The organism is Brevundimonas sp. BAL450 (assembly GCF_015767455.1).
In the GTDB taxonomy this organism is placed as follows: domain Bacteria; phylum Pseudomonadota; class Alphaproteobacteria; order Caulobacterales; family Caulobacteraceae; genus Brevundimonas; species Brevundimonas abyssalis.
In genome coordinates this window covers 1-57671 of the sequence record NZ_JADWOW010000062.1, presented here as the reverse complement: position 1 = coordinate 57671, position 57671 = coordinate 1, and the positions used below count along the sequence as shown (strand labels likewise).

Annotated in this window: 40 protein-coding genes (1 of these 40 running past the window's edge); 16 read left to right on the top strand and 24 right to left on the bottom strand. The window is 69.7% G+C overall.

What is annotated here, in order from left to right; all coding sequences use genetic code 11:
- Positions 1–2745: the 3' portion of a hydantoinase B/oxoprolinase family protein gene (locus IWC96_RS14995; protein ID WP_045318582.1), read on the top strand. 864 nt of this gene lie to the left of the window's left edge; 2745 of the gene's 3609 nt are visible here — the last part of the coding sequence; the start codon falls outside the window, past its left edge; its stop codon occupies positions 2743–2745.
- Between the two features lie 285 nt (positions 2746–3030).
- On the opposite strand, the gene IWC96_RS14990 is transcribed toward IWC96_RS14995, so the two are convergent.
- The 3 genes from IWC96_RS14990 to IWC96_RS14980 all read right to left on the bottom strand — a co-directional run bounded on the left by IWC96_RS14990 (position 3031) and on the right by IWC96_RS14980 (position 9162).
- Entirely contained in the window at positions 3031–5193 is a 2163-nt protein-coding gene (locus IWC96_RS14990) for an alpha-glucuronidase family glycosyl hydrolase (protein ID WP_021695871.1), read from the bottom strand.
- A gap of 106 nt (positions 5194–5299) precedes the next feature.
- Positions 5300–6922 (bottom strand): alpha-L-fucosidase, encoded by a 1623-nt coding sequence (locus tag IWC96_RS14985; RefSeq protein WP_021695872.1) that lies wholly within the window; start codon positions 6920–6922, stop codon positions 5300–5302.
- Positions 6919–9162 carry a hypothetical protein gene (locus tag IWC96_RS14980; RefSeq protein ID WP_196839220.1) on the bottom strand — a complete coding sequence of 748 codons (2244 nt, stop codon included), beginning with the start codon at positions 9160–9162 and terminating at the stop codon, positions 6919–6921. The genes IWC96_RS14985 and IWC96_RS14980 overlap by 4 nt, the downstream gene beginning before the upstream one ends.
- Positions 9163–9482: 320 nt before the next feature.
- Here IWC96_RS14980 and IWC96_RS14975 point away from each other — a divergent pair, with 320 nt between their 5' ends.
- The 3 genes from IWC96_RS14975 to IWC96_RS14965 are packed head-to-tail and all read left to right on the top strand — an operon-like array spanning position 9483 to position 13538.
- Complete coding sequence (locus IWC96_RS14975) at positions 9483–12029, top strand: exo 1,3/1,4-beta-D-glucan glucohydrolase (protein ID WP_196839219.1); 2547 nt, start codon at positions 9483–9485, stop codon at positions 12027–12029.
- A gap of 10 nt (positions 12030–12039) precedes the next feature.
- Positions 12040–12918 (top strand): 2-dehydro-3-deoxygalactonokinase, encoded by an 879-nt coding sequence (locus tag IWC96_RS14970; RefSeq protein ID WP_196839218.1) that lies wholly within the window; start codon positions 12040–12042, stop codon positions 12916–12918.
- Positions 12915–13538, top strand: coding sequence for a 2-dehydro-3-deoxy-6-phosphogalactonate aldolase (locus tag IWC96_RS14965; protein ID WP_021695879.1), 624 nt, complete (start codon positions 12915–12917; stop codon positions 13536–13538). Before IWC96_RS14970 ends, IWC96_RS14965 begins: the two co-directional genes overlap by 4 nt.
- On the opposite strand, the gene IWC96_RS14960 is transcribed toward IWC96_RS14965, so the two are convergent.
- The 13 genes from IWC96_RS14960 to IWC96_RS14900 all read right to left on the bottom strand — a co-directional run bounded on the left by IWC96_RS14960 (position 13532) and on the right by IWC96_RS14900 (position 34433).
- Positions 13532–15277 carry a glycoside hydrolase family 9 protein gene (locus tag IWC96_RS14960; protein WP_242396992.1) on the bottom strand — a complete coding sequence of 582 codons (1746 nt, stop codon included), beginning with the start codon at positions 15275–15277 and terminating at the stop codon, positions 13532–13534. The genes IWC96_RS14965 and IWC96_RS14960 overlap by 7 nt on opposite strands.
- 111 nt (positions 15278–15388) lie before the next feature.
- On the bottom strand, positions 15389–16390 hold the full coding sequence (locus IWC96_RS14955) for a DUF2891 domain-containing protein (RefSeq protein WP_021695881.1): 1002 nt from the start codon (positions 16388–16390) through the stop codon (positions 15389–15391).
- A complete protein-coding gene (locus IWC96_RS14950; protein WP_021695882.1) occupies positions 16390–17358 on the bottom strand; it encodes a DUF979 domain-containing protein in 969 nt (322 codons plus the stop codon). The genes IWC96_RS14955 and IWC96_RS14950 overlap by 1 nt, the downstream gene beginning before the upstream one ends.
- Positions 17355–18062: a DUF969 domain-containing protein gene (locus tag IWC96_RS14945; protein ID WP_021695883.1), complete on the bottom strand. Its 708-nt coding sequence runs from the start codon at positions 18060–18062 to the stop codon at positions 17355–17357. Before IWC96_RS14945 ends, IWC96_RS14950 begins: the two co-directional genes overlap by 4 nt.
- Before the next feature lie 58 nt (positions 18063–18120).
- Positions 18121–21051: a TIM-barrel domain-containing protein gene (locus IWC96_RS14940; RefSeq protein WP_021695884.1), complete on the bottom strand. Its 2931-nt coding sequence runs from the start codon at positions 21049–21051 to the stop codon at positions 18121–18123.
- A gap of 14 nt (positions 21052–21065) precedes the next feature.
- Positions 21066–22769: a DUF5597 domain-containing protein gene (locus IWC96_RS14935; protein ID WP_231379116.1), complete on the bottom strand. Its 1704-nt coding sequence runs from the start codon at positions 22767–22769 to the stop codon at positions 21066–21068.
- A gap of 84 nt (positions 22770–22853) precedes the next feature.
- Complete coding sequence (locus IWC96_RS16140) at positions 22854–23879, bottom strand: TonB-dependent receptor (RefSeq protein WP_196839217.1); 1026 nt, start codon at positions 23877–23879, stop codon at positions 22854–22856.
- Positions 23837–25867 carry a TonB-dependent receptor gene (locus tag IWC96_RS16135; protein WP_196839216.1) on the bottom strand — a complete coding sequence of 677 codons (2031 nt, stop codon included), beginning with the start codon at positions 25865–25867 and terminating at the stop codon, positions 23837–23839. The genes IWC96_RS16140 and IWC96_RS16135 overlap by 43 nt, the downstream gene beginning before the upstream one ends.
- Positions 25868–26112: 245 nt before the next feature.
- A complete protein-coding gene (locus tag IWC96_RS14920; protein WP_021695890.1) occupies positions 26113–27399 on the bottom strand; it encodes an MFS transporter in 1287 nt (428 codons plus the stop codon).
- A 31-nt stretch (positions 27400–27430) separates the two neighbouring features.
- A complete protein-coding gene (manD, locus tag IWC96_RS14915; protein WP_021695891.1) occupies positions 27431–28642 on the bottom strand; it encodes a D-mannonate dehydratase ManD in 1212 nt (403 codons plus the stop codon).
- 14 nt (positions 28643–28656) lie between these two features.
- Positions 28657–29802, bottom strand: a complete 1146-nt coding sequence (locus tag IWC96_RS14910; RefSeq protein ID WP_021695892.1) for an endo-1,4-beta-xylanase — start codon at positions 29800–29802, stop codon at positions 28657–28659.
- Positions 29799–31112: a cation:proton antiporter gene (locus tag IWC96_RS14905; RefSeq protein WP_021695893.1), complete on the bottom strand. Its 1314-nt coding sequence runs from the start codon at positions 31110–31112 to the stop codon at positions 29799–29801. The genes IWC96_RS14910 and IWC96_RS14905 overlap by 4 nt, the downstream gene beginning before the upstream one ends.
- A gap of 108 nt (positions 31113–31220) precedes the next feature.
- Positions 31221–34433, bottom strand: coding sequence for a TonB-dependent receptor (locus tag IWC96_RS14900; protein WP_370541149.1), 3213 nt, complete (start codon positions 34431–34433; stop codon positions 31221–31223).
- Positions 34434–34723: 290 nt separating this feature from the next.
- Here IWC96_RS14900 and IWC96_RS14895 point away from each other — a divergent pair, with 290 nt between their 5' ends.
- The 6 genes from IWC96_RS14895 (at position 34724) to IWC96_RS14870 (ending at position 42816) form a co-directional block, all read left to right on the top strand.
- Entirely contained in the window at positions 34724–36247 is a 1524-nt protein-coding gene (locus tag IWC96_RS14895) for a tryptophan halogenase family protein (RefSeq protein WP_021695895.1), read from the top strand.
- The gene (locus tag IWC96_RS14890; RefSeq protein ID WP_196839215.1) at positions 36244–37584 is read left to right on the top strand and encodes a tryptophan 7-halogenase; all 1341 of its coding nucleotides are present in this window, start codon (positions 36244–36246) and stop codon (positions 37582–37584) included. Before IWC96_RS14895 ends, IWC96_RS14890 begins: the two co-directional genes overlap by 4 nt.
- Positions 37581–39110: a tryptophan halogenase family protein gene (locus IWC96_RS14885; protein ID WP_021695898.1), complete on the top strand. Its 1530-nt coding sequence runs from the start codon at positions 37581–37583 to the stop codon at positions 39108–39110. Before IWC96_RS14890 ends, IWC96_RS14885 begins: the two co-directional genes overlap by 4 nt.
- A 6-nt stretch (positions 39111–39116) precedes the next feature.
- The gene (locus IWC96_RS14880; protein WP_021695899.1) at positions 39117–40631 is read left to right on the top strand and encodes a tryptophan halogenase family protein; all 1515 of its coding nucleotides are present in this window, start codon (positions 39117–39119) and stop codon (positions 40629–40631) included.
- A gap of 86 nt (positions 40632–40717) precedes the next feature.
- A complete protein-coding gene (locus IWC96_RS14875) occupies positions 40718–42418 on the top strand; it encodes a glycoside hydrolase family 43 protein (protein WP_021695900.1) in 1701 nt (566 codons plus the stop codon).
- Positions 42419–42474: 56 nt separating this feature from the next.
- Positions 42475–42816, top strand: coding sequence for a phage holin family protein (locus tag IWC96_RS14870; protein WP_021695901.1), 342 nt, complete (start codon positions 42475–42477; stop codon positions 42814–42816).
- On the opposite strand, the gene IWC96_RS14865 is transcribed toward IWC96_RS14870, so the two are convergent.
- Complete coding sequence (locus IWC96_RS14865) at positions 42817–43386, bottom strand: DUF3828 domain-containing protein (RefSeq protein WP_021695902.1); 570 nt, start codon at positions 43384–43386, stop codon at positions 42817–42819.
- A 219-nt stretch (positions 43387–43605) separates the two neighbouring features.
- Here IWC96_RS14865 and ileS point away from each other — a divergent pair, with 219 nt between their 5' ends.
- A complete protein-coding gene (gene ileS / locus IWC96_RS14860) occupies positions 43606–46470 on the top strand; it encodes an isoleucine--tRNA ligase (RefSeq protein WP_196839214.1) in 2865 nt (954 codons plus the stop codon).
- Between the two features lie 8 nt (positions 46471–46478).
- On the opposite strand, the gene IWC96_RS14855 is transcribed toward ileS, so the two are convergent.
- Positions 46479–46868 carry a hypothetical protein gene (locus IWC96_RS14855; protein WP_196839213.1) on the bottom strand — a complete coding sequence of 130 codons (390 nt, stop codon included), beginning with the start codon at positions 46866–46868 and terminating at the stop codon, positions 46479–46481.
- A gap of 156 nt (positions 46869–47024) precedes the next feature.
- Between IWC96_RS14855 and rpoN the strand changes: the two genes are divergently transcribed.
- The 5 genes from rpoN (at position 47025) to IWC96_RS14830 (ending at position 51078) form a co-directional block, all read left to right on the top strand.
- A complete protein-coding gene (rpoN, locus tag IWC96_RS14850) occupies positions 47025–48551 on the top strand; it encodes an RNA polymerase factor sigma-54 (RefSeq protein WP_196839212.1) in 1527 nt (508 codons plus the stop codon).
- A gap of 87 nt (positions 48552–48638) precedes the next feature.
- Positions 48639–49283 (top strand): ribosome hibernation-promoting factor, HPF/YfiA family, encoded by a 645-nt coding sequence (gene hpf, locus IWC96_RS14845; RefSeq protein WP_021695906.1) that lies wholly within the window; start codon positions 48639–48641, stop codon positions 49281–49283.
- 80 nt (positions 49284–49363) lie between these two features.
- Positions 49364–49828 (top strand): PTS sugar transporter subunit IIA, encoded by a 465-nt coding sequence (locus IWC96_RS14840; RefSeq protein ID WP_045318598.1) that lies wholly within the window; start codon positions 49364–49366, stop codon positions 49826–49828.
- Positions 49829–50278: 450 nt separating this feature from the next.
- Entirely contained in the window at positions 50279–50542 is a 264-nt protein-coding gene (locus IWC96_RS14835) for a hypothetical protein (protein ID WP_021695908.1), read from the top strand.
- Between the two features lie 98 nt (positions 50543–50640).
- Positions 50641–51078, top strand: coding sequence for a hypothetical protein (locus IWC96_RS14830; RefSeq protein WP_045318584.1), 438 nt, complete (start codon positions 50641–50643; stop codon positions 51076–51078).
- An 89-nt stretch (positions 51079–51167) separates the two neighbouring features.
- Here IWC96_RS14830 and IWC96_RS14825 read toward each other — a convergent pair whose 3' ends face one another.
- The 6 genes from IWC96_RS14825 to IWC96_RS14800 all read right to left on the bottom strand — a co-directional run.
- Positions 51168–51422, bottom strand: coding sequence for a DUF1150 family protein (locus IWC96_RS14825; RefSeq protein WP_021695910.1), 255 nt, complete (start codon positions 51420–51422; stop codon positions 51168–51170).
- Positions 51423–51504: 82 nt separating this feature from the next.
- Positions 51505–51924: an Hsp20 family protein gene (locus tag IWC96_RS14820; RefSeq protein ID WP_021695911.1), complete on the bottom strand. Its 420-nt coding sequence runs from the start codon at positions 51922–51924 to the stop codon at positions 51505–51507.
- A 122-nt stretch (positions 51925–52046) separates the two neighbouring features.
- On the bottom strand, positions 52047–53159 hold the full coding sequence (gene hisC, locus IWC96_RS14815) for a histidinol-phosphate transaminase (RefSeq protein WP_045318599.1): 1113 nt from the start codon (positions 53157–53159) through the stop codon (positions 52047–52049).
- A 22-nt stretch (positions 53160–53181) separates the two neighbouring features.
- Positions 53182–53844, bottom strand: coding sequence for a chorismate mutase (locus tag IWC96_RS14810; RefSeq protein WP_021695913.1), 663 nt, complete (start codon positions 53842–53844; stop codon positions 53182–53184).
- Positions 53844–54920, bottom strand: coding sequence for a DUF2125 domain-containing protein (locus IWC96_RS14805; RefSeq protein WP_021695914.1), 1077 nt, complete (start codon positions 54918–54920; stop codon positions 53844–53846). Before IWC96_RS14805 ends, IWC96_RS14810 begins: the two co-directional genes overlap by 1 nt.
- A gap of 10 nt (positions 54921–54930) precedes the next feature.
- A partial coding sequence (locus IWC96_RS14800; RefSeq protein WP_370541148.1) for an ATP-dependent DNA helicase occupies positions 54931–57671 on the bottom strand: 2741 nt, incomplete at its 5' end.

The window sequence follows — 57671 nt, the reverse complement described above, 5'->3', positions numbered from 1 at the left end:
GATGTCTCCCACTTTTCGGGCGAGTACGAGCGCACCTCTGACGCCGTGGTGGCCGGGGTCCGCCTGCGCGCGCCCATGCTGTCGATCCACACCGTGGCGGCGGGCGGCGGCTCCATCTGCCGCTTCGAGGGCGGGCGCATGCGGGCCGGGCCGGAGTCCGCCGGCGCCGTGCCCGGACCGGCCGCCTATCGCCGGGGCGGCCCCCTGACCGTGACCGACTGCAACGTCATGCTGGGCAAGCTGCGGCCCGAGTTCTTCCCCGCCGTGTTCGGCCCCGAGGCGGACCAGCCGCTGGACGCCGAGGTGGTGCGCGCGCGCTTCGCCGCCCTGTCGGATCAGGTGAAGGCCGAAACCGGCCGCGACCTCGCCCCCGCCGATCTGGCCGAGGGCTTCGTGGCCATCGCGGTCCAGAACATGGCCGAGGCCATCAAGGCCATCTCCATCAGCCGGGGCCACGACGTCACCGGCTACGCCCTGAACTGTTTCGGCGGCGCGGGCGGCCAGCACGCCTGTCTGGTGGCCGACGCCCTCGGCATGACCACGGTGATGCTGCACCCGTTCGCCGGCGTGCTGTCGGCCTACGGCATGGGTCTGGCCGAAGTTCGCGCCATCCGCCAGGCCACCGCCGCCCTGCCCCTGTCGCCCGACAACGACCCCGACCTGGCCGCCCGCGTCGCCGATCTGGACGCCGCCGCCCGCGCCGAACTGACCGCCCAGGGCTTCGCCGACACCGCCCTGCAGACCCTGCCCCGCGCCGAGATCAAATACGCCGGAACCGACACGCCGCTGACGGTCACCTTCGGCCCGGCCGACGCCATGACGGCCGCCTTCGAGACCGCCCACCGACGCCGCTTCGGCTTCGTGGCCGAGGGCAAGCCTCTGGTGGTGGAGACGCTGGAGGTCGAGGCCGTCGCCGCCTCTGACCAGGGCGCGGGCGATCTGGCCCCGCCCCCCGCAACCGCCGCCGAGCCCGTCGCCCGCGTCCCCGTCCGCATGGCCGGCGCCGATCACGACGCGCCCGTCTGGCGCCGCGAGCACCTGGACGCCGACGCCGCCGTGGACGGCCCCGCCATCATTCTGGAGGACACCGGGACAACGGTGCTCGAGCCCGGCTGGCGCGCCACGGTGGACGCCCACGCCAATCTGATCCTGAAGCGCGTCGTCCCCTTGCCCGCCCGCACGGCCTTGGGGACCGAGGCTGATCCCATCCTGCTGGAAGTGTTCAACAGCCGCTTCATGGCCTGCGCCGAACAGATGGGCGAGGCCCTGCGCGCCACCGCCTATTCGGTGAACATCAAGGAGCGGCTGGACTTCTCCTGCGCCGTCTTCGACGCCGGCGGCGCCCTGATCGCCAACGCCCCGCACATCCCCGTCCACCTGGGCTCCATGGGCGAGAGCATCCGCACCGTGATCCGCCAGCGTTCAGATGGACGAGGCCAAGAGAGGGGCATGCGGCGCGGCGATGTCTACATGCTCAACGCCCCCTACAACGGCGGCACCCACCTGCCCGACATCACCGTCATCATGCCGGTGTTCCTCGAGGGCGACGACGCCCCCGCCTTCTTCGTCGCCGCGCGCGGCCACCACGCCGACGTGGGCGGAACCACCCCCGGCTCCATGCCCCCGGACTCCACCACGGTGGACGAGGAAGGCGTGCTGATCGACGACTTCCTGCTGATCGACGAAGGCGCCCTGCGCGAGGCCGAAACCCGCGCCCTGTTCGCCTCGGGCCGCTATCCGTCGCGCAACGTCGACCAGAACCTCGCCGACCTGATGGCCCAGGTCGCCGCCTGCACCCGCGGCGCCGACGAGCTGATCCGCATGGTGGACGAGTTCGGCCGCCCGGTGGTCGCCGCCTACATGGGCCACGTCCAGGACAACGCCGAGGAGGCCGTGCGCCGCGCCATCGCCGCCCTGAAGCCCGGCGCCTTCGACTACGAAATGGACGACGGCGCGGTTATCCGCGTGACCATCGACATCGATCCCGCCGGACGCCGTGCGGTGGTCGATTTCACCGGGACCAGCGGCCAGCGGCCGACCAATTTCAACGCGCCCCTGTCCATCACCCGCGCGGCGGTCCTGTACGTCTTCCGCACCCTGGTGGACGACGCCATTCCCCTGAACGAGGGCTGCCTCAAACCCATCGAGCTGATCGTGCCCGAAGGCTCCATGCTGAACCCCCGCCATCCCGCCGCTGTGGTGGCCGGAAACGTGGAGACCAGCCAGGCGGTGGTGGATGCGCTGTACGGCGCCCTGGGCGTGCTGGCCGCCAGCCAGGGCACCATGAACAATTTCACCTTCGGCGACGACGCGCGCCAGTACTACGAGACCATCGCCGGGGGCTCGGGCGCCGGCCCGGATTTCGACGGCGCCGCCGCGGTCCAGACCCACATGACCAACAGCCGCCTGACCGATCCCGAGGTGCTGGAAAGCCGCTTCCCCGTTCTGCTGGAGGAATTCTCCATCCGACGCGGCTCCGGCGGCGCGGGCGCGCACAGGGGCGGCGACGGAACCGTTCGGCGCCTGCGCTTCCTGGAGCCCATGACCGCCTCGATCCTGTCCAACCACCGCCGCGTCCCGCCTTTCGGCGTGAACGGCGGCGAGCCGGGCGCCACCGGCGTCAATCGCATCGAACGCCACGACGGCCGCACAGAGGACCTGCCCTCCACCGCCCGCGCGGACATGGATCCCGGCGACGTCTTCATCATCGAAACGCCGGGCGGCGGGGGATACGGCAAGCCCTGATCCGTGCCTCAGGCGCGAAGGAAGCGGAATCCCGCATTTCCGCAGTCCAATGCCTTGCCGGACAAGGGTGTGCGGCCGCGCAGCCCCCTTTTTGCCCCCCCCTGCTTCCGGGCGCCCCATACTGGCCGGATGCCCTTCGTCCAACCCGGCCCCGCCCACGTCCAAGCGCGATCAGTCAGTCGCCCGGCGCCGCTATGCCGCGTCCGCGGAGTGCAACGGCGAAATTCAATTTCGCTGAATTCATTCAGGAAAATCGAAAAAGTTGCACGCCGATTGCACTGTTTTTCAGTCCCAATGTCCCGGCGCATGCGGGAAACTCAGGTTCCGGTAGTGCGCCAGATCATGCGCCGGCGGGGCATGGCCCTCAGGCATCGGCAGGCCGTTCAGGCTGCGCCAGTAGGCGATGGACGAATCCCGCCACCACCGCGCCTCGTCCTCCTGAATGGCGAGGAAGTCGGCGACCTCGGAATGGCGCCGCGCGTCAACGTGATCGGCCAGCCCGGCCCATGTCCGGCGCATCTCGCCCACCGCATCGACGCCCCGGTCATAGCGCGCCACCAGCTCGTCCCACAGCGGCCGTCCGGACGGCATGGGATGGTCCCACGGCAGATGGTGGAACCACAGCAGGAACCGCTCGTCGATCTGCGCCGGATCGGCGAAGCGGGCCGTTGCGTCCGGCGCGTACTGGCTCACCGCATTGCTGCCCGAGGCCGTACGGTCGAACCCGATGCCCTCCGCGTCCGCCCGGTGGAAATAGGTGGGGTTCCAGTCGGCCCGCGGCAGGTCGTCCACCCATGGCCCCGGCCCGTAGTGGTGCCCGGTCGCCATCAGGTGGTTGAGGCCCAGCGGCGTCATGTAGTCCACCACCGCCTCGCGCGACCCCATCATCATGGCCGTCACCGGCTCCACGAAGGCCGGATCGGGCGTGAAGGTCATGGCCGCCCATTCGCGGGCGATCGCCTCCGCGCCCAGTCCGGGATCCCACGCCAGCCGCCCGAACACATACCAGTTGGCCTGGTCGAACTGGGAGCCGGACCAGTTCCGGTCGCTGCCCGTATTGGCCACCCCCGCCATGCCGGTCAGCCGGTGGCCGAACAGCGAGCCGTCCACCACCTCCGCCACCGTCGAGCCCGGCCCGCGCACATGGGTGTCGGCGTCCAGGACCTCTTCGTACAGCGGCCCCAGATAGGCCAGGTGAGTGGCGAAGCCCAGGTACTCCTTGGTGATCTGGAACTCCATCATCAGCGGCGTTTCGGGCGTCGCCCCGAACAGCGGATGGAAGGGCTCGCGCGGCTGGAAATCGATGGGGCCGTTCTTGACCTGAACGATGACGTTGTCGCGGAACTGGCCGTCCAGCGGGACGAATTCGTCCCAGGCCTGCATAGCCCGGTCGGTGGGCACGCCGTCATCATAGACGAAGGCCCGCCACATCACGACGCCGCCGTGGGGCGCCACCGCGTCGGCCAGCATGTTCGCCCCGTCCGCATGGCTGCGCCCGTAGTCCTGCGGTCCCGGCTGCCCCTCGGAATTGGCCTTCACCAGAAAGCCGCCGAAGTCGGGGATGAGGGCGTAAATCTCGTCGGCCTTGGCCCGCCACCACGCCTGCACACGAGGGTCCAGCGGGTCGGCCGTGTCCAGCCCGCCGATCTCCACCGGCGCCGAGAACCGGGCCGACAGATAGACCCGGATGCCATAGGGCCGGAACACGCCGGCCAGCGCCGCCGCCTTCTCCAGCCACGGCCCCGTCAGGCTCAGCGCATCGGTGTTGACGTTGTTGATGACCGTCCCGTTGATCCCGATGGAGGCGTTGGCCCGGGCGTAGTCGGTGTAGCGCGGGTCCAGATGGTCGGGCAGCTTGTGCCAGTCCCACAGCGATTGCCCCGCGTATCCCCGCTCCACCGTCCGGTCCAGATTGTCCCAATGGTTCAACAGGCGCAGGTTCACCGCCGGCGCCTCGCGGATGTCCAGATTCGTCAGCGCCTGCCGCGTCTGGATCAGCCGCAGGAAGTGAAACGCCCCATACAGCGCGCCCGCGTCCCCGCCGCCCGCGATCACCGTCGCCGCACGGCCGTCCATAATCACGCTGCGGATCACATAGCCCTCGGCGCCCAGCCCGGACAGATCCAGCCCCAGCGCCGCGACGGCCGCGTCTCCCGCGCGCCCGACCAGCACGGCCCCGTCGCGGCTGACCGCGCCCGCCCGTTCCGGGGTCGCCCCCAGCAGGCCCGACAGCCCGCGCTCCAGTTCATCCGCCGCCACGCCCAGCGTCGCGGACTCGCCGGCGACCACCAGCAGCGTCGCCGACGCCCGATAATCCGCCGCCGCGTCCGCCTCAACCGGCGGATAGCGCAGCCACAGGTCATAGCCGTCCTCGGCCTTCGCCGCCCCGGCGGCCGTGGTCAGGAACAGAGCGGCCGCGATCATCGCGGCGAGCAGGGCCCGCGTCATGGTCGTCCTCCCGTCGCCCGAGCGGCGATCATCGGCGTCTTTTGACGCTTCTTGTTATCGCTACCATTCCACAGGCTTTCCCCGGCGCCAATGGCCGGAAGGCGGGTCAGATCAGGCCGCGCACCGTCAGCACCGGGGCGAAGGCGACCGGGCGCGTCTCCGGCAGGCGCACAGTCAGGGCGTCGTCGGCCTGCTCGAAGGCCGCGCCGCCCGCGCCCAGCAGTTCCACCGCCTGAACCGCCCGACCGTCCATGGCGCGGCGGCCCAGGCTGGCGATCCGCAGGGGCCGCCCGTCCTCGGGCCAGTCCATGGCGATGGCGTAGAGCGCATCCCCCTTCGTCGTGAACCGCACATCGGCGGCGGTGAAGGGGCCCACGGCTCCCTCGCCATGCATGCCTTCACGGATTTCGGTGGGCCCCTCGCCCCAGACGCGCCAGGGCCGCGTGCCGTGGATGGCCTCGCCGTTGACCGCCATCCAGGCGGCCATGTCGCGCAGGATCGCCTGCTCCTCGGCGTCGATGGAGCCGTCCCCGCGCTGCGGAATGCTCAGCAGCAGGGTCCCGTTCTTGGACACCACATCCGCCAGTCGCTGGATCACCGCCTTCGCCGGCACATAGGAGCGGTCGCGGAACCGGGCGCGATTGTAGTGCCAGTCGCCGATGCAGGTGCAGGTCTGCCAGGGCTCGTCGCGGATTTCGGTCAGAAAGCCGCGCTCCACCGACTCGGTGACGCCCCTGCGCTGGTCGACGGTCAGCCGCTTGCCCGTCACCACCGGCAGCTCGCCACGCCAGTTCAGCGAGGCGTTGTAGACATGCGCCGCCGCCTCCAGCCCGTGGTGCTCCAGCGGCAGGCCGTAGTTGTCGAAATAGACGAAGTCGGGCCGGTAGCGATCCACCAGATCCCGCTGCCGCAGCGCCCAGTTCGCCGCGAAGCCGGGGTTGTCGGCGGGAATGGTCTCGATCCACTGGCCGCTGTTGGCGTCGTGGAAGGCGTTCATGGCAGCGATGCTGTCGATGCCGTCCGGGGGCGCCATGGTGGCCCCGGTGTACAGCGCCTGCGGGTCCAGCCCGTCCCACCACGTCCCGACCCCGTCCTGACGCCGCAGCCGCGCGGCGTCATAGCGCACGCCCGCGCGCGGCCCCTCCGGATCATAGCCATAGGCCGTCTGCCACCAGTGCCAGGCGTGGGCGCCGTGGTTGGACACCCCGAAGCGCAGCCCCCGCGCCCGCACCGCCCGCTCCCATGTGCCGACGATGTCGATCCCAGGCCCCACGCGGGTGGTGTTCCAGTCGTGGTGGGCGCTGGCGAACATGTCCAGGTTGTCGTGGTGATTGGCCATGGAGACGATGTATTTCGCCCCCGCCGCCTCATAGAGGTCCAGCAGCGCCTCCGGGCTCCAGGCGTCCGCCCGCCAGCGCCCGATGAATTCCATGAAGCCGAACTCGGACGGGTGCCCGTAGGCGGCCACGTGGTGGTCGTAGACGGGGTTGCCCTGCTGGTACATCTGGCGGCCGTACCAGTCGCCGGCCTCGGGCACGCACTGGGGACCCCAGTGGGACCAGATGCCCAGCTTGGCGTCACGGAACCAGTCCGGCGTCCGGTAGCCCGCGATCAGCGAGTCCCAGTCCGCCCGGAACGGACCAGCTGCCGCCGGGACCGTGGCGCATCCCGCCAGAGCCAGCCCGCCAGCGCCGGCGAGCAGGCCGCGTCTGGACAATCCATCGGTCATCTCGGTTCTCCATAAACCACGCCCCGGCCGTCGGTGGCCACATAGACCCGGCCGGGGATGCGCGGATCCCCCGCCACCGCCCGATAGCGCCGGCCATATTCGTGCCGATCGTCATTGACCCTCAGCCACGATCGGCCCGCGTCGTCGGACCGATAGACGCCCAGCACCCCGTCCCGCTCGCCGATGGCGTAGAGCGCCGGATAGTCCTGCCCCGGCATGGGTGCGCCGAAGTCCATGGACCGCACGGCCAGATCGCTGTCCACCCGCTGGAACCGCTGGCCGCCGTCGATGGAGCGGAACAGGCCGCGCGTGGACACGAACCACAGGTCGCCGTCGCGCCCCGGCGTGGCGCGCAGGGGAAAGGCGATCTCGCGCCAGTGGGGCTGGTCCCGCCACAGCTCATCGGGCAGGCCCCGGCTGGGCACGGGGGCGAAGGTCGCCGCCCCGTCCACGCTGACGAACCAGTCGCCCGAGGCGAAGTCCAGGGCATAGAACAGCAGCGGATCATGCCGGTCCGCCACCGGCCGCGCCAGCACCGGCAGGCCCTGAACTGCCCGCCAGGTCGCGCCCCGGTCGCGGCTGAAGATCGGGCGGGGCGTGGCGACGACGAAGGTCTCGCCGTCGGCCGACACGGTGATGGGCGCATCGCGGTACAGGTCCATGCGGGGGTTCTGCGCCACCTCCGGATCGGCGGCGGGCGCCGGCCGGCCCAGCGGCCGCCAGCTGCGCCCATGGTCGTCCGACCAGGCCAGGGTCGAGCCGTCCGCATCGTCCGACCCCACGCCCTCGTGCGGCGTGCCCGACCGCACCACCACGTTGGGCGCATGCCAGGCGTAGTCGATGACATTGGTGTTGCCGAACACCGGGGTGGTGAACTGCAGCCTCGGCGAGGTCTCAAGATCCTCGTGCACAAAGCCGGAGATGTCGCCGAACCCGGTCAGCAGGGGCGGCCCCTCGCGCGGACTGACCAGGGTGATGACGGCGGTCTGCTCGATGCCGGCCACCCACGGCCGCCAGAGGGTCGGCGCGCCCTGATCCACGGCGCCCAGATTGCGCGTGGCGTACAGTGTCGCCCCGGTGCCATAGATCATGTGGTCCGCATCGAACGGGTCGATGGCCAGGGCCGCGATCCACCAGCCGAAGTCCGGCTCGTCGCGCCCCCAGTACAGGAACGGCGTCTCGCTCACGTCGCGCACCGCCTGTTCGCGCAGGCTGGTCCAGCTCTCGCCGTCGTCGGTGGTGCGCCACAGGGTGTCGCCGGGCCGCCAGCGGTTGAGGGTCGAGACCACCACCACGCCCGGTTCGCCCCGCGCCACGTCGACGCCCATGAATCCGCCGCTGCCCTGCTCGTGGGGCGGGGTGATGTCGCGCCAGTCGCCGCCGTCCAGGTCCAGCCGCCAGACCGCCCCGTCGGTCACCCCGTTCGGCCCGACGCCCCGGGTCCAGGTGGTGTAGAGCACGCCGCGCCCGTCAATCACGCCCTTGACCGGCGACAGGCCGTCGGGCCCGCCGTCCAGCCGCCGCCACGTCGCTCCGCCGTCATCCGAGCGATAGAGGCCCTGCGCGCCTTCGTCCGCCACGCCCGCAAGGATGACCCGGCTGCCCTGCCCCGCCGCGCCGCTTCGGCCGTCGAACAGGACGAAGCTGACCCCCGGATTGGTGGGCTGGCCTTGGGGCGGGACGCCGAGCCCCGCGTGCGGAAAACTCTCAACCCGCCGCCAGGTCCGGCCATGATCGCCGCTGCGCTGAAGTCCGTGGTGGCGCGAGCCGAAATAGAGCACCGCCGTGTCGTTGGGATCGATCGCCAGCCGTTCGCCCAGACCCCGCCCGTCCTCATTGCCCCCCATGGGAAAGTCCACGGCATGGGTGGCCCAGGTCTCGCCCCGGTCCGCCGAGCGCAGGATGGCGGCCCGCCCGCCCCGGTGCATGCCCACCGCCGCATAGACCACGTCCGCATCGACCGGGTCCGGAGTGATGCTCTCCACGCCGTAGAAGCTGGATTCCACCTCGTCGTCCTGCAGCGGGATCCAGCGGTCCCGCGCCGCGTCGAAGCGATAGGCGCCGCCCATGTCCGAACGCGCCCAGGCCAGACCCGGCTCTACAGGGCTGAACACCACGCCGGGAATGAAGCCGCCGCCGCCCACCGTTACGTTGCGCCAGACATAGTCCGCATCCTGCGCCGTCGCCGTGACCGGCCACAGGAGAGCCAGAAACAGAACGACCTTCAAACGTGCAGACATGGCGGTCCCTCCCAGGGCCTCAGATCGCGGTTGCCGTTCCGGCGTTCTCGCGCGACAGTGATAGCGCTAACGGAATAACAGTTGACACGATTGCCACCCATGCATCAAGTTTGCACTGGTAAAAACGAGGGCCGCCAGTCGAGCCGGCTCCGGGGGAGTGAAATCTGCATGGCCGACGGCCGCGCCCTTCCCCTGAGCCTTCCTCGCGTGACGACCCGCGTGTTTGCGTCCGAACCCTGAGCGAACTTCCGGCGCGATCGCACCCGCGGTCGCGCCGTCTCTTTGTCCGCCCGCCAAAAATCAGTCCTGGGGAGGTCCTGATGATCCATAGCCGCCGCTTCCTGACCGCGACCACGGCCGTCCTGGCCTTGTCCGCCGCCGCCTGCGCCTCGGCGCAATCGGTCGATCTGCCCGACCCGGTTCCAGCCGGCGCGGACATCCCCCTGCCCGACGACGCCCGCGCGGATCCGGCCAACTGGCCCGCCAGCGCCACGCCGGACGCCATCACGGACGCGGCGACCGAGGCCTTCATCACCGAGCTGATGAGCCGCATGACGCTGGAGGAGAAGGTCGGCCAGACCATTCAGGCGGACATCTCGGCCATCACCCCTGAAGACCTTGCGACCTATCCCCTTGGCTCCATCCTGGCAGGGGGCAATTCCGAGCCGGGCGGTGACGCCTACGCCTCGCCCCAGGCCTGGCTGGATCTGGCGGTGGCGTTCCGCGAGGCGGCGGCGGCGCGTGGCGGGACGGCCATTCCCCTGATCTTCGGCATCGACGCGGTGCACGGCCACAACAATGTGGTGGGCGCCACCCTCTTCCCGCACAACATCGGCCTGGGCGCCGCGCGAAATCCCGACCTGATCCGCCGCATCGCGGAGGTCACGGCGCTCGAGGTGGCGGTCACCGGCGCCGACTGGACCTTTGGTCCGACTGTGGCCGTGCCCCGGGACGACCGCTGGGGCCGGGCCTATGAGGGCTACGGCGAGCATCCCGAGATCGTGGCGTCCTATGCGGGCGCCGTGACCCTGGGCCTGCAGGGCGAGCTGGAGTCGGGCGAACCCCTGGCCGCCGGGCGCATCGCGGGGTCGGCCAAGCACTGGCTGGCCGACGGCGGCACCCTGAACGGCGCCGACCAGGGCGACGCGCAGATCACCGAGCGCGAGCTGATCGACATCCACGCAGCCGGCTATCCGCCTTCCATCGACGCGGGCATCCTGACCGTCATGGCCAGCTTCTCCAGCTGGAACGGCGCCAAGCACACGGGCAATCCCACCATCCTGACCGATGTGCTGCGCGGCCCGCTGGGCTTCGACGGCTTCGTGGTCTCCGACTGGAACGCCCACGGCCAGATTCCCGGCTGCTCCAACGAAAGCTGCGCCGCCGCCTTCAATGCCGGCATCGACATGTTCATGGCGCCCGACAGCTGGCGCGCCCTCTACCACAACACCCTGGAACAGGCCCGCTCCGGCGAGATCGGCATGGCGCGTCTGGACGAGGCCGTGCGCCGCATCCTGCGGGTCAAGGTCAAGCTCGGCCTGTTCGAGCCCGAAGGTCCGGCCAGCCGCGCCCTGGAAGGCCAGTTCCAGCATCTGGGCTCCGACGAGCATCGCGCCGTGGCCCGCGACGCCGTGCGCCAGTCGCTGGTGCTGCTCAAGAACGACGGCGTCCTGCCGATCCGTGCGAACGCCAACATCCTGGTGGCCGGAGCGGCGGCCGACGACATCGGCCAGGCCTCGGGGGGCTGGACCCTGACCTGGCAGGGCACGGGCAACCGGCGCGAACACTTCCCCAACGGCCAGTCCATCTGGGAAGGGATCGAGGAGGCCGTAACCGAAGCGGGCGGCGCCGCCACCCTGTCGGCGGACGGGTCGTTCGAGGCCCGTCCCGACGTGGCCATCGTCGTCTTCGGCGAGACGCCCTACGCCGAGTTCCAGGGCGACGTGGAGCATCTGGACTTCGTCCCGGAAGAGCCGCTGGAGACCCTGCGCGCGTTGCAGGCCCAGGGCATCCCCACCGTCTCGGTGTTCCTCTCCGGCCGGCCCATGTGGACCAATCCCGAGATCAACGCCTCCGACGCCTTCGTGGCCGCCTGGCTGCCCGGCGCCGAGGGCGGCGGCATCGCCGACGTGCTGATCGGGGACACTTCGGGCGCCCCGCGCCACGACTTCACCGGAACCCTGTCCTTCTCCTGGCCGCGCACGGCGGTGCAAGGGCCGCTGAACGCGGGCGATGCGGACTACGACCCCCTGTTCGCCTACGGCCACGGCCTGTCCTACGCCCGGCCGGGCGAGGTCCCGGAACTGAGCGAAGAGTCCGGCGTCACCGGGGCGGCGGCCAATCCGGACCGCTACTTCACCGAAGGCCGTTTCACCCCGCCGTGGTCGCTGGCCCTGCGCGACGCGGGCGGCGAACGGCGCCTGGGTCAGGAAGCCTCCGGCGCCAGCCCGCGCGACGGCGTGACCGTGCGCTCCGCCGACGGCTCGGCCCAGGAATCGGCCCGGGCCCTGGTGTTCTCCGGCGGCGGCGGCGTGGCCAACATCTCGGCCGCCCCGGTGGACCTGACCCGCCAGACTAACGGCGAGATGGCCATCGGCTTCCGCTACCGCGTGGACGCGGCGCCCACAGGCCCCGTGTTCCTGACGCTGGACGAAGGCATGGTCGACATGACCCGCATCTTCGGCGCCGCGCCCATCGGCGAATGGCGCGAGATCAAGGTGCGCCTGTCCTGCCTGCGCGAGGCGGGGGCCAATGTGGCCGAGGTGTCCGAGCCCTTCGGCCTCAGCACGGAGTCCGGCTTCTCCATAAGCTTCGAGAACGTGCGGCTGGCCTCCAACGAAGGCGACGCGGTGTGCCCGACCGACTAGACTGGCGGGCATGATCGACACGTCGCGCATCGCCCTGGTCGGCGTCGACTGGGGGAGCACCAACCTGCGCGCCTTCGCCCTCGACGGCGAGGGCGCGGTGCTGGACCGTCGCGCCGATGACCGCGGCGCGGCGGGCCTGTCGCCGGACGCCTTCGCCGCCGTGCTGGACGATGTGGTCAGGGACTGGCGAGCCGACAGCGCGCCGGTGCTGATCTGCGGCATGGCCGGCGCGCGCGGCGGCTGGGTCGAGGCGCCCTATGTGGAGATGCCCGCCGCCCTCGCCGATCTGACCCCGCACCTGACCGGGGCCGCGCCCGGCGTGCGCATCGTCCCCGGCGTCTGCAAGCGCGCGGACGGCCGGCTGATCGACGTCATGCGCGGTGAAGAGGTTCAAGTGCTCGGCGCCCTGACCGACGGCGTGGCGGTCTGTCCCGGCACCCATTCCAAATGGGTGCGCATGGAAGGCGGCCGCATCACCGACCTGCGCACCGTCATGACCGGCGAACTGTTCGCCGTGCTGCGCGCCCACTCCATCCTCGGCCGGACCATGACCGAAGGCCCGTTCGACCCCGCCGCCTTCGACGAAGGCGTGGATCGGGGGCTCGCCGATCCCGCCCTCACCGCCGCCCTGTTCTCGGTGCGCACCGCCGGGCTGGACGGTCGTCTGGCGCCCAGCGCCGCGCCCGATTATCTGTCGGGCCTGCTGATCGGCGCCGAGATCGCGGGCGCGGGCGGCGGCTTCGCGGGTCCCGTTCACCTGATCGGCGCCCCCGTGTTGAACGACCGCTACGGCCGCGCCCTGGCCCGCGCCGGACGGGCCTCGACGCCGGTCGATCCCGAGGCCGCCGTCACGCGCGGCCTGTGGCGTCTGTGGAAGGAAACCGCATGACCGACATCGAGACCCTGGACGCCCTGCCCCTGATCGCCATCCTGCGCGGGCTGACGCCGGAGGAGGCCCCCGCCGTGGGCGACGCCCTGGTCGAGGCGGGTTTCCGGGTGCTGGAGGTCCCGCTGAACTCGCCCCGGCCGCTGGAAAGCATCCGCATTCTGGCCGGGCGTTTCGAGGGCCGCGCCGTAGTCGGCGCCGGCACGGTCCTGACTCCCAGGGCCGCGCGCGAGACCGTGGAGGCGGGCGGACGCCTGATCATTTCACCCAACGCCGACCCGGCGGTGATCGCCGAGAGCCGGCGGCTGCAGGCCCTGTCCCTGCCGGGCGTCTTCACCCCCACCGAGGCGTTCGCGGCCCTGGCCGCCGGGGCCCACGCCCTGAAGCTGTTCCCCGCCGAGATCGCCGGGCCCGCCGGGCTCAAGGCCCTGCGCGCTGTGCTGCCGTCCGACACGCGTCTGTACGCCGTGGGCGGGGTGGCGCCGGACACCCTGGCCGACTGGCGCCGCGCGGGCGCCTCGGGCTTCGGCATCGGCTCCGCGCTCTACAAGCCCGGCATGGGCGCGGCCGAAGTGGGCGAGCGCGCCCATGCCTTCGTCACGGCCTGGAACGCCGGCTACTGATCCAGCCAGGCGGCCACCCACACCAGCGGCGCGTTCCAGTTCACGGCCACCTCGTTCAGCGCATAGGACTCCACATCGTCGGCCCAGCAGGCCTGGGGCGCACACGTGCCACGCATGGCCTGGGCCACCGGATCGGCCATGGAGCGTGCGTTAGGACCGCCCGACAGTGCGCCCGCGGGCGGCGCCGGATAATCCCCGAGCGACGGGGCCCAGAACCTGTGGTGCGGATGCTGCATGGGCCGCGCGCCCCAGCCGCTGACGAAGGACTGGTCCAGCACATTGCGGCCCAGCAGATAGTCCGTCGCATCCACCACGGCCTCGCGGTACCTGGCCTCGCCCGTCAGGTCGTGAGCCACGGCCAGGATCATGGCCCGGTTCAGGATGTCGCCACTGGAGCCCCAGGTGTAGTCGCCCGCCCCGTAGGGAATGGCGTAGCCCTCGCTGTCCCGCAGCGCCAGATAGCGGTCCGCCGCCCCGATCAGGGCGGCCCGGGCCCGCGCCACCTCCGCCTCGTCCAGTCCGGTCTCGACCGTCGCAAGGGTGATCGTCCCCAGCGCGCCCACGGACGGCCAGCTGATGTGCCCGGTGTTGGCCCGGACGTCGCCCGGCGCGCCCAGCCAGTGGGGCGAAGCGCGGATCCTCTCCTCGAACAACGCCTCCCCCGTCGCGGCGTAGAGCTCCGCCGCCGCCCAGTAGAACTCGTCGCGCACATCGCCGTCGCCATAGTCGCCGCCGCCGTGGAACTGGCCCACGGCGTAGATCTCCGGATTGCGCTTGGCCGCCGCGAAGGCGCGCCGCGCGGCGGTCAGGCAGCGCGCCGAGAACGCCGGGTCCACCTCACGCCAGACCCGCGCGCACTGCGCCGCGGTCGCCGCCAGATTGAGGGTCGCGGCGGTCGACGGCGCATAAAGGAAGCGCGTCTCCGGATCGTCGTGCGGCGCCATGGGCAGGGCCGTCCAGCGCACGTCATGGGCCTTGTGGTGCGCCATGCCGCCCGCGTCGATCTCGGTGAAGGTCAGCGTCGCGCCGCGCCCGAACCGGCCCACCGGCACGCTCAGCCGCGCGCCCTCCGGGACCTGCATGGCCAGCATGAACTCCATCTGCCAGCGCGCCTCGTCCAGCAGGTCGCCCACGCCGTTGCCCGCCTCCGGCAGGGCCAGGGCGCCGTCGGCGTAGGTGGTCGCTCCGAAACGCTCGTGGGCGTTCAGCAGGGTCCACAGGGCGATGCCGCCGTTGACCACATATTTCCCGTGGTCGCCCGCATCGTACCAGCCGCCGCCCACGTTCAGCGCATAGTCGCAGCCCGGCCAGACATTGCCGTGCATGTCCTCGCCCGCGAAACAGGTCAGGGTCTCGTCCACGTGGGCGGCGGGGCGCGCCAGATCGGGCCGCTCCACATGCGCCGCCGCAATCTCGATCCCACTGCGGTTCTGGTAAAAATAGCTCGCCGCATCCGCCGCCAGCCCGGCCCAGGGCCGCTCGCTGATGGCGAACGGCCGGCTCTCCATGTCGCCGACGATCAGGCGATAGCCCTCGCCCGCCCTGGTCGCGCCGCTGAAGTCGATGCGGTGCACCGCCTGGCCCGAGGCGTCGTCCATGCCGAACGGCTCGCTGGTCCCTGACGCCGCCACGGCGCCGGAGCCATCCACCACCCGCCAGTCCAGCGGCGCCGTCGCCTCGCTGGGGACCACCGCGATCTTGCGCCCGTCCGTCTCGAAGCCGACCTGGCTCAGCCGCACCGGCGGAACCGACGGCTCCTGTGCTTCATGCGCATATGCGTTAGCGCTAACATTCAGAGCCAGAACACTGGCCGCAATCATCGCCTTCAGGCGCATGGGGTCCTCCTCCCGTTAGTGTCCGGCCAGCAGGGCCAGCAGGGCGAAACTGGCCAGCCAGTGCTCGCCCATGTAGTCGCCCGTCACCTGCGGCAGGCTGACGGCCAGATGGTCGTCGGCGGCCTTCAGGGCGACGGCGCGGCGTGGGTCCCCGGACTTCATCGTCCCGGCGATCCCGCGCCAGCACCATGCGCGCGAAAGGTTCAGTCCGTCCAGATGGGCGATCTTGCCGTCGGTCCGGTCGCTGACGCTGGCGGGCGTGAACAGGGTCTTGGGCTCTCTCGCCGCCAGTCCGGGCAGGAAGCCGTCCAGCCACGCCGCAAAGGCGTCCGGCGCCGTCGCCCGCCGCATGAATTCCGCCTCCATCAGGGCGGGCGACAGGAACTCGTCCTGCGACGGCTCCCACGCCTGACAGGCCCGGTCCTCGCCGTGCCAGGCGGCGGCCTTGCGGCGGATCAGGGCGTTCAATTCCGCGTCGCCCCAGTCCATCGCGAGGCTCAGGGCGAAGGCGGTGTTGTAGTGCGTGCCCACCCGCACCGGATAGGTGGCCAGCGGCAGATAGGCCATGAACCGGTCCCGGAACGCCTCGGCCAGCGGCCTCAGCGTCGCCGCCCACCGCCGCCCCTCATCCGTATCGTGCCGGTCCAGTTCCGCGGCCAGAGCCAGCAGCCAGCCCCAGCCGTAGGGCCGCTCGAACCCCCGGCTGGTGGGCCGGTCCAGATAGGCGCGCTCGGCCGCCACATTGGCCTCGGTGAACAGCTCGTCGCCCAGCGCCCGGATGGCCGCCGCCTCGTCCATGTCCGGATGCAGCCGCAGCACCGTGAACAGGGTCCACCACCCGTGCACGCACGAATGCCAGTCGAAACTGCCGAAGAAGATGGGGTGCAGCGCGCGGGGCCCCTGCACATCCTCGGGCCCCGCCAGCACATGATCCATCTTGTTGGGATATTCGCGCGTCACATGGCCCAGGGCTGCGCGGGCGTACAGGGCGGCGATGTCGGGGGTCAGCGTGGTCATCAGAAGCGGAACGCCAGAAACTGCATGAGGAGAATGTTGGCCACCAGCATCATCAGGGCGGTCGGAATCTGGGCCCGGATCACCCCGTTCAGGGCGGCGTTGCGGTCCGGCAGCTCCAGCAGGTTGGCGGGCACCACATTGAAGTTCGCCGCCATGGGCGTCATCAGCGTTCCGCAGAAGCCCGCCAGCATGCCGATGGCGCAGACGATGGCCGGGTTGCCGCCGAACTGGAACACCACGAACGGCAGGCCCACGGCTGCGGTCATCACCGGAAAGGCGGCGAAGGCGTTGCCCATGATGACGGTGAACAGGGCCATGCCCACGCAATAGGCGACCACCGCGATCAGGCTGGCGTTCATGGGGATGACGTCGGCGATCAGGCCACCCACCACCTCGCCCACCCCCGCCAGGGCGAAGACCGCGCCCAGCGCCGCCAGCATCTGGGGCAGGATGGCGGCCCAGCCCACCGCGTCCATCAACCGCCGTCCTTCCTGCAGCGGCGCCATGACCGGCGGCTTCAGCATGGCCATGCCCACGCCGATGGCCAGCACGACCCCCAGCCCCAGCGCGATCAGGGTCGGGTCGCGCGGGTCGAACAGTGGGGTCCCGCCGATCTCCACCTCGGCCAGCCACAGGGTGCCCAGAAGCGCGGTCACCGGAATGATCAGGGCCGGAATGAACAGCCGGTTGCCGAACTTCACCGCCGAGTCCGACCGCTCCTCCGGCGAGGTTGTGCGCGGCTTGCCCTGCCCCAGCCCGCCGATGCCCGCCAGCAGCACCAGACCGATCACCAGCAGCCCGTTCATCAGATCACTGAAATAGCCGCCGAACAGGAAGCTGACGGCCAGCAGGCCCCAGAAGGCGGTGTTCTTGAACCGCTTCGGGTTCTCCCGATCCCCCGCGCTCAGCACCGAGAAGGCGACGAACACCGCCCCGGCCAGGATGTAGATCCACTGCAGGGTGATCACGATCTGACCTCCCCTGCCGCATCCTCATCTGGTCTGGCATTCGCCACCTCCGCCGCGATGCGCCGGTCCAGCAGCACCAGCCGCGTGCCGTGGATCAGCAGCGCCACGATGGCCGTCGGGATGGCCCACACCGACAGCTCCAGCGGCTGCACGATGATGCCGTTCTGCTCAAGGAAGCCCTTGATCAGCAGGATCGAAGCGATGGCGATGAAGATGTCCTCGCCGAAGAACAGCGCGATGTTGTCCGCCGCGGCTGAATGGGCGCGGATGCGGAACCGCACGGCGTCCGGCAGGGGTCCGTGCCGGGTCTCTGACGCCGCCTCGGCCATGGGCGCGATCAGGGGCCGCACCATCTGCGGATGGCCCCCCAGCTTGGTTTGCCCCAGGGCGGCGGTGACCTGGCGGGCCACGAAATAGCCCAGCAGCAGACGCCCGGTGGTGGCCCCGCGCACCTTGCCGATCAGGATGCGCGCCTGCTCCTGCAGCCCCGAGCGCTCCAGCAGACCAATCACCGGCAGCACCAGCCAGACGATGGAGATGTAGCGGTTGTCGTTGAACGCCGACCCGAACGCCTCGACCGTCTCGACCAGGCCCAGCCCGCCGGCCACGCCCGTGGTCAGGGCCGCGGCCAGGATCACCAGCAGCGGATTGAGCCGCAGCACGAACCCGGCCACCACGACCGCGATCCCCAGAAGCACCCACATGGACCATCCCCCGATTGCTCGCAGGGATGGTCGCCCGGATTCTCCGGCGGCGAAAGCCCTATCGCCGGATGGTCAGGGCTTGCCCCGCATACTCCACCGTCTGCTGCGGCGCGGCGTCCACGGTCCACGGCGCCTCGCCCGTTCCGTCGATGAAGCGCACATGGACCGTGCGGCTGGCGGGCATGCCCGGATAGTCGCCCTGGCGGGCGCCGAGGGTCAGCACGCCTGCGTCGTCGTCCCAGGCGATAGGCATGGTGGCGAAGGCCCCGCGCTCATAGCCGTAGGTGGTGCCCTCGTCCTGATAGAGATCGAACGCGCCGTCGGCGCCCACATAGACGTTCAGGGTGATAGGGCCGTCCAGCGCCTCGGCCGTGTGCTGGATCGCCGGGCCCGTGGGCACGATCGACCCGGCCCGCACGAACAGGGGCATGCGCGCCAGCGGCGCCTCCGCCGTGATCGCCTGACCGCCCGTGTGCCGCGCGCCGCTGTTGAAGTCGTACCAGTCCGCGCCTTGGGGCAGCCAGACCTCACGGCTGCGCGCGTGATGCACATGCACCGGGGCGACCAGGAAGGCCGGTCCGAACATGTACTGGTCGTTGACCTCGCGGGCCCGCTCGTCGTCGGGGAAGTCCATCACCAGTCCGCGCATGATGGTGCCGTCGCGGTGATAGGCCTCGGCGCCCAGGGTGTAGATATAGGGCATCAGCCGGTAGCGCAGACGCAGATAGTCGCTCAGCGCCCCATAGACCTCGGTGCCTTCCGGCGCGATCTCCCAGATCTCGCGGTAGGGGAACTCGCCGTGCGAGCGGAAGATCGGCGTGAAGGCCCCGAACTGGAACCAGCGCAGGTTCAGCTCGCGCCACTCGGCCTGATCCTCGGGGGTGATGTCCTCGGTGGTGTAGCGCGTCTCCACCGAGAAGCCGCCGATGTCGTGGGTCCAGTTGGGAATGCCCGACAGGCCCACCTGCACGCCCGCGGAAATCTGTTCGCGCAGATCGTCCCAGCGCGGCACCACGTCGCCCGACCACAGGGTCGAGGCCGTGCGCTGCAGACCGCCCCAGGCGGCGCGGGTCAGGATGTAGGCGCGGCGGTCCGGCTGGGCCTCGCGCAGGCCCTCATAGACGCCCTCGGCGTTGACCAGCGGATAGGAGTTGAACACCAGCGCCGCCGGGCCCGCCGCCGTCGGACCCATGCGCAGGGTCCGTTCGCGCCGGTCCAGGTTGGAGTGCATGTCCGGCTCCACCGAATCCAGCCACCAGCCGTCGAAGCCCAGCCCGTGCAGATGCTCGCGGATCTGGCGCCAGTACAGCGCCCGCGCCTCCTCGTGATACGGATCATAGAAGCTGTTGGCGTAGCCCGGCCCGACCCAGTCGCGCGCGCCCACCTCGACGTTGCGGGTGTACATGCCGCCGATGGCCTCGAGCTCGCGGTAGTGCTCGGTCGTCGGATAGAATTTGGGCCAGACCGAGATCATGATGTTGATGTTCTGGTCGTGCAGCTGGTCGACCATGCCGCCCGGATCGGGGAAGCGCGACGCCTCGAACTCGTGGCTGCCCCAGGCGTTCTCGGGCCAGTAGAACCAGTCCTGCACGATGTTGTCGATCGGCAGATTGCGGCTGCGATAGCCCTCGGCCACCGCCAGCACTTCGTCTTGGGTGTTGTAGCGCTGGCGGCTCTGCCAGAAGCCATAGGCCCAGCGCGGCATCATCACCGCGTCGCCGGTCAGGTCGCGGTAGCCGGCGATCACCTGATCCAGATCCTCCCCGCCGACGAAATAGTAGTCCACCGCATGGCCGACCTCGGACCACAGCGACAGGGCCTCATCCTGCTCGGCCGGCAGCGGGTCCAGATGGCGCAGCGCCAGGTAGCCGTCGTTGGGCAGCCACTCGACCCTGATCGGAACCCGGCGCCCGGCCTCCATCTGGATCTGGAAGTCGTGGTTCCACGGATTCCAGTTCTGGCGCCAGCGGTCCATCACCAGTTCGCCGTCGACCCAGACCTTCACGTAGGACGAGGCGTACAGGCGGAATTTGTGCTCGCCCGAGACCGTCGGCTCGATCGTCCCTTCCCAGCTCACCGTCACGCCGGGCTGGCCCGAGCGGCCCATGTCGCCCACCTGCGCGGGCTGGCCCGGCTGCACCTTGAAACCCGGCGGCCAGCGTTGGTGATCGCGGATGAACTCGTAGTTGATCTGGTTCTCGATGCGCGACAGGGCCAGCTCCCCGTCCTGGAAATAGCTGGCCGTCAGCCCCCCGAAATTGCCTTCGGAGTCGCGCACGATCAGGCGCTGGTCCAGCATGCCGTATTCGCGCGGGTCGCCGAACCGGGTCAGGCTGTTGTTCTCCCACAGCACGCCATACCCGCGGCTGGAGGTCATGAACGGCACGCCGGAATCGATGTTGTGCTGGGTCAGCTCCACATCGGCGCCGCGCTGGTTCATCAGCCCCTGCTGGTGCTGGCCCAGGCCATAGATGGCCTCGTCCGGCGCCGCGTCGAAGAGCTGACGCACGGAGTGGAACGAATGCACCCCGTCCTGGTCCTCGACCATGAACGGGCTGATCTCGCGCCCGCCCTCGCGCTCGGCCAGCATCACCTCGCCCGCCGCATCCAGGAACCGCACCCGGCCCGTGGCGCGCGACACCTCGGCGGTCATCTCCGGCGTGGAGACGAAGACATGGCCGCCCCGCGTCGTCACCTCGAACCCGGCCCCGGCGGGCTCCGCCGTCACCATCAGGCTGTCGGGCAGGTTGGCGAAATCGGCCTCCGGCGTCGCCGTCACATGGATGATGCGCGGTCCCATGACCCGCAGCCGCACCCGCCGCGCCGGACCCTCGGACGGGGTCACGATCACCCCCGTGGCCGTGCGCTCAACGCTGGCCTCCTCGGCCTGGGCCTGCACCACCGCCGCGGCCGGCGCCGGGGCGAACAGCACCCCCGCAGGAACGCCCAGGGCCAGCGCCATGGCGGCGCCCATCAGCAACTGTCTCATCGAATCCACTCCCGTCAGTTCTGGTCGGCGCCCACGGCGCGCACCGCGCCCGCCCGCGCCTGATCGCTCAGCCGGACCCGCAGAAGCACGGGCCGGTCGGTGAAGTTCAGGCCATAGTCGGTCTGGTCGCCGTTCCACCGGCGCTCGAACACCCACTCGCCCTCGTCGTTGAAATGGCCCTGCTCAACCCGCAGGATCTGGCCGCTTCGGCCATCCTCCAGCGGCTTGCGGTCAAAGCTGACCCGCGCCCAGCGGCCGGTGACCACGTAGTCGTTCTCGCCCAGCCGGGCCACGATCGCCCCGCCGTCCGGATGCTCGCGCTCGCGCGGCGGGATGTCCCCCAGCCAGGTCCAGTCGTGCATGCCGAACTGCCACAGGCGGAACCGCACCGTCGCCGTCCAGTCGCCCAGATCCAGCACCTGTTCGGCGCTGTCGTCCGGCTCGCCGGCGCCCCAGACGGCGCCCTCATAGGCCGCCCGCGCCCACACCCGCTGCCACGGCGCCACGAGGCGATAGACATCCCGGAACGGCGCCAGCGTCTCCTCCGTCACCTCCCGCGCGCCCAGCGGGAAGTTGGCGTAGCCGGTGTAGTCGATGCCGAAGGGCGAATAGCCGATCCCGCCCCGGCCCATCACCTCGAACAGATAGCGGGCATAGGGCGCGTCGTTGCCCGTCTCGGCCACGAACAGGGCGTTGTCCGGCCGGGCATAGCGGTCCAGATGCCCCTCATAGACCACCGAGCCGCGCTCATAGATGTCGGGCGACAGGAAATCGATCGCCGGGGCCGCGGCCTGCCAGACCTCGATCACGTTCCAGGTCGGCCCGCCCGACGCATAGGTCATGGGATCCTGATCGTTGACCGGATCGCGCAGCGCCGCGTTGGCGTACATGGGCAGCGGATATTCCGCCTTGCCCGCCTCGGCCACCTGACCGACGTACCAGCCGATGGACCAGGCGTGGAAGAACTCGTCGGCGTCCTCGCCGAACACCTCCGCCCAGGTTCCCGGCTGACGGTCCAGCCGCTGCAGCAGGGCGGCGGGAACCGGGCCGTCAAACAGGGCCTGCGCCGCCGGGGAATAGTCGCGCACCGAGCCATAGGTGCCGGTCTCGTTCTGGGGCTGCACCATGATGACGGTGCGGTGGACGGAATCGATGTCGCGGATATGGGCCATCAGGGCCGCGAAGGCGCGCCGGTCGGCGGCCAGGGTCTCGGCTCCGTGCGGCGACAGGGCGTAGGACGGGGTCCCGTCCTGCTGGATCAGGCGCGGGAACCGTTCTGTGTCCAGCTTGACCCACTCCGGCGCATATTTCGGCGCGGTGTTTTTCCATGTGGCGAACCACAGCAGCACCAGCCGCACGTCCTGCTCGCGGGCCTGCCGCACCAACTCGTCCACGAACGAGAAATCGAATTCGCCCTCCACCGCCTCCACCTGCTCCCAGGCGATGGGAACCTGCACGGTGTTGGCGCCGATGAATTCCACCGCCGGCCAGACGTCGGCCAGCGCCGCCTCATAGTTGGAGGAGTTGTTGACCTGGGCGCCCAGCATGAAGAACGGCGCGCCGTCCACCATGAGGGCATGGCGTCCATTCTCGCTGACGATCTCCGGGATCGGCTCGCCGGCCCCCTCCCCGCAGGACGCTGTGGCCAGCATCACGCCCGCACCGGCCAGGGCGGCCAGGAGCGGGCGGAAGGATCGGAAGCAGGCTGAAAAAGTCATCGGAATCTCGGCCGTCGTCGACAGGAATGGCGGCGGTCGCGCGCCCCGGGCGGGATCATCGCCCGGGGCGCGGTCTCGGTCACGTCAGAAGCGCGCGCGCAGCACCACGGCCACGCGCCGGTCGGTGTCGACCCAGCTGTAGCGCGGCATGCGGTCGGCATAGCCCACCCGCAGGACGGTGCGTTCCTGGGTCAGGTTGGTGCCTTGCACGCCCAGCTTCACGTTCTCGGTCACGTCGAAGAAGATCGACCCGTCCAGCTGGCCGTAGTCCTCGGCCCACACCGGCGCGTTGATGTTCGCCGCCGAGGTGGTCAGCAGGTACTGCTCGCGCCAGTTCCAGGCCAGGCGGGCCGAGATGCCCTGGCGCTCGTACAGGGCGGCGATGTTGTAGCTGGACGGCGACATGCCCTCCAGCGGCAGGGCCAGATTGGCGCCGCCCACCTGCACGGGATCAAAGATGTTGACCGCCGTGTTCGCCCCGCCGTCGCTGTCGATATAGGTGTAGTTGGCCTGCAGGCCGAAGCCGTTCAGCCAACCCGGCAGGAAGTCGAAGAACTGCTGGTAGGCGATCTCGAAGCCCTGGACCGTGCCCTCCTCGCCGTTCTGCTGCTGGGTGACGTCGAAGGTGTAGGTGACCCCGTTGTTGGTGAAGGTCTGCTGGCTGACGCCGGAATAGATGTAGTCCTTCACCTTCTTGTAGAACACCACGCCCGTCAGGCTGCCCTGGGGCGCAAAATACCACTCCAGGCTCAGGTCGAACTGATCGGCGATGATCGGGCGCAGGTCCGGGTTGCCCGCCGTGCCGGTGAACGGCGACACCGGATTCAGGGTGTAGCCGTCCGCCTCGAAATTGATGGCCAGCTGCGTATAGGGCTGCATCTGGTTGAAGTCCGGCCGCACCATGGCGCGCGAGGCGGCGAAGCGCAGTTGCACCTCCGGCGACAGATGGGCGCGGATGTTCAGGCTGGGCAGGACGTTGTCGTAGGAGCCGCCCGCCGGAACCCCGTCAAGGACCCCGCCCTGGCTGAACTGCTGCGCCGCGTTGAAGTCCCCGCAATCCGCCGGATTCACCGCCGGACAGGCGGCTGCGGCCGGAACGGGCAGTTGCACACGCCCTCGGTCGCCGTCTCCGTGCGGACAAAGCGCACGCCGATATTGCCGTCCACCGGCCAGGGCAGGGCGCTGTCATGGCCGAAACGCAGCAGGGCGTAGGCCGCCTGGGTCTCTTCGTCCTGCTGGGTCACGCCGCCGGTGGGATTGTCGCCGGTGGGGTTGTAGTTGTCCCAGTCCGCCACCAGCGGCGACCAGCCCCAGCCCTGCCCTTCCGGCCACGGCCGGCCGGTGATCGGGCTCAACAGGGTGTTGGCGTAGGCCGTGCCGCGGCTCACCAGCGACGCGGTGGGGAGCCAGAAGCCGCCGGGCACGGCGATGTCGCCCCGGAAGAAATTGTTGAACCCATAGTATTCCGCATGGGACGGCAGGCCGGGGCTGGGTGCGGCGTCCGTCAGATAGACTGCCGGATAGTGCCAGGTCCCGCCGTTGTCGTTGGCGAAGCCCCAGTACTGGGCCGACAGGATGCTCCAGTTCCAGTTGGACTGACGGGTGATGTAGGTCTTGTCTGTGGCGCGATAGCCGAAGGTGAAATTCCGCAGCCAGCCGCCGACGTCGTCGAAGTGATAGGTGGCGTCGCCGCGCCAGGCCAGGGAGTCCGCCTCGTTGGCCTCGATGTGGTCCATGGCGAAGCCCCAGTAATAGTCCGAGGCTACGTTCAGGTCGGCGCCCGTCACATTGATGCTGGGCACGCCCCCGCCGATGTTGATCATGGCCTCCAGCGGCGTGGTGCCCAGCATTGACCGCTGGGTGCCCACGGTGAAGCTCAGGATGTCGGCGATGGATTCCACATACTGGATGTCACCGCTGAAATCCCAGTTTCCGGCCGTGTACTCCAGTCTCAGCGAATAGTCCGAGGTCTCCTTGTGGTCCTCGCCATAGCGGGTGTTGCCGTCATAGGTGATGCCCTCCATGGTCCCGCCCTGGGGCCCGCCCACGAAGTTGCCCGTGGGCCAGCAGCCCCAGCCGCCCTCGTGATAGCCGGTCAGGGCGCCGCCGGTCAGCACGCCGTTCTGGTAGGTCAGGCCCGCGCTGGGGCACAGGGTCGTGGCGTCCTGGATTCCGGCCACGCGCTCGATATTGGTGGGGTCGGCCTCGGAGTGGAAACCCTGGAAGGTCAGGGTGAGGTCCGCCGTCGGGCTCCACTGCAGCGCCAGCGCCACGGCGGTGCGCTCCTGCTCCCAGCGGCCGTCACGCCAGCCCAGATATTTCGGATGATACACCGTCGTGCCGTCCAGCCGCGTGACCGGGTCGAAGCGGTCCGTGGTGATGCTGTTGGTGCGGTTGCCGACACTGGAATAGCTGATGTTGGCCAGAAGGCCGATCTCGCCCGCCCCGGTCATCCAGCGGTCGCTGAAGATGCCCGACCCGGACCAGTAGCCCTCCTCCATCATGTCGCCGTAGTTGTAGTCGGTCGTGAAGGCCAGCAGGCGTCCGCCCTGGTCAAACGGCAGGCGCGTGCGCAGATTGACCGTGCCGCCGACGCCGCCCTCGATCTGGTTGGCGGCCGGGTTCTTGTAGACGTCCACGCCCGCCAGCAGGTCGGCCGAGATGTCCTCGAACGACAGGCCCCGTCCGTTGCGGGCCGAGAAGATGTCCCGGCCGTTGGTTTCGGACCGGACCCAGGACAGGCCCCGGATGAAGACCCCCCCGCCCTCTGCGGCCAGACGGGCCGGGTCACGGGCTTCGTTGGTGCGCTGCAGGGTGATGCCCGAGATGCGCTGCAGGGCCTCCGACACCGACCGGTCCGGCAGGGCGCCGATGTCCACGGCGGTGATCGAGTCCACGATCACATCGGAGTTGCGCTTGATGTCCTGGGCGCTCTGAAGACTGGCGCGAAGACCGGTGATGACCACTTCCTCGACTTCGGTGGCCTCATCCGGCTCCTGCGCCGTCTGGGCCAACGCCGGGGCGTTCATGGCGCCCAGAGCGATCAAGGACACGCCCAGAGACAGGGCGAATTTCGAGACGCTTTTACCTTGAGACATCTTGTGCCCCTCCCCGTTTCAAATGCCCCTCGACGCCTGTGGCCGGCGCTTGGAGGGTGCTCTCCCATGTGCACATCCGCGCCGGTGTCTCACCTCACCGGCATTTTCAAATATGCAATAAGTTTCTACTACAGGGTCTGTTTTGTTAGCGCAACCAATTGCTGCTGGTGAAATATTTGACGCCCGCACGCGCATCAGCCGCGCGGGCGAAACCCGCGCGGCTGGAAGCCTCGACTCGGATCGGATCAGGCGGGGGGCAGCGCCGCGGGCTTCAGCTGGGGCGTCAGCAGATGGATGACCCCAAGAGCGATCAGATAGGTCACGCTGGCGAAGGCCAGCAGTGGCACATAGCTGCCGGTCGCCTCCAGCGTCCAGCCGGCCACCTTGGCGATGAACATGCCGCCGATCGCGCCGGCGAAACCGCCCAGACCCACCACCGTCGCCACCGCGTGTTTGGGGAAGGTGTCGGACACCAGGGTGAACAGATTGGCGGACCACCCCTGATGCGCCGCCGCCGCCAGGCCGATCACCGCCACCGCCGCGATCAGGTTGTCCGCGAACACAGCGATCGAGATCGGGGTCACGCACAGGGCGCAGACCAGCATGGCGGTCTTGCGCCCCCGGTTCACCGACCAGCCCCGGTGGATCAGCCGCGACGACAGCCAGCCGCCGCCCACGCTGCCCACGTCGGCCAGCAGATAGACCGCCACCAGCGGCGGCCCGAACGTCAGCAGGTTCAGGTCATAGGTCTTGCCGAAGAAGTCGGGCAGCCAGAACAGGAACAGCCACCACACCGGATCGGTCAGGAATTTGCCGACGATGAAGGCCCAGGCCTCGCGTCGCTTCAGCGCCTGCCCCCAGCTGATCTTTCCCGGCGCGTCCGGCGGGTCGCTCTCGATGTGGGCCAGTTCGGCGTGCGTCACGCGCGGGTGTTCGCGCGGGCGTCGATAGACCAGGAACCACACGGCCATGAGCACCAGCCCCGACAGGCCCGTGACGATGAACGCGGCGCGCCAGCCGAAGGCCAGCACCAGGATCGGCACGAGGATCGGCGTCAGCAGGGCGCCCACATTGGACCCGGCGTTGAAGATGCCGGTGGCCAGCGCCCGCTCGCGCTTGGGGAACCACTCCGACACCGCCTTGACCGCGCCGGGAAAGCCGGCGGATTCCCCGACGCCCAGGGCGAAGCGGGCCATGGCGAACTGGATCACCGAGCTGGCCCCGGCATGGGCGGCCGCCGCCAGGCTCCAGACCCCGATGGCGATGCCCAGCCCCCAGCGCGCGCCGATGCGGTCGATCAGGCGGCCCACCAGCAGCAGGCCGATGGCGTAGGCGCCCTGGAAGGCCACCACGATGTTGGCGTAGTCGCTCTCGCTCCAGCCGAACTCCACCTCCAGCACCGGCTTCAGCACGCCGAAGATCAGCCGGTCCACGTAGTTGATGGTGATGGCGAGGAACAGCAGGGCGCAGATCACCCAGCGGTAGTTGCCCCGAAAGGCGCGCGGACCGCGTTCAACCTGAATCTCGCTCATCTCGTGGTCCTTCCTCGCGGGGCGCGGCGTCTCACCAGTCGGTCATGGACCCGTCGGGCAGGCGCGCGACCGGCAGACAGGCGGGGCTGTACGGATGCTGCGCCGCCAGATCCTCGTCGATGTCCACGCCCAGCCCCGGCGCCTCGCCCGGGTGCATCATCCCGTCCGCGAAGCTGTAGGCGTGGGGAAACACCGCGTCCGTTTCGGGGGTGTGGCGCATGTATTCCTGGATGCCGAAATTCGGGATCGACAGGTCGAAGTGGAGGGCCGCCGCCATGGCCACCGGCGACAGATCCGTCGCCCCGTGACACCCGGTGCGCACCTTGTAGAGATCGGCCAGGGCCGCGATCCGGCGCAGGTGCGTGATCCCGCCGGCGTGCACCACCGTGGCGCGGATGTAGTCGATCAGCTGCTCCTCGATCAGGGTCTTGCAGTCCCAGATGGAGTTGAACACCTCGCCCACCGCCAGCGGGGTGGTGGTGTGCTGGCGGATCAGGCGGAACCCGGCCTGGTTCTCGGCCGCCACCGCGTCCTCCATCCAGAACAGGCGGTAAGGCTCCAGGTCCTTGCCCAGCCGCCCCGCCTCGATGGGCGTCAGCCGGTGGTGCACGTCGTGCAGCAGATGCACGTCCCAGCCCAGCGCCTCGCGCGCCGCGTCGAACAGCTGCGGCGCTGTCCTCAGATAGGGCTCGGTCGCCCACTGCGTCTCCGTCGGCAGGGCCGCGTCGGCGGGCTCGTAGAACATCTTGTCCTTCGAGACGCCGTAGGTCCCCTTCACCCCGGGCACCGCGGTCTGCAGCCGCACCGCCTTGTAGCCCCTGGCCACATAGTCCGCCGCCTGGGCCACGGTCTCGTCCACCGTCTCGCCGTTGGCGTGGCCGTAGACCATCACCCCCTCGCGGCACGCCCCGCCCAGAAGCTGATACAGTGGCAGCCCCGCCACCTTGGCCTTGATGTCCCACAGCGCCATGTCCACCGCCGCGATGGCGGTCATGGTCACCGGCCCGCGCCGCCAGTAGGCGCCCCGGTAGAGGTACTGCCAGATGTCCTCGATGCGGTGCGCGTCCCTGCCGATCAGACAGGGAATGACGTGCTCGGCCAGATAGGCGTCCACCGCCAGTTCGCGCCCGTTCAGGGTGGCGTCGCCCACGCCGCTGATCCCCGCGTCGGTCTCGATCTTCAGGGTGACGAAATTACGCCCGGGACAGGTCACGATGGTGCGGGCGGCGGTGATGACGGGCATGGGAACAGAATGACCTAGCGCGCCGGGGCGGCGATGAAGGCGTCGGCGATGGCCTGGCGCAAGGGCTTGGGCTGGTACGCAGCGTCGTAGGGCGTCGGCCGCTTGGCGATCCCGTCGGGCCGCACCCAGTGGGTCTGCAGCCAAGAGTAGGAATCCACCATGCCCCAGGCCAGCACGTCCTTGGTCTGCGGATAGCTCAGCATCAGGTCCAGATACCGCCGCGCCAGCTCGGCCACCGCCTGGTCCCGCGAGGGAATGTCGGCGGGCAGGTTCTTGTCGTGCACGTCGAACTCGCTGATGACGATGTCCAGGCCCATGCCCGTGACCTCGTCCATGAACCGGCGCCAGTTGCCTTCGCGCGCCGTGTCGAAGCCGACGGAGTCATCGCTGTTGCCCGAGCCGATGTGGCTCTGGATTCCCAGGGCGTCGATGGGCACGCCGCGCGCCTTCATCCCTTCCAGCAGACGCAGGACGCCCGCCTGATGCTGCTCGTGGCCGGCCTCCCAGCTCATGTAGTCATTGTAGACCAGCTGGGCGTTCGGGGCCGCCGCCCGCGCCGTGTGGAAGGACAGGTCGATGATCTCCTGATGACCCAGATGGCGCGACAGGGCCGTCTCGCGCAGGGCTCCGGTGTTCTCGTCCACGGTCTCGTTGACCACGTCCCAGGAATCGATCCGGTCGCCGTATCTGTCGACGATGGCGTTGATGTGCTCCACCACCAGACGCTCGGCCTCGGCCGCCGGACGCGCGCCGTAATCGTGGGTCTCCAGCCATTCGGGAAACCAGCGCGGATGGTGCCAGACCAGGGTGTGGCCCCGCACGCCCATGCCGTGCTGCGCCGCGAAATCCATCACCCGGTCAGCCCGCACATAGTCATAGGTGTTCACGTCGGGCCGCAGCACGTACCACTTGAGTTCATTCTCATGCACCAGCATGCCGCACTCGCGGGCCAGGATTTCGCGATAGCGCGGATCATCCAGGGAGGCTGTCACGGTCCCCGGCTGCCCGGCGCCCACAGCGCTGCCGAAGCGCATGCCCTTTCTCTGGGCCAGCTCATGCAGGGAGGGGGTCGGGGTCCCCTGCCCTCGTGCATTTGCGGACTCGCAGGCGGCCAGCAGGCCGACGGCGGACAGGCTCAGGGCCTGGCGACGGTTCATCATGATGTGTCTCTCACGCTTGCGGCGCCGGGAGGCGCGCCGGGTTCAGGGTCGGCCAACTGGCCAAGTTCGCCCCGCGCCCGGGCCTTGCGGCCATAGACGCGCTCGAACAGGGGCGAGGCCATGAGGGTGGTGACGATGGCCATCAGCACCAGGATCGAGAACAGCGCGGGGCCGATCAGACCGCGCTGCAGGCCGATGTTGATGATGATCAGCTCCATCAGGCCCCGGGCGTTCATCAGGGCGCCGATGCCCAGGGCCGTGGCGTTGTCCTGGCCGGTCAGACGCGCCGCCGCCCAGCAGGCGCCGAACTTGGCCAGCACCGACCCCGCCAGCACCACAAGGGCGATGAGCAGCAGCGGCCAGCTGTCCACCGCCGTCAGCTGGGTGTTCAGGCCCGAATAGGTGAAGAACATCGGCAGCAGCACCACCACCGTGAACGGCTCCAGTTGCTTGCGCACCTGTTCGGCGAACAGCCCCCTGGGCATCACCGCGCCCAGCAGGAAGCCGCCGAACACCGCGTGAATGCCGATGGCGTCCATGGCGAAGGCCGACAGGGCGAACAGCATCAGGGTCACGGCCATCAGCCCGGGCCCGACGCCGCCTTCGCGCTCGGCCATGTCGCCCAGCCGCACCAGCAGCCTGCGACCGATGGTGGTCATGAACACCATGAACAGGGCCGCCCCGCCCACGGCGGTGACCGCCATGCCGGCGCCGGCGCCGAAGCTGGCCAGGACGATGGCAAGGATGATCCAGGCCCCCGCATCGCCGATGGCCCCGGCCGACAGGGACAGGGTTCCCAGCGGCGTGCCCGACAGCCCGCGCTCATGGATGATGCGCGCCAGCATGGGAAAGGCGGTGATGGAGATGGCCGCGCCCATGAACAGCATGGCCTGGGCCAGGGTCGCCCGGTCGCTGAACAGACCCGGCGTATTGAGCAGCCACGGCGTGATCAGCACCGCCAGCAGGAACGGCGCGGCCGTGCCGGCGAAGGACACCGCCGCGGCGCTTTTCGCCTGACTCAGGAAGTGATCCGTACGGAACCCCAGCCCCACCAGGAACATGTAGAGGCCCACGCCAAGCTGGGCGCCGACATAGAGGACGTCCCGGGATTCCGCGGGAAACAGCATGCCCTGGATCTCGGGGGCCAGCAGGCCGAACAGCGACGGCCCGAGGATCACCCCGGCGATCATCTCGCCCACCACCTGCGGCTGGCCCAGCCAGCGCTTCGCGGCCCAGCCGACGATCCGGCAGGCGGCCAGGATCACGGCCAGCTGCAGGAAGAATACGACGCTCAACTCCGCGGCCGTCATGCGGCGCTCCCGTGATCCCCCCGCTCACATCACGCGCGGGGCGGACGAAAAGAAAAAGGGGCGGCCTCCGGCGAACCGGCGATCCGCCCCCAAGTCGACCGACCAGCTCTAGAAGGTCGCGCGCAGCACCACGGTGAAGCGGCGATCGTTCATGAACCAGGACCGTCCGGCCGTCAGGAGATCGTTGTTCAGGACCTGACTGGTGCGGGTGATCTCATTGGTCAGATTGACCCCCTGCACCCCGATCCTGAAGTTGTCGTTGACCGTGTAGAAGAACGAGCCGTCCAGCTGGCCGCCGCCTTCCTGGATGATCGGGGCGAAGGGCACGATCACGTCGCGCACCGTCACCACGAAGTCCGAGCGGTAGGAGTAGGCCAGGCGCATGGACAACGGCCCCTTCTCGTAGAAGGCGGCGAAGTTCGCCGTGTGCTCCGACAGGCCCTGCAGCGGCAGCAGACCGGTGTCCACATTCGCCACCCGGCCCGATCCCACGTCCGGATCCGTGGCCGACAGGGTGCTCTGGCTGACGCCCTCGGAGTCCACATAGGTGTAGTTGGCGTTCACACCCAGGCCGTCCCACGGCGCCGGCAGGAAGTGGTAGACCTGCTGGTAGGCCAGCTCGAAGCCCTGGACCGAACCCGTCTCGTCCGAGTTCACCGGCTGGGTCACCACCGCGTCGAAGGTGGCGCCGTTGTTGGTGAACGAGGTCCGGGTGACGCCGTTGGTGATCACATCCTTCAGGCGCTTGTAGAACACCGACAGGGTGATCGACCCCACATCATCGAAGTACCATTCGGCCGAGGCGTCGAAATTCACCGAGTCGATCGGGCGAAGGTAGGCGTTGCCGACGTTGAAGCGTCCGGTCGGCCGGCCGTTGATGATGTCATCCTCCAGAGCCGACAGCGCCACGTTGTAGTAGTTCCGCGTCAGGCCGATGTCCGGCAGCGTGATGGCCCGCGAGACGCCGAAACGGAACTGCAGCCCGTTGTCCAGCCGCGCCAACACATTGACGCTGGGCAGCCAGTAGTCGAACGAGGTTTCCGCATTGTCCTCGAACGTGGCGCCGTTGGCGAAGGCGCGGGCCTCGGCGCGCACCGCCGGGTCCAGACCGCAGAACGCCGACCGCTCCTCACCCGGAGGCAGGGGCGCCGTACATTCGGCTTCGGACGTGAAGTTCTGCTGCGTGAACGCGCGGACACCCTCCGCCGAACGCTCCATGTCCACATAACGGATGCCGACATTGCCGCTCAGCTGGACGCCGTTGTCCAGATCGCCCCGGAAGCGCAGCATGGCGTAGGCCGCGTTGGTGTCTTCCTGAACAGGGTTGATCTCCTGCGGAAGGAACGGCGTGCCGGGATTGACGCCGCAACGCATGGCCAGAGGCACCCAGTTCTGCGGGCAGCCGTCAGCGCCGTTTCGGGCGCGCCACTCGTCGCCCATCAGCAGGGCGTAATCCACATAGTCCTGATAGTTCTGGACGATGTTCGACCCATAGAACAGCCGCGGCTGGCCGCCCGTCGGATTGGGCACCTCGCCCCGCATGAAGTTGTCGAAGTTGAAGGTCCGGTGGAAATCGCTCGGGGTAGCGCCGCCTCCGGTGGCCGGGTCGCCGTTGGCCGCTTCATCCAGCCAGACGGGTCCGCCGCCGCCCCAGATTTCGCTGACCACGCCCCAGTTGTAGGTGCTGAATCGGGTGGTCTGGTCCCGCTCCGAACGCCGCACGCCGAAGCGGACGGATTCCAGGATCGGCATGTCGAAGAACTGATAGTCGACGTCGATGCGCACCGCGTCCAGGGTGCCCTCGCTCTCCTCGATGTGGTCCATCGCTGAGCGGGTGAAGGTGTTGTACGGGTTCGACAGACTGTCGTTCGGGCTGACGCCATACGTCGGACAGTTGTTCGTCGCCGGACCCGTACAGATGCTGCCGTCCGGCGCGCGGCGATCCGGCGTCAGGAAGGTGACGATCGGGATGTCGCTGCCCTGCATCTGAATGTCGGCGTACTGGAACGTGGAGTTCCACAGCCCCGCGTCGATGACATCGACCGTCGAATCCACGTGCTGATAATCGAAGTTGACGCGCAGGCGCTCGGTCGGCGTCCACTTGAAGTTCAGACCATAGTCCGTGGTCACATACTCCTGATGGACATCGCGGCGGATGTTGTTGCTCTGCAGGCCCCAGGCGGGCGTCCGCGGATCGGCCCCGTTCTGATCGTCCCGCCAGCCGGTCTGGCCGGTGATGACGCCGTTGGTGAACAGGCCGTCAGGGCCGAAGTCCAGGGTCGTCCCCTGAAGCGCCTGGGAGTCGCCGTTGTTCGACACATTGTCCGTGGCGATCTCCATGGCGTGCTCGGTCCACGCCTGGGTGGAGTCCGAACGCAGGAACTGCGCGGTCGCCTCCATGGTCCGGTCCGGGCTGCGCCACTGACCGGCGGCCGCATAGCCCGTCCGCTCGCGATCAAAGATCTGGCTGCGGAAGGCCGCGCCGCGCGGGAACCAGACCTGGCCCACCTCGGTGCCGGCCGGGCCCACCACGTCGCCGTTGCTGTACAGGGTGCGCGGCGCGTAGTTGGAGATCTGCTGGCCGTCGCTGCGGGCGGTCAGTTCAGAGCTCACCGCGTTCAGCAGCAGGCCGAATTCGCCCGCTTCGGTGTCCCAGCGGTCGCTGTAGAGCAGCGAGACCGTCGGGGTCCACTCCTCGGCGAAGTCGCCGTAGCTGGCCTCGACCGACCCCGCCAGGACGCGGCCCGGCGAGTCGAACGGCACGCGGGTGCGCAGATTGATGGTTCCGGAGATGCCGCCCTCGACCATGTCGGCGGACGGGTTCTTGAACACGTCCACGCCGCCCATCAGTTCGGCGGGCACGTCCGAGAAGCTCAGCACGCGGCCGTTGGTGGCGCTGAAGGTGTCGCGGCCGTTCAGCTCGCTTCGCACCCAGGTCAGGCCGCGGACGACCACGCCCGAGCCCTCGATGGAGAAGTGGTCCGGATCGACACCGGCGCGGAAGCGGTCGATGGACACGCCCGGCACCCGCTGCAGGGCCTCGGTCACGCTGCGGTCCGGCAGGGCCCCGATGTCCTCGGCGGTGATGGAATCGACGAAGACCTCCGAGTTCCGCTTGATCTCCTGCGAGCTGCGCAGGCTGGCGCGGATGCCGGTGATGACGACCTCCTCGACCTCGACGGCGTCGTCATCCGGCGGCGCGTCCTGCGCCATGGCCGGCGTCGCGGCCATGACCGCGGCGATGACCGCGACGGAGGCGCCGGCCTTCAGGCCGGCTCCGAAGCGGACGGAGTCCGCACGTGTTGTTCTTGAAGTATGCACCCGATTTCCTCCCCAGCATTTTCTTTTGTTAGCGCTACCAAATTGGGGCAGAGCCAAATGTCTGATTAATGAAGTCGTAGCCTAGCTTTTCCGGTTCCGCAAGTCCTCCTTTCCCTGACGTAATGGGTGACGCAATCCCGCCACATCCCGGGACCCGCACTGGGGTTTCAGCCGTTCCTCCCTTGAAAAACAGGGCTTTGGAACGCTTCCCCGACACGATAGACGGCATTGACCGCGCCATTTTTCTGCCTCTAGATGGAAAGAAAGCGCTGTGGGGAGAGCGCAACAGCATGTCGGACAAATGCATCACCAAGGTGCTGATCGTCGGCGGCGGCACCGCCGGCTGGATGACCGCCGCCGCCCTGTCCGAGACCCTGAAAGGGTTGGCGCTGGACATCCGTCTGGTGGAGTCCGAGGCCATCGGCACGGTGGGCGTGGGCGAATCCACCATTCCCCACATCCGCCACTTCAACACCCGGCTGGGGATCAACGAGGCGGATTTCCTGTCCCGCACCCAGGCCACCTTCAAGCTGGGCATCGAGTTCCGGGACTGGGGCCGGCTGGGCGACAGCTACATCCATCCGTTCGGGGCCTACGGCGCCGATCCCGCCGCCCATGAGGTCGAGTTGTTCCACCACCTGTGGACCCGCGCGGGCGCGCCAGAGTCCCTGGAGGCCTGGAGCCTGCCCGTCGCCATGGCGCGGCGCGAGCGTTTCACCCATCCCTCGACCGACCCGGCCTCGCCCCTGTCGGGCTTTTCGTATGCTTACCAGTTCGACGCCTCGCTCTACGCCGCCTATCTGCGTCGCTATTCCGAGGCGCGCGGCGTGGTGCGCACAGAGGGCCGCATCGCCGACGTCGCCCTGCATGGCGAGACCGGTTTCGTCACCCATGTGACGCTGGAAAGCGGCGAGCGCATCGACGCCGATCTGGTCATCGACTGCTCCGGCTTTCGGGGGCTGGTGATCGAGCAGGCCATGAAGACCGGCTATCATGACTGGACCCGCTGGCTGCCCTGCGACCGGGCCGTGGCCCTGCCCTGCGAGCACGGCGGTCTCTTCCCCCCCGCCACCCGCGCCACGGCGCTCAAGGCCGGCTGGGCCTGGCGCATCCCGCTGCAGCACCGCGTCGGCAACGGCCATGTCTATTGCAGCGCCTTCCTCGACGACGACGCGGCCGAGACCGCCCTGATGGACCAGCTGGAGGGCGCCGCCCTGGCCCCGCCCAACCGCCTGCGGTTCCTCACCGGCAAGCGCAAGCTCCAGTGGAACCGCAACTGCGTGGCCATCGGCCTGGCGTCCGGGTTCCTCGAGCCGCTGGAGTCCACCTCGATCCATCTGATCCAGGCCGCCATCGGCTATCTGCTGGACCTGTTCCCAACCGGCGACTGGGACCCGTCCGACGCCGCCGAGTTCAACCAGACCATGGACATGGAGTACGAGCGCATCCGCGATTTCCTGGTGCTGCACTATCACGCCACCACGCGCGACGATTCCGAGTTCTGGAACCACTGCCGCACCATGACCATCCCCGATTCCCTGGCCTGGAAGATGGAGCTGTTCCGCGAGCGTGGGGTCGTGGCCGCCTATGAGCACGGCGTCTTCCTGCATCCCAGCTGGGTCGCGGTCTATGTGGGCCAGCATGTCACCCCCCGCCGCTGGGACCCGCGCCTGGACGATCTCGACCCCGCCGCCGTGCGCGCCGATCTGGAAGGCCAGCGCCGCCGCATCGCCGGCCTGGCCGAGCGCCAGCCTCGCCACGCAGACGTCCTGGGCGCCGCCCGCGCCGCCGTCATGGCCGAGGCCCGGGCATGAGCGACGCCCGCTCCACCGGGACGGTCATCGTCGGCGACGGCCCCGCCGCCTGGATCATGGCCCTGGCGATCAGCCGAGGCGCCCCCGCCCGCGTCACCGTCATCACCCAGCCCTCGCCCGGCGATGTGGATCCCTACGGCCCGGCCCTGACCGCGCCCCCGGCGATCCGCGATCATCACGCCGACCTCGGCCTACACGACGCGGAGGTCATGGCCGCCGCCGTGCCCCTGTTCGGCCTGGCGCTGGAGGGGTGGGGCGACGCCCCCGCCTTCATCCCCTTCGGCCAGACCGGCGCTGACATGGCCTCGGTCACCTTCCACCAGCAGCTGGCCCGGCTGGACCGTCTCGACGCCCTGGCCGACCATTCCCTGTCCGCCCAGGCCGCGCGCCGGCGCCGCTACGCCCCGCCCTCGACGGACCCGGCCTCCTTCCTCTCCACCCTGGACCACGGGCTCAGCCTCGACGCAGGGCCCTACGCCGCCCTGCTGCGCCGCCACGCCCTGAAAGCCGGCGCGACCGTCATCGAGGGCGCGGTCAGGACGGTGGAGCGCGCCCCGTCCGGCGCCGTCGCCGCCGTCTCCCTCGCGGACGGCGCGACCGTGCCCGGCGACCTGTTCATCGACGCCTCAGGCCCGGCCGCGGTCCTGACCGACGCGCCGCTCCAGTCGTGGGCCAGCGACCTCCCCTTCGACCGTCTCCATGTGGAGACCACGCCCGACAGCGAACCGCCGCTCCATCTCGTCTTCCGCACCCCCGGCGACGGCCTCGAGCGCGACGCCCCCCTGCCCGGCCGTCGGGTGCAGGCGCGGCTGACCCGGGGCGGCGACGGCGCGCCCTTCCAACCCGGCCGCCGGGACCGCTTCCGGGACCGCAACGTCATCGCCGTCGGCGCCGCCGCCCAGGTCCTGCCGCCGCTGGGCGCCGGGGCCCTGCATCTGATCCACCGCGCCGCCGGGCATCTGGTCCGGCTGTGGCCCGCCACCGCCGACGGGGCGGTCGAGGCGCGCGAGTTCGACCGGCTGATGACCGCCGAGGTGGAGGCCGACCGCGACTTCGCCCTGATGCTGCTGCGCCGTCAGGGCGCGACGCTGACCGCGCCCGCCGCCCACCGCCTGGCCCTGTTCGAAGCCCGGGGCCGGGTCAGCCGCCGCGAACAGGAGCCCTTCACCCCCGGCTTCCTCGCCGCCGCCCTGCTGGCCTCAGGCGTCCGGCCGCGCCGCGTCGACCCGATGGCCGAGGCGCTGGACCCCGCCATGCTGGCCGCCCGCGCCGACCGCATCCGCGACCTGGCCTCCCGCACCGCCTCCACCTTGCCGCCCTGGAACCCCGCCCCATGATCCAGCCGGATCTGATCCGAAACGTGGTCATCGTCGGCGGCGGCACAGCCGGTTGGATGGCGGCCGCAGCCCTGTCCCGCCTCATCGCGAACGGCGTCACCAGCGTGACCCTGGTGGAGTCCGACACCATCGGAACCGTGGGCGTGGGCGAGGCGACGATCCCGCCCATCCGAACCTTCAACGAGATGCTGGGCCTGGACGAGCGCGCCTTTCTTCAAGCCACCCGCGGCTCCTACAAGCTGGCCATCGAGTTCGTGGACTGGACCCGCCCCGGCCACACCTATCAGCACCCGTTCGGCCCCTTCGGCGCCGACATCAATGCGGTCAAATTCCATCAGTTCTGGCTCAAGATGCACCGCGAGGGCCGCGCCGCGGAGTTCGGCGACTACAATCTGTGCGGCGTGGCCGCGCGCCTGAACCGCTTCGGCGCCCTGCCCCCGCAGCACCGCTCGCCCCTGACCCCCATGTCCTGGGCCTATCATTTCGACGCCGCCCGCTACGCCCGCTTCCTGCGCGACCATGCCGAGACGCGCGGGGTGGTGCGTCAGGAGGGCAAGGTCGTCTCGGTGGAGCAGCGCCCCGAAGACGGCTTCATCGACGCCATCGTGCTGGACGACGGCCGCCGGGTCGAAGGCGAGCTGTTCATCGACTGCACCGGCTTCCGGGGCCTGCTGATCGAACAGGCCCTCAAGGCCGGGTTCGAGGACTGGAGCCACTGGCTGCCCTGCGACCGGGCCGTGGCGGTCCAGTGCCTCAACGACAACGCCATCTCCCCCTTCACCCGCTCCACCGCCCGCGAGGCCGGCTGGCAATGGCGCATCCCGCTCCAGCACCGGGTCGGCACGGGCTATGTCTATTCCAGCGCCCACATCTCCGACGATCAGGCCGCCGACACCGTCATGGCCAATCTGGACGGCAAGCCCGTCACCGACCCCCGGATCCTCAGCTTCCGGGCCGGGCGCCGCAGGAAGGCCTGGGTCAAGAACTGCGTCGCCCTGGGCCTGGCCTCAGGCTTTCTGGAGCCGCTGGAGTCCACCAGCATTCACCTGATCCAGGCCGGCATCACCAAGCTGCTGGCCCTGTTCCCGCACCGGGGCTTCGACCCGGTGGCCATCGACGAGTACAACCGCCTGACCAATGTCCAGATCGAGCAGATCCGCGACTTCATCATCCTGCACTACCACGCCAACGAGCGCACCGGCCTGGACCTTTGGGACCACGTCCGCACCATGGCCATCCCCGACTCCCTGCAACACAAGCTCGACCTGTTCCGGGGCGCCGGCCGCTTCTTCCGCCACGAGGACGAGTTGTTCGCCGAGTCCAGCTGGATGGCCGTGCTGATCGGCCAGAACGTCATGCCCCAGCGGTACGACCCCCTCGTCGACTCCATCCCCGAGGCTGACGTGGCCCGCGCCATGGAGGAGCTGCGCACCACCATCCGCGCGGCGGCCGAAAGCCTGCCCGATCACGCCGACTTCCTGGCCCGCCACTGCGCCGCGCCCGAACCTGAATCCGTCCCCGCCTGAGGCCCCATGACCGACACCACCGACCACCGCATCCGGAAGATCGTCATCGTCGGCGGCGGCACGGCCGGCTGGATGACCGCCGCCGCCATGGCCAAATTGCTGGGCCGCGACTTCGCCGACATCACCCTGGTGGAATCCGACGACATCGGCATCGTCGGGGTCGGCGAGGCCACCATCCCCCAGATCGGCATCTACAACCGCATGCTGGGCCTGGATGAGGACGAGTTCGTCCGCAAGACCCAGGGCTCCTTCAAGCTGGGCATCCAGTTCGTGGACTGGGGCAGGAAGGGCCACACCTATTTCCACCCCTTCGGCCCGTTCGGCGTGGACATGGAGGGGGTGTCCTTCCACGCCTACTGGCAGCGGCTGCATCTGGCGGGCGACCCGCACCGGCTGGAGGACTATTCGCTGCAGGCCGTGGCGGCGGCCGAGAACCGCTTCATGCGCGCCATCGACGCGGGCCGCTCGCCTTTGTCCAGGATCGCCTACGCCTTCCACTTCGACGCCGGCCTCTACGCCCGCTTCCTGCGCGGCTTCGCCGAGGAGCGGGGCGTCGTGCGCCGCGAGGGCAAGATCGTCGATGTGGAGCAGCGCGCCGAGGACGGCTTCATCCAGGCCGTGAAGCTGGAAAGCGGCGAACGCATCGAGGGCGAGCTGTTCATCGACTGCTCCGGCTTCCGGGGCCTGCTGATCGAACAGACGCTCAAGACCGGCTACGAGGACTGGACCCGGTGGCTGCCCTGCGACCGCGCCGCCGCCGTGCCCTGCGAGAGCGTGCCGACCTTCACCCCCTACACCCGCTCCACCGCCCGCGACGCCGGCTGGCAGTGGCGTATCCCGCTGCAGCACCGCACCGGCAACGGCTACGTCTATTCCAGCGACCACATCAGCGACGATCAGGCCGCCGAGACCCTGCTGGCCAATCTGGACGGCAAGCCCCTGGCCGACCCGCGCTTTCTGCGTTTCGTCACCGGGCGGCGCAAACAGGCCTGGGTCAAGAACGTGGTGGCCATCGGCCTGTCGTCCGGCTTCATCGAGCCGCTGGAGTCCACCAGCATCCACCTGATCCAGAGCGGCGTCGCCAAGCTGATGCAGATGTTCCCGGACAAGCGCTTCGAGCCCGCTGACCGCGAGCGCTTCAACCGCATGACCCAGGTCGAGACCGAACAGGTCCGCGACTTCATCATCCTGCACTATCACCTGACCGAACGGGACGACACGCCGTTCTGGGACCGCTGCCGCACCATGGACGTGCCCGACAGCCTCAAGGAGAAATACCGCCTGTTCGAAGGCTACGGCCGGATCTTCCGCGAGAACGACGAGCTGTTCAACGACACCAGCTGGATGGCCGTCATGGTCGGCCAGGGCCTGAAGGCCCGCGGCTACGACCCCGTCGCCGACGTCCTGAGCCTGGACGAAACCCGCGCCCGCCTTGCCGAAATCCGCCGCGTCATGCGCACCTCCGCCGATTACATGCCCCTGCAGACCGAGTTCATCCGCAACAACTGCGCGGCGGGGTGAGGGTACGCAGACCCTCTGGACACACCGCCCCTCTCCACCCATGATAGCGCTAACAATGACGCCGCCCGGCGGCGCGGGAGGACATCATGAAATACGCCCTGACGGCCCTCGCGGCCGGCCTCGCCCTGACTGCGCCCGCCTTCGCGCAGGACGCCCCCACCGCCCGTTTCGACTGGTTCGCCTATGAGGGCGCCGATCCGGAGCACGCGGTGGTCCAGCCCGGCCCCGGCCAGTTCCGCAACCCGATCCTGTCCGGCTTCTATCCCGACCCGTCCAACACCCGCGCGGGCGAGGACTATTATCTGGTCACCTCGACCTTCGCCTACTTCCCCGGCCTGCCCGTGTTCCACAGCCGCGATCTGGTCAACTGGACCCAGATCGGCAACGCCATCGACAGGCCGGACCAGGTGGACTTCGGAACGCTGGGCCTGTCGCGCGGCCTGTTCGCCCCGACCATCGAGCACCACGAGGGGGTCTTCTACATCCTCAACACCTGCGTGGACTGCGGCGACAATTTCGTCATCACCGCCACCGACCCGGCGGGACCGTGGTCCGACCCGGTCTGGCTGCCGGATCTGGCGGGCGGCATCGACCCGGCCCTGTTCATCGACGAGGACGGCTCGGCCTGGATCCTCAACAACGGCCCGCCGGACCGCGAGCCGGAATACGAGGGCCACCGCGCCATCTGGATCCAGCGTTTCGATCTGGAGACCCTGTCCACCCAGGGCCCGCGCACCCTGCTGGTGGACGGCGGCGTGGACTTCTCGACCCAGCCCATCTGGATCGAGGGGCCGCACATCTACAAGGTCGACGGCCGCTATGTGCTGACCGCGGCCGAGGGCGGCACGGCCGAGGCGCACTCCCAGGTCGCCCTGGTCGCCGACCGGCCCGACGGGCCCTATACGCCCGATCCGGACAACCCCTTCCTGACCCAGCGCGACCTGCCGCGCGACCGGGACTTCCCCATCACCTCGGCGGGCCACGCCGATCTGGTCCAGACGCCGGACGGGGACTGGTGGGCCACCTTCCTGGCCGTGCGTCCCTATGGCGAGGACTTCTACAACACCGGGCGCGAGACCTTCCTGATGCCCGTGACATGGGAGAACGGCTGGCCGCGCATCACCGCGCCGGGCGAGGTCATCCCCCATGTGCTGGACCGCCCCGACCTGCCCGAGCAGCCCGCGCCTGACCTGCCCACCACCGGCCCGTTCAGCGTCACCGAGGACTTCGACGGCGAGGCCCTGCCCATCCACTGGCTGACCGTCCGCAACCCCCGCTCGGACTGGTTCAGCGTCTCAGGCGGCGCCCTGCACCTGACCGCCCGGCCGCAGGGCCTTGGCGACATGGCCAATCCGTCCTTCGCCGCCCGCCGCCAGCAGCACATGACCGCCGCCGCCTCCACCGAGGTGCGCTTCACCCCGGCCCACGACGGCGACCGCGCGGGCCTCGCCGCCTTCCAGAGCGACGACTTCTGGTGGTTCATCGGCGTCGGCCGTCATGAGGGTCAGGACGTGGTGCTGGTCGAGCGCCGGGCCGGGCCGGACGATCCGGCGCGCGGCGTCATCGTCGCCTCCGCCCCCCTGCCCGTCGCCCCCGGCCAACCCCTGCGCCTGCGGGCCAGCGTCGACGTCGGCGAGATCGACCTGGCCTTCGCCACACCGGACGGTCAGTGGACGGCGCTTGTCACCGACGGCGACGCCAGCATCCTCAGCACCCGCACCGCCGGCGGCTTCGTCGGGTCGGTGTTCGGCGCCTACGCCTATTCCCCCGCCGGACCCGCCGATTGATGCAGCCAATCCCGCCGGCGCGCGCTATGCTCGCGCCGGTTCAAAGGGAGGCGCTCATGGTCCGTTTCATCGTCCAGTGGCTGGTCACGGCCCTCGGCCTGTGGCTGTCGTCGGTCCTGATCGCGGGCGTCGAGTTCAGCAGCACCACAGTGCTGATCCTGGCCGCCCTTGTGCTGGGCCTGATCAATGCGGTGATCCGGCCCATTCTGGTGATCATCACCTTCCCCATCACGGTCATCACCCTGGGCCTGTTCCTGCTGGTGGTGAACGCCGCCATGATCGGCCTGGCCTCGGCCTTCTTCGACGGCTTCACGGTCAGCGGCTTCTGGCCCGCCATCGGCGCCGCCGTGGTCACCGGCGTGGTCAGCTGGATCGCCGGCGCCTTCATCCGCGACTGATCACTCCGCCAGCGTCCGCCGGAACGAGAACCCGTCGTCGGTGCGGATGTCGTCCACGCGCCAGCCGTCCGCCTCGCGCCGCAGGATGAACAGCGGCGCCCGCGCGCTCTCGGCGTCGTCCGCCTTGCCGAAGTCGAAGCGCGCCCGCACCGCCGCCCGGTCGGCCGAGGCCTCGACCACGCTGACCTCGCGCAGGGTCAGGCCGTGGGGGTCCTGGCACAGGCACACCGGATCGGCCTCCAGCGCCGGGTGCAGGCCTTCGTCGGGCCAGGCCCGCGCCGCCTCCAGCATCCCCGCCACCTCGGCGGTGAACACTTGTCCCGCCACCGCCGGATCCAGCGGCGCGAAATCGGCGTCGTCCATCCGCGTGTAGAGAGTCCGCACAAAGGCCTCCGCCTCGCCCCGCGCCGTCTCCGTCGGGTCGGCCGCCGCCTCCGGCGCGTCCGCCTCCGGCTTGGTCTCTTCCGCCGCTGCAGGCGCCTCGACCCCGGGCGTGGCTTCTGGCTCATCCGCCGCGCCGCACGCCGCCAGCCCCAGGCCCAGAACCGCCGCCATCATCATCCGCCGCATCACGCCCTCCCCTGTCATGCGCCCATCCCGCCGCCGCGTCCCCGTCCTGGCCACTGTCCATAGCTGACGGCCTCTGCTAGACCGGCCGCCATGACGGTTCGTGCGCGCATCATCCTGATTTCCATTCGCCGCCCGGCGTAGCGCTTCAGGGCTTGGCCCCGCGCACGCCGGGGTCCAGAAATCACCCGCAACCGACAAGCATACCAGCCTGAGACACCCATGGCCGACGCCCCCCAGACTCCCGATGGCCGCGACTATCGCGACACCGTCTTCCTGCCCGACACCCCGTTCCCCATGCGCGGCGGTCTGCCGAAAAAGGAGCCGGAGATCCTGGCCGCCTGGGGCGACCTCTACGCCGACCTGCGCAAGCAGCGTCAGGCCGAGGGCGCGCCCCTGTTCGTGCTGCACGACGGCCCGCCCTACGCCAACGGCGACATCCACATCGGCCATGCGCTGAACAAGACCCTGAAGGACTTCGTGGTCCGCTCCCAGTTCCTGCTGGGCAACGACGTGGACTACGTTCCCGGCTGGGACTGCCACGGCCTGCCCATCGAGTGGAAGATCGAGGAGCAGTTCCGGGCCAAGGGCCGCCGCAAGGATGAGGTCTCCAAGGCGGAGTTCCGTCAGGCCTGCCGCGACTACGCCGCCGGCTGGATCGACGTGCAGCGCGAACAGTTCAAGCGCCTCGGCATCGTCGGAAACTGGGACGGCCGCTACGCCACCATGGACTTCGCCACCGAGGCGGCCATCGTGAAGGAATTCCACAAGTTCAAGAACAGCGGCCAGCTCTATCGCGGCTCCAAGCCCGTCATGTGGTCGCCGGTGGAGCGCACCGCCCTGGCCGACGCCGAGATCGAGTACCACGAGCACAACAGCCCCACGATCTGGGTAAAATTCCCGGTCACCGGCGCCACGGACGACCATCCCGACGACCTGCTGGCCTTCCGCCACGCCACGCCCGCCATCGTCATCTGGACCACCACCCCGTGGACCATCCCGGCCAACCGCGCCATCAGCTACGGCCCCGAGATCGACTACGGCCTGTACGAGGTCACCGCGCTGGAGGAAGGGCTGGAGTTCGAGCCCTGGGCCAAACCCGGCGACCGCCTGATCCTGGCCGACAAGCTGGCCGAAGAAGTCTTCAAGGCGGCGAAAATCGCCGGCTGGACCCGCGTCGACGCGGTCAATCCGTCCGGTCTGGAATGCGCCCACCCGTTGGCGGCCCTGCACCCCGGCTTCGGCTATTCGGTGCCGCTGCTGGCCGGCGACCATGTGACCGACGAGGCGGGCACCGGCTTCGTGCACACCGCCCCCGGCCACGGCGCGGACGACTACGAGGTCTGGCGCGCCCACGGCCATCACGAGATCCCCGACACCGTCGATCCCGACGGCGCCTACTATGAGCACGTGCCCCTGTTCGGCGGTCTCAAGGTGCTGGAGACCGAGGGCAAGAAGACCGGCAAGTTCGGCCCGGCCAACCCCGCGGTGATGGAAAAGCTGATCGAGGCCGGGACCCTGCTGGCCCGCGGGCGCATGGACCATTCCTACCCGCACAGCTGGCGCTCCAAGGCCCCGGTCATCTTCCGCAACACGCCCCAGTGGTTCGTCCGTCTGGACGGCGAGCACGGCCTGCGGGACAAGGCCCTGGCCGCCATCGACGCCACCACCTTCCACCCGGCGGGCGGGCGCAACCGCATCCGCTCCATGGTCGAGACGCGCCCCGACTGGCTGATCAGCCGCCAGCGCGCCTGGGGCACGCCCCTGGCCATGTTCGTGGACCGGCAGACCGGCCAGCCCCTGCACGACGACGCCGTGGACGCCCGCATTGTCGAGGCCGTCCAGGCCGAGGGCGCCGACGCCTGGTTCACCCGCCCCGACAGCGACTTCCTCGGCGCCGGCCATGACCCGGACCGCTACGAGAAGGTCGAGGACATCCTCGACGTCTGGTTCGATTCCGGCTGCACCCATGCCTTCACCATCGAGGGCCGCGCCGATTCAAAATGGCCCGCCGACCTCTATCTGGAAGGCTCGGACCAGCACCGCGGCTGGTTCCAGTCGTCCCTGCTGGAGGCCTGCGGCACCCGCGGCCGCGCCCCCTATGAGGCGGTTCTCACCCACGGCTTCACCCTGGATGAGAACGGGGAGAAGATGTCCAAGTCCAAGGGCAACACCGTCAATCCCCTGACCGTCATCAACGAGTCCGGCGCCGACATCCTGCGCCTGTGGGTGTCGGTGGTGGACTACGCCGAGGACCAGCGGATCGGAAAGCAGATCCTGCAGACCACGGTGGACGCCTATCGCAAGCTGCGGAACACCGTCCGCTACCTGCTGGGCGCCCTGAACGGCTTCGACGAGGCCGAGCGCCTGACCGATCTGGACCAGTTCCCGCCGCTGGAGCGCTACATCCTGCACCGCCTCTGGGAGCTGGACGGCGAGGTGCGCGCCGCCTACGCCCGCTATGACTTCCAGGACGTGGTGCGCCCGGTGCTGGAGTTCTGCTCCGGCGACCTGTCGGCCCTCTATTTCGACATCCGCAAGGACAGCCTCTACTGCGACCGCCCGGACAGCCTCAAGCGCCGGGCCGTGCGCACCGTCATGGACGAGGTCTTCACCCGCCTCACCGCCTGGCTCGCCCCCCTGACCCCCTTCACCATGGAGGAGGCCTGGACCACCCGCTTCCCCGAGGCGGGCTCCAACTGCGCCCGCGTCATCCCGGCGACGCCCGCCGAATGGGAGAACACGGCCGAGGCGGCGCGGTGGGCCAAGGTCGATACCGTGCTGGAAGAGGTCAATGACGCCCTCGAGGCCGCCCGCCGCGACAAGCTGATCGGCGGCGCCCTGGACGCCTGGCCCTCGGTCACGGCCCCCGCAGACGCCATCAGCGCCTTCGACGGTCTGGACCCGGCCGAGGTCTTCCGCACCTCCGGCGCCGAGCTGTCGGCGGGCGAGACGGCGGTGACGGTCAAGGTCGCCGACGCTCCCAAATGCCGCCGCTGCTGGCGCCGCATGCCGGACTTCAGCGAATCCAGCGGCCTCTGCGGTCGCTGCGAGGACGCCGTGGCGGCCATCGACGCCGGGCGCTGATCAGCCCGTCAGTCGACGCACAGGGTCGCTGCGGCCCGGCCGTTCTCCACGCGGGTGAAGCAGCCGAAGGGCGAGGAATTGGCCTGGCACACGCCGGTGACCGCCTCGCCTTCCGGCGGGCGCTTGTCGTCGGCCAGACGGCACTCGCCCTGGCACTGCGCCGCGTCGGTGCACGGCTGCCCCGCGTCGGCATAGGCGATCACGCACCGGTAGGCGCCCAGCCGGCCTTCGCGCCGCCAGTCGCCGCCCGCCGCCTCACACCCCGTCTGGTCGCCGGGGATCTGCGAAGCCGCCGCAGACGGCCCGGACTCCGCCAGCTCCGTCGCCGGGGCCGGCTCGGCGGGCATGCAGCTGATGCACAGGAACGCCAGGGCGGCGGCGGGGATCCAGGTCTTCATGGGCGCTCCGTTCAGGTCCGCTGCACTTAGCGCACGCGCCGACGGATCGTTCAACGGCGCCGGCCTTAGAGCCCCGTTAACCCTCGGGGGGCATGGTCGTCAGCAAGTTTCGGGCCACGCGGCCCATGACGGGCAATACGCGACAGGGGCGACGCCGTGATCGGGCAAAGGCTGGAGATCAGACAGGGCCAGGGGCTGGTCATCACGCCCCAGCTGCAGCAGGCCATCAAGCTTCTGCAACTGTCCAACCTTGAGCTGGACGCCTTCGTCGAGGCCGAACTGGAGCGCAATCCCCTTCTGCTGCGCGACGAGGGCGAGACCGACGTCGAGGAACGCCGCGACGCCGACGCGCCGGTCGAGGCCGCCGACGACCGCGACACCTCCGAACGGGACCTGACCGAAGGCTCCGCCCGCGACGCCGAAGGCGCCATGGACGCCCGCGACGATGATCTGTACGGCGACGCCGCCCCGGGCGAGCGCAGCGGCGACCGCGCCGCCGACGAGGCGGGCCAGCCCGGCCTGTCCGAATGGTCGTCCGCGGGCAAGGGCGGTGGCCAGCCTGCGGGCGAAGGCTCCGACGACCGGCCCGACCGGCGCGAACAGACCCTGTGGGAGCATCTGCTGGATCAGGCCGCCGTGGCCGGATTCAGCCCCGCCGACCACGCGGTGGCCCAGGCCCTGATCGACATGACCGACGAGGGCGGCTACCTGCGCGGCGACCTCAACGAGGTGGCTGACCGTCTCGGTTGCGGCATGGACAAGGTGGAGGCCGTGCTGGCCGTCTGCCACGGCTTCGAGCCCACCGGCGTCATGGCCCGCTCCGCCCCCGAATGCCTCCAGCTGCAGCTGGTCGAGCGCAACCGCTTCGATCCGGCCATGGCCTGCCTGCTGGACAATCTGGAGCTTCTGGCCCGCCGCGACATGGCGGCGCTGAAGCGCGCCTGCGGCGTCGATGACGAAGACCTCCGCGAGATGATCACCGAGCTCAAGGCCCTGACGCCCCGCCCCGGCGCGGCCTTCGGCGGCGAACCGGCCCAGACGGTGGTGCCCGACGTCTTCGTGCGCCCCGATCCGGCGGGCGGCTGGCGGGTGGAGCTGAACGGCGACACCCTGCCCCGTCTGCTGGTGGACAAGCGCTACCACGGCCTCGTCTCCGGCGGCGCGCGCGGCGAGGAGGAGAAGACCTTCGTGGCCGACTGCGCGGCCCAGGCCAACTGGCTGGTGAAGAGCCTCGATCAGCGCGCGAAAACCATCCTCAAGGTGTCGTCCGAGATCGTGCGCCAGCAGGACGCCTTCCTGGCCTTCGGTGTCGAGTTCCTGCGCCCCCTGAACCTCAAGACCGTGGCCGACGCCATCGGCATGCACGAATCCACCGTCAGCCGCGTCACCTCCAACAAATACGTGGCTACCCCGCGCGGGGTGTTCGAGCTGAAATTCTTCTTCACCGCCTCCATCGCCGCCACCGACGGCGGCGCGGCCCATTCGGCCGAAGCCATCCGCCACCGGATCAAGTCCATGATCGACAACGAGGTCCGGGACGGCGACGTGCTCAGCGACGACCGCATCGTCGACATCCTCAAGGAGGCGGGCGTCGACATCGCCCGCCGCACCGTGGCCAAGTACCGCGAGGCCCTGCGGATTCCCTCCTCGGTGGAGCGCCGCCGGATGCTGAAATCCGCCTGAAACGGCGCCGCTTCACACCCGCGTGAGAAAAGACCGAAAACCCCTGTTCCGCTTGACACCAAACGCCTGCGGGCGCGTTCTTGGGGCATGCAGATTCAAGTCAGTGGCAAGCATGTGGATGTCGGCGACGCGTTAGGCTCGCGCATCTCCCAGGAACTTGAAGACGGGATCGGAAAATACTTCGAACGCGGCGGCGAGAACGCCGAGGTCGTCGTCTCCCGCGACGGACACCAGTTCAAGGTGGATTGCTGGGTCAGGCTCGCTTCGGGCCAGACGCTGGTGACCCATGGCCTCGGCGGCGACGCCCATGCGGCCTTCTCCGAGTCCCTCGGCAAGCTCGAAAAGCGGGTCCGACGCTACAAGCGCCGCCTCAAGGACCACCACGGCGGCCCGCGCGGTCTTTCGCCCGAGCAGCAGGAGAACGCCGCCCGCGAGGTGGCCTCCCTGACGGTCTTCCGCGACCCCGACACGGTCGAGGATGAAGAGTTCGGCGAGGCCGGCGCCCCCGGTGACGCCCCGGCCGCCATGGTCATCGCCGAAAGCCAGTCCGAAATCCGCACCCTCACCGTGGGGCGCGCGGTGCTGGAGCTGGACCTCACCGGCTATCCCGTCCTTCTGTTCCGCAACGCGGGCCACGGCGGCATTTCCGTGGTCTACCGCCGGCCGGACGGCAACATCGGCTGGATCGATCCGGAACGGACCGTGGCTTCACGGAACGGTCAGGGTTCCTGAGTTATAGCTTCCCCATGAGGGCGTAAGCGTCTAAAGGGGCGCCGCCTTCCGGCAAGAGTTAACAGTGTTTCGGGGTTATGATGGACATCGGTGAAATGCTCGCGCGTGACGGCATCGTCACGCGCAGCGGGGCGTCGTCCAAGCGGCAGGCCCTGAACATGGTCGCCGATGCGGCCGCCCCAATTCTGGGAATCGATCATGCCCGGGTTCTCGAGGCGTTGATGGAGCGCGAGGCCCTCGGCTCCACCGGCCTGGGCGGCGGCGTGGCCGCCCCCCACGCGCGGCTGGCCGGCCTCGACCGGGTCGTGGGCGTCTTCGTGCGCCTGGATCACCCGGTGGCGTTCGACTCGGTGGATGACCGGCCCGTGGACCTGCTGTTCGGCCTGTTCGCCCCGCCGGAATCCGGCGCCGAGCACCTGCGCGCCCTGGCGGCGGTGTCGCGCCTCCTGCGCTCGTCGGAAATGCGCGAACAGCTGCGCCAGGCCCGCACCACGGACGCCATCAACGCCCTGTTCGTGCGCGAAACGCCCGTTCAGGCGGCCTGATAGACTTAAGCCTGATCGCTTGAGATGGAATCGCTGCGCGATTTCCGACGAGGCCGTGAATCAGGCTTTCGCATCATGCTGGACCGAAATCTGAGCCCGGTTGGGCGGACGCCAACCGAACCGTTTTCGGTCCACGGTCTGTCCCTGTAAATCCGTCATCCTCGGGCTTGTCCCGAGGACCCATTGTGGCCTCAAGCGCGATTTTGAGGCGCTTTGACTGTCCGGGGCGACCCGGCGACCTGTCGAGACTGTTTTCACCATTGGCCCTCGGGACAAGCCCGAGGGTGACAGAATATTGAAATCACTGAACTATTTTAGCGCGACTTACAGGTACACGACCTAGGGCGTGTGCTCATAGAATCGCCGAAGCCACGGGTCGGCTCATAAGCAGCACATCAAAGTGTGCTCACGACCCGTTGCGGACCTCCCCGGCTCCGCTACGGTCGACCGATGCGCGCCGCCTACGACAAGCTGCTGGAAGATGTCTGCGTCCGCCTCGGGTTCTGCGGCTCCGTTGTCGATGGCCAATCGCTGCACGTTGACCAGTTCCTCCCGGAGTCTGGAGTCCTGACCAATGACGAGTTCGCCGATGCCCTGTTCAAGGCGGAAGGCTGGGACCCGGATGGCTCAGAGGCCAGAACTTTCCGCCCCAGCGTGCGGGAGGCGTTCGTTCGGCACATGGGCGCGTCCGAAGTGGACGCAGGTCAGCGCTAGAAGCCGCGTCCGCTTATCGCCCGCAGGCCCAAGTCTTCTGTCGACCCGTTGCGGACGTTCGAGTTGGCCTGAACGTCGACACGTGTTCTCATGCCGGCATGATCGAGGCCGTCATCGCCGTCAGCGTGCTCATCACGCAGTCCCGAAATGACTTCTGGGTCGTCACCCACGTCGACGCGCATGAAGCCAGCGCGATCAATGTCGGGTTCGCCTTCGTTCCTGAAGGTGAGGATTTCATCGTGACGTCTGCATACACGGTTCATCGCAACGGGACGGCGGCTACCCGGTGGACCACCCCGGCTTATACTCTTGAAATCCTCGCATTCAGGTGCGCCGACCGAACCTTTCAGTTGCGTCGCTCATGGAGCTATAGCGGCGTTGCTGACCCCACCGGTCCCCATGAACCTGATGCACCGTTCTCGAGGGTTGAGGACGCCAAGCGCGCATCGCAGGCTGATGCCGTATGCCAACCTCGGTCAAACTACACGGACGGCTTCCGTAGCTATTTCGACTTCATGCGAGCTTACGGCCTGTAGGACCAACAGTGTCCGCTTTCCACCCATTGCGACGCTTCGGGGCGCCTGCTGTCCGGCAGGCCGCCCTGCGCCATTTATGAGGACATGGCCTAGTGGACTGAAACCGGCGCCAGCTCGTGGGCCACGGCGGCCGCGAAGGCCGTTTCGCGGTCGATCATGACCGCCAGCCGCTCGCCGTCCGCGCCATGCACGGCGTACAGGGTCTGGTCGGGCTCCAGGTCCAGGCCCCGGATGTCGTCCACGCGCGCGTCGGCCAGCACGTCGGCGGCCTTGATTTCGCGCACATAGACCAGGTCCGGCGCGCCCAGGGCGGTGAAGTCGTCTTTGGTCATGACCGGGGTCATGGGAGTATCTCCTTCAGAGAGGAAACGCCTGGACGGGCGCGCGGTTCGACGCGCGGCGGCCGCCAGACGAAAAGAAAGCGGGTCAGCCCGAGGTGATCGGGATCCGCTTGATGGTTTCGGCCCGCTCGGGGCGCTTCAGGTCCACGTGCAGAAGGCCGTGCTCCAGCGCCGCGCCGGTGACCTCGAGCCCGTCGGCCAGGACGTAGCTGCGCACGAACCCGCGCGCCGCGATGCCCCGGTGCAGATAGGCGTTGTCGGTCTTGCCGGCGTCCTCGCGCTTTCCGGCGATGGTCAGCTGGCGGCCTTCCAGGGTCACGGTCAGGTCGTCCGGGGTGAACCCGGCCACCGCCAGGCTGATTCGCACGCCGTCCGGGCCGCGATCCTCGACATTGTAGGGCGGATAGCCTTCCGCCGCCGCCTTGGCGGCCCGGTCGATCAGGGCCCGGGTCTGGTCGAAGCCCAGCAGAAAGGGGCTGTCGAACAACAGGGTTCGCGTCGTCATTCCAGTCCTCGCAACAAGCGACTGTCTCGCCGGTCCGCGTCCCCCCGTGATCGGCGAGGACGCCCGGCGTCTCCGTTCAGATAGGAAACCCGCTCGTCGCGATCAATAAGCCGCCCGCCCGATCAGCTGGCCGCGAACTCGCTCAGGGCGTCCATGACGGCCCGGTTCTGGTCCTCGGTCCCCACGGTGATGCGCAGGGAGTCGTGCAAACCATAGCCGCCGACGGGCCGAACGATGATGCCCTTGGTGTTCAGATAGTCGCTGGCCGCCTTGGCCCGGTCCGCGTCCTTGAACCGCACCAGCACGAAATTGCCGGCGCTGGGCGGCACATCGAAGCCGAAGCCCTTGATGGCCTGGGTCAGGCGCGGCCGCCAGGTCTGGACCAGCTCGCGCGACGCCTTCACGTGCGCCTCGTCCGACAGGGCCGCCACCGCCGCCTCGATGCCGGGCACCGAGACGTTGAACGGCAGGCGGATGCGGTCCACCGCCTCGGCCACATGCAGCGGCGCATAGCCGAAGCCGACCCGCAGGCCCGCCAGACCGTGAATCTTCGAGAAGGTGCGCGTCACCACGATGTTGGCGCTGTCCTTGGCCAGCGGAAAGGCGGTGGCCCAGTCGGGCTCGGTCACGAATTCCGCATAGGCCTCGTCCACCACCAGCAGCACCGACGACGGCAGTTCCGCGTGCAGGCGCTCGATCTCCTCGGCCGCGTTCCACGATCCGGTGGGGTTCGACGGGTTCGACACATAGACGATGCGCGTGCGCTCATCGACCTGCGCCAGCAGGGCGTCCACCTCGGCCTTGAGTTTGGGCTCGGGCGCCGACTTCACCTCGGCCTGGTTGGCCAGGGCCGAGATGCGGTAGGCCAGGAAGCCGTACTGGCCGGTGACGATGTTGTCGCCCGGCGTCAGATAGGTCTGGTTCAGAAGGGCGAACACCTCGTCCGAGCCGTTGCCGAAGATCAGGCGCTCGGGCTCCAGCCCGTGGTGGTTCGCCACCGCCTCACGCAGCTTCGCGGCCCGGCCGTCGGGATAAAGCGCCAGGTTCTTGATGGCCGCCTCATAGGCCTCACGGGCCAGCGATCCGGCCCCCAGGGCGTTTTCGTTGGAGGACAGCTTCATGGGCTCGGCCACCCCGTCCACCTTGGACTTGCCGCCCACATAGGGGGCGATGTCCAGAATCCCGCTCTTGGGGGCGGGTCCAGTCGGCGCGGCGCCCTTGTCGGTGTCGGTCATCAGCGTCATCCCTGTCGTATCTTCAGAACACCGGGGCGGCGCCGATCACGCCGCTCAGCCGTCCGGTGGGGGCGATCAGGCGCCCGTCGTCGGGCTGCACATAGCCCGCCAGCATGAACAGCTTCAAGCCGCCCGCGGTCTCCAGCGGTGTTCCCGCCAGACCCCGCTGGGCCAGAAGGTCCGTGATCTTCGCCTCATCGCCCGGCGCCTCCACCACCCAGAAGGTGCGGTCGTCGCCCGTGGGCCCGATCTCTTCGCCCGACACCACCAGCGCCAGCGGACGGCCCGAGGCGTCGTCGGGCAGGGCCGCCGTCACCCTCAGATCCGGCTGGGCCAGCAGCCGCGCCCACCAGGGCGTCGTCCGTCCCAGATCCAGCACCGCCCGGCCGCCCTCGCGCGCGGCCTTCAGCGCGGTCTCCGCGTCATGGGCCGAGCGCACCCCGTGGCCGAACCGGTCCGCCGCCAGCAGAGCCGCCAGCGGCCCCCAGACGCTGACCGGCCCGGCGTTCGTCGCCTCGATGCGGCTCCACAGGGTCCGCACCAGCGCCGGCGACACGCCCCCGGCCCCGGCCAGCACGGCGCGCAGGGCGATCACCGACTCGTCCCGCGATCGGGCCCGTCCGCCGCCCACGCGCGCGGCCAGCGCCGTGATCAGCGCCCGGTCCAGCTCGGCGGGGTCGGTCATCAGAACAGCTCGGGCGCGGGCGCCAGGTTGAACGGCCCCATCCAGGCCCGACCGTCGCGGAACTCCACCTCCAGCTCCACGTCGCCGGTCAGCACCTCGCTGGCCCCGGCCGCCGCCGCCGCGCCGACGGTGGCCGTGCGGTTCACCGTGTCGGAGCGGGACAGCCCCGTCAGGGCCGTGGCCGCCCGGTCAGCGGACAGGCGCAGCGTCCCCACCAGCCGCCCGTCCGCGTCGGCGCGCAGTTCGTCCGCCGTCAGCCGCGCGGCGCTGTCGCCCGCCTGCATCTCGCCGCGCACGTCCAGGAACCGCCCGCCCGAGGCGGTCCACGCCGCCAGCAGGCTGGAGGCGTCCGGCCCGTTCAGGCCCTGGAAATTCTCCACCACCGTCTCGGCCTGCAGGCTGAACAGCCCGCCCCGGCTCATGAAGTCCACGGGCCCGCCGTCGCGCCCGGTGGCGTCGATCAGGCGGAACAGCACGTCCACATTGCGCCGCGACGCCGGCAGGGCCGTCTGCACCGCCTCGCCCCCCGTCACGCCTTCAGCCTCGCGCGCCTGGCCCGGCCGCAGGTACAGCTCGATGCGCTCGGCCCGCGCCAGCGGGAAGGGCTCGGCCCCCGGGTGGGCCGTGAACACCGGCTCCAGCACCTCCAGCGCCAGATTGGGGAACGGCTGGGTCAGGCCGCTAGCCGAGGCGCGGATCACCGGCGCGGCCACCGCCACCTTGCCCTTGTCGCCCCGCGTCAGCACCAGCCCCTCGTCCGCCACCACCACCCAGCGGTCGGGCCGATAGGCGTTGGCCTCGGCGGTCAGGCCGGGCGCGGCGATCTCGTGGCCCGAGGGCGCGGTCAGCCGCACATGCTCGCTCTCCAGCCGCGTGCGGAACGGCCAGCCGCTCAGGGTCGGCTCGGAATAGACCACCGCCCAGCCCTGGGTGCGCAGCCCCTCGGCGGCCAGATCCAGCCGGTCGCGCACCTGCTGCGACAGCCAGAACCACCACGCGGTCCAGGCGACCAGAACGATCAGGACCAGGGCGAACGGAATGATCAGGGGCGCATAGCGCGCGCGGGCTTGGGTCATGGGGTCTCCGTTAGCTCGGCTTGAGGAACGCGCCAACCGTCTCGATGGCTTCCACCAGTCCCATTCTCTGCACCTCGGCCCCCGGCGGCAGGCCCGCGAACAGCCGAGTGGGGCTGGCGGCGTCCAGCATCACGAACACCCCCTTGTCGTCGGCCCGGCGGATCAGGCGGCCGAACGCCTGACTGACCCGGCCCCGGGCGATGGCGTCGTCATAGCCGCGCCCGCCGAAGGTCTCGCGCCGCGCCTTGTGCAGCAGGTCCGGCCGCGGCCACGGGGCCCGGTCGAACACTAGGATGCGCAGCGACCGCCCCGGCACGTCGACCCCGTCCCTGACAGCATCCGTCCCCAGCAGGCACGAGTCCTCCTCGGCCCGGAACACGTCCACCAGCCCGCCCACCTCCAGCGGGTCCATGTGCTGGGCGTAGAGCGGGATCCCCGCCCGCGCCAGATCCGGCCCCAGCCGCTCATAGACCGCCTTCAGCCGCCGGATGGCGGTGAACAGGCCCAGCCCCCCGCCGCCCGCCGCCAGGAACAGCTCGCGCATGGCCGCCGCGATCTGGCGCGGATCGTCCCGGGCCACATCGTTCACGACAATCACCCGGCTGTTGGCGGCATAGTCGAACGGGCTCTCCACCTTCAGGGTCCGGGGCCGCTCCACCAGCCGGGACGAGCCGGTGCGCATCCGCGCCATGTCGAACGGATCGTCGGCCATGGGGTCCGACAGGGTGGCCGAGGTCACCAGCACCCCGTGCGCCGGGGCGATCACCGCCGCCTCCAGCGGAATGGTGGGATCGATCCAGTGCCGCCGCAGGGCCACGTCATGGATGCGGCCGAAGGCGACCTCCGCCGACAGCCAGTCCACGAAGTCCGGGTCCGGCGCCGCGTCCCCGTCCTCCAGCGCCGCCAGCATGGCGCGCCAGCCGGGCAGGGTCATGCGCGCGCGCCGCTCCAGGCCCCGCAGCGCCCCCTCGATGCGCGCCCGCGCCCCGCCGTCCAGCTCGGCCGCCTCGTCGTCCAGAATGTCCTCAAGGTGCCGGGCCAGCGCCAGCAGGGGCGCCTCCACCGCCGCCAGCGCCCGCGCCGCCCCGCGCGCCGCCTCCACCACCGGCTCGGCGGACGGGCGCACCGCGCACTCCATGCCGAACTCGCCGCCGCCGTATGTCGCCGTCTCCGACGTGCGCGCCCGCAGCTGCACCAGCGCCGCGGCCAGGAAGCTCTCGATGGGGCCGATGGGGTTCACCTCGCCGGACGGCGGCGCGATCCGGCCCGAGGCGCCTTCCCCCGGCAGTTGCGCCGCCGCCCTGACGGCGTCCGTCAGCGCCTGCCGCGCAGACTCCGAGTCCGCCACCAGATCGCCCAGCCGCTGCTCCAGCCCGCGCCCGCGCCGCCCGCGCCCTTCCGGCCCCCGGATCCAGCGCCGCAGCTCCGCCGCCTCCTGGCCCGACAGACAGGCGGAAAAGGCGCTGTCCGCCGCGTCGAACAGATGGTGCCCCTCGTCGAACACCACCCGCTTCAGGGCGGCGGTCTCGCTGTCGCCCTTGATCCCCCGCGCCGCCCGCGCCCCGTCGAAGGCCGCCTGGCTCATCACCAGCGCATGGTTGGCCACCACCAGATCGGCCCGGCGGCTGGCGCGGATGGTCTTCTCCACGAAACACATGCGGTAGTGGGGACAGGCGGCGTGCACGCACTCGCCGCGCCGGTCCACCAGATTGGCCGCCCCCGCCTGCTGCGCCGGGGCCACGGCGAACAGCCCGGGCAGCCAGCCGGGGAAATCCCCGCCGGTCATGTCCCCGTCGCGGCTGTGCATCACCCAGCGCGCGGTCAGGGCGACCCCGATCAGGTCGCCGTTGCCCAGCTGCGCCCCCTGCACCATCTCCTGCAGGTTCAGCAGGCACAGGTAATTCTCGCGTCCCTTGCGCACCACCGCCTTGACCCGCCGCACCTCCGGATCGGGCCAGATGGCGTGGCTCTCCCGGTCGATCTGGCGCTGCAGGGCGCGGGTGTAGGTGGACACCCACGCCGCCCCCTGATTGCGCTCGGCCCACAGGCTGGCGGCGGCCAGATAGCCCAGGGTCTTGCCCGTCCCCGTCCCCGCCTCGGCCAGCAGCACCCGGGGCCGCCCCTCCTCGTTGCGGGGCGAAAAGGCGAAGGCCGCCTCGGCCGCATAGTCCGACTGGGTCGGCCGGGTCTCGTCCAGCCCGGACGCCTCCAGCAGCTTGGCCAGACGGATGCGCGCGGACTCCGAATCCACCGGCGCCGAGCCCGCCTCCCCGCGCGGCGCCTCGTCCTCCCATTCGGTCAGGCGCGACCAGACGTCGAGGCCCGAGCCCCGGTACTGCCGGTCCCGGATCGGCTGCGACCGCAGCGCCGTCAGCACCCGCGGCGCCCAGGCCCAGCCCGCCCGCTCCAGCGTCTCGGCCAGGCCCACCGCCGCCTCGCGCCCCGGCCAGGCCGGATCGGCCATTTCCTTCAGCAGGCTCTCCGCCGCCTCGCGCAGGGCCGCCGCCTGCTCCGGCGCGGTCTTCGGCGCCTCGCGCCTGAGCGCCAGCGCCAGCCCCGTGGGCGACGGCGCGCAGAATTCCGCCGGCCGCACAAAGGCGAACAGCTCCAGCGCATCCATCAACTGCGGCGACCGCCCCGGCGGCGTCAGACCCAGCCGCCGCGCCGTCAGGCTGGCGTGAGCCACCAGCACCGCCCCGCCGGTGAACAGCCCCTCGGCCGCTCCCCGCCCGACGGCCCGCGCCCCCGCCT

What these genes read in the sequence shown, in the direction of transcription:
- IWC96_RS14865 (WP_021695902.1), bottom strand. Translation starts at nt 43,386, where the DNA reads ATGCGGCGGATGATGATGGCGGCGGTTCTGGGCCTGGGGCTGGCGGCG.
- IWC96_RS14980 (WP_196839220.1), bottom strand. Translation starts at nt 9,162, where the DNA reads ATGTCTGCACGTTTGAAGGTCGTTCTGTTTCTGGCTCTCCTGTGGCCG.
- IWC96_RS16135 (WP_196839216.1), bottom strand. Translation starts at nt 25,867, where the DNA reads ATGTCTCAAGGTAAAAGCGTCTCGAAATTCGCCCTGTCTCTGGGCGTG.
- IWC96_RS14870 (WP_021695901.1), top strand. Translation starts at nt 42,475, where the DNA reads ATGGTCCGTTTCATCGTCCAGTGGCTGGTCACGGCCCTCGGCCTGTGG.
- hpf (WP_021695906.1), top strand. Translation starts at nt 48,639, where the DNA reads ATGCAGATTCAAGTCAGTGGCAAGCATGTGGATGTCGGCGACGCGTTA.
- IWC96_RS14975 (WP_196839219.1), top strand. Translation starts at nt 9,483, where the DNA reads ATGATCCATAGCCGCCGCTTCCTGACCGCGACCACGGCCGTCCTGGCC.
- IWC96_RS14840 (WP_045318598.1), top strand. Translation starts at nt 49,364, where the DNA reads ATGGACATCGGTGAAATGCTCGCGCGTGACGGCATCGTCACGCGCAGC.
- IWC96_RS14825 (WP_021695910.1), bottom strand. Translation starts at nt 51,422, where the DNA reads ATGACCCCGGTCATGACCAAAGACGACTTCACCGCCCTGGGCGCGCCG.
- IWC96_RS14855 (WP_196839213.1), bottom strand. Translation starts at nt 46,868, where the DNA reads ATGAAGACCTGGATCCCCGCCGCCGCCCTGGCGTTCCTGTGCATCAGC.
- IWC96_RS14880 (WP_021695899.1), top strand. Translation starts at nt 39,117, where the DNA reads ATGACCGACACCACCGACCACCGCATCCGGAAGATCGTCATCGTCGGC.
- IWC96_RS14910 (WP_021695892.1), bottom strand. Translation starts at nt 29,802, where the DNA reads ATGATGAACCGTCGCCAGGCCCTGAGCCTGTCCGCCGTCGGCCTGCTG.
- IWC96_RS14970 (WP_196839218.1), top strand. Translation starts at nt 12,040, where the DNA reads ATGATCGACACGTCGCGCATCGCCCTGGTCGGCGTCGACTGGGGGAGC.
- manD (WP_021695891.1), bottom strand. Translation starts at nt 28,642, where the DNA reads ATGCCCGTCATCACCGCCGCCCGCACCATCGTGACCTGTCCCGGGCGT.
- IWC96_RS14895 (WP_021695895.1), top strand. Translation starts at nt 34,724, where the DNA reads ATGTCGGACAAATGCATCACCAAGGTGCTGATCGTCGGCGGCGGCACC.
- IWC96_RS14965 (WP_021695879.1), top strand. Translation starts at nt 12,915, where the DNA reads ATGACCGACATCGAGACCCTGGACGCCCTGCCCCTGATCGCCATCCTG.
- IWC96_RS14875 (WP_021695900.1), top strand. Translation starts at nt 40,718, where the DNA reads ATGAAATACGCCCTGACGGCCCTCGCGGCCGGCCTCGCCCTGACTGCG.
- hisC (WP_045318599.1), bottom strand. Translation starts at nt 53,159, where the DNA reads ATGACCGACACCGACAAGGGCGCCGCGCCGACTGGACCCGCCCCCAAG.
- ileS (WP_196839214.1), top strand. Translation starts at nt 43,606, where the DNA reads ATGGCCGACGCCCCCCAGACTCCCGATGGCCGCGACTATCGCGACACC.
- IWC96_RS14890 (WP_196839215.1), top strand. Translation starts at nt 36,244, where the DNA reads ATGAGCGACGCCCGCTCCACCGGGACGGTCATCGTCGGCGACGGCCCC.
- IWC96_RS14830 (WP_045318584.1), top strand. Translation starts at nt 50,641, where the DNA reads ATGATCGAGGCCGTCATCGCCGTCAGCGTGCTCATCACGCAGTCCCGA.
- IWC96_RS14920 (WP_021695890.1), bottom strand. Translation starts at nt 27,399, where the DNA reads ATGAGCGAGATTCAGGTTGAACGCGGTCCGCGCGCCTTTCGGGGCAAC.
- IWC96_RS14810 (WP_021695913.1), bottom strand. Translation starts at nt 53,844, where the DNA reads ATGACCGACCCCGCCGAGCTGGACCGGGCGCTGATCACGGCGCTGGCC.
- IWC96_RS14820 (WP_021695911.1), bottom strand. Translation starts at nt 51,924, where the DNA reads ATGACGACGCGAACCCTGTTGTTCGACAGCCCCTTTCTGCTGGGCTTC.
- IWC96_RS14905 (WP_021695893.1), bottom strand. Translation starts at nt 31,112, where the DNA reads ATGACGGCCGCGGAGTTGAGCGTCGTATTCTTCCTGCAGCTGGCCGTG.
- IWC96_RS14985 (WP_021695872.1), bottom strand. Translation starts at nt 6,922, where the DNA reads ATGACCGATGGATTGTCCAGACGCGGCCTGCTCGCCGGCGCTGGCGGG.
- IWC96_RS14835 (WP_021695908.1), top strand. Translation starts at nt 50,279, where the DNA reads ATGCGCGCCGCCTACGACAAGCTGCTGGAAGATGTCTGCGTCCGCCTC.
- IWC96_RS14935 (WP_231379116.1), bottom strand. Translation starts at nt 22,769, where the DNA reads ATGACTTTTTCAGCCTGCTTCCGATCCTTCCGCCCGCTCCTGGCCGCC.
- IWC96_RS14885 (WP_021695898.1), top strand. Translation starts at nt 37,581, where the DNA reads ATGATCCAGCCGGATCTGATCCGAAACGTGGTCATCGTCGGCGGCGGC.
- IWC96_RS14945 (WP_021695883.1), bottom strand. Translation starts at nt 18,062, where the DNA reads ATGTGGGTGCTTCTGGGGATCGCGGTCGTGGTGGCCGGGTTCGTGCTG.
- IWC96_RS14805 (WP_021695914.1), bottom strand. Translation starts at nt 54,920, where the DNA reads ATGACCCAAGCCCGCGCGCGCTATGCGCCCCTGATCATTCCGTTCGCC.
- IWC96_RS14940 (WP_021695884.1), bottom strand. Translation starts at nt 21,051, where the DNA reads ATGAGACAGTTGCTGATGGGCGCCGCCATGGCGCTGGCCCTGGGCGTT.
- IWC96_RS14990 (WP_021695871.1), bottom strand. Translation starts at nt 5,193, where the DNA reads ATGACGCGGGCCCTGCTCGCCGCGATGATCGCGGCCGCTCTGTTCCTG.
- IWC96_RS14955 (WP_021695881.1), bottom strand. Translation starts at nt 16,390, where the DNA reads ATGACCACGCTGACCCCCGACATCGCCGCCCTGTACGCCCGCGCAGCC.